Source organism: Streptomyces ureilyticus, assembly GCF_011045025.1.
Taxonomy (GTDB): domain Bacteria; phylum Actinomycetota; class Actinomycetes; order Streptomycetales; family Streptomycetaceae; genus Streptomyces; species Streptomyces ureilyticus.
In genome coordinates this window covers 1-47,984 of record NZ_JAAKZX010000059.1, presented here as the reverse complement: position 1 = coordinate 47,984, position 47,984 = coordinate 1, and the positions used below count along the sequence as shown (strand labels likewise).

Below are 47,984 nucleotides of genomic sequence, written 5' to 3'. Positions count from 1 at the left end.
TGCCCTCCGCGGAGGCGTACTTCGAGTGCGTCCTGGACGCGGAGCACCCGGCCGGCGACCACACCCTGCTCATCGCCCGGGTCGTGGCGCTCGTCGCCTCGCCGCCGCTCGTGCCGCCCGAGTTGCCGCCTGTGGCGCCGCTGTCGTCGGTGGCGCTCGGCGAGGGGGCTTGCAGGGGGTCTAGATGCGGGGGTCCGCCTCGTCGGATCCAGAACCCAAGCCGGGGACCTGGAGGGTGTTGGGTTGCGTGGCCGTGTCGGGTTCCCACGGGATGGCCAGGGCGGCCAGTTCGGTGCCGGGGCGGACGGTGAGGCCGTGCATGCCGTAGATGATCCGTCCGCCGGCCGGGGCGAGGACGGTGTGCTCCGTGCCGTCGGCCGGGTCGACGATGCGGCCGAGGAGGTCGCCCTCGGCGACTTCGCCGATGACCTCGGCGTCGAAGGAGAACTCCGGGTACCACAGGCCGGTGGCCTCGGCGGTAACGCCGGCGGACCAGACCCAAGTGCGGATCGGGGCCGGGGCGGAGCCGTCCTGGTCGAGTACGCCCACGTGGCGCAGTGCCGCGAGGAGGCCGTCGACGCGGCGCAGGGCGGTGGGCTCATCCCGCTGGCCGAGTGAGCCCACCTCGACCAGGACCGCCGAGATGCCCCGGCGGGCGGCCGCCGCGTGGCTGTTGCCGCCCTCGGCCGTCAGCCCGATCATGACGTCCTCGATACCGAAGGACCCGGCCAGTTCGGCCGTCGCCTTGTCGAGGTCCGGGTCACCGGTGAGGCGGTAGCCGACGAAGTCCCGCAGGACCTGGTCGATGCCGCCGCAGTGCAGGTCCATGTAGACATCGGCGCCGTCCACCAGATTCGCGAAGAGCCAGGCGGCCAGCCGCTCGGTGGGGCCGCCGTCCGGGTCGCCGGGAAAGACACGGTTGATGTTCACGCCGTCGACCGGGGAGACGTTGAGCCGGCCCTGGTACACGGCGTTGGGGTTGGCGACCGGACAGATGATCACCTGCCCGCGCACCTCACCGGGCTCCAACAGGCCGACCAGGCGCACGACGGCGTCGATGGGTGTGAACTCACCGCCGTGCACACCCGCGGTGATGACGACCCGGGGGCCGGGGCGGGTGCCGTTGACCAACGTCAGCGGGATGTCCGCGGTGAGTGTGCCCAGGTCGGCGCGGACGGTGCCGCGCACCTTCGTGCCGGGCTCGGCCTCGAAGGAGCCGATGGAGAGGGTGGTGTCGCTCATGGTCATGCCTCCGTACGGCCGACGGTGGAGAGGAAGTCGATGGGCTGGGGCGAGGAGCCGTCCAGCGCGAGGTCCGCGGCGATGTCGCCGAAGGCGGGCGAGAGCTTGAAGCCGTGACCGGAGAATCCGGCGAGCAGGATCACGTTCTCGGCGCCGGGCAGCGGGCCGACCAGGGGGCGGCTGCTCTCGGTGTAGCCCTCCATGTAGACGGACAGCCGGGTCGGGTCCGGGTGCAGGTCCGGTATGTAACGCCCGATCAACTGGGAGAAGATTTCCAGCTCTTCGGGCTGTACGGACCGGTCCAGCTGGTTGGGGTCACCTGCGGGCCGGTGCAGGGCGCGGGAGAGGCCGAGCTTGACCGAGATGCCGTCCGGGGAGGGCAGGCCGTAGCAGTGGGTGGGTGCCGTACGGATGAACGCCGGGCGCTCCTCGCCGAACCAGGCCTCGGGGGTGGTGGGCACGTACCAGGCGCTGACCAGGCGGCGGACGTCCACCTCCCACGGCAGGTCGGGCAACAGATCGTTCACCCAGGGGCCGGGGGTGACGACGGCGGTGTCGAAGCGCTCGCTGCCGGCGTCGGTGCGGATCTCGACGCCGCCCGCGACGGGGACGATCTCGCGGACCGCGCTGTAGCGGTGGATCACCGCGCCCAGCTGCTCGGCGCGGCGGGCGGCGGTCTGGATGGTCAGCTCCGGGCGGATGAAACCGGCGCGGCGGTCGAGCACGGCCGCGTCGCCGTCCTCGATGCGGTACTGGGAGAAACGTTTGGCCAGCAGCTCGGCATCGAGCACCTCGTGGTCGAGGTCATGCTCCGCGATGGACTGCAGAACAGTGGCCATCTGCTGCTGCTCGGTCGGCCCCATCAGCAGACACCCGGTCAGCCGGCGCAGCTCACGGCCGGTCTCCTGCTGCAGCTGCTCCCACAGGCCGTCGGCGTGCTTGAGCAGCGGGACGTACCGGGAGTCCTCGAAGTGCGCGCTGCGGAAGATGCGGGACTCCCCGCCGGCGGCACTGCGGTCGTGGCCGGGGGCGAACCGGTCGTAGCCGACGACCTCGGCGCCGCGGGCCGCCAGCCGCCAGGCGGCCTGGCTGCCCATCGTTCCGACGCCGACGACGGCGACACGCTTCCTGGCAGCTGACACAGGACTTTCCTTTCGTATCGCCGGGGCGCATGCTGTGCCCGGCGTGAGGCTGTTCGATTCGAGAGGGGTTCGGACGGGCGCTGGGTGTGTCTTGTGGAGCCCAACTGCTCGCATCCGCCCGGTCTCTGAGTTCCGGCTCACTTGCTTCGATCGCCGGAGTGACCGTGCCACATTGTGGAATGCCGTGCTAGAATCTGGCACGAGAATGACAGCGACACCGAGGGGAGTCAAGAGGGTGTCCGACGGAAATTCCGAGGATTAACAGGGGGAAACCGGATGGAAATGAAGAGCGTCACCAGGTCGCTGCGCATCCTGGAGGCGGTCGCCCAGCACCAGCCCGTGACCGTCGGGGAGTTGACGAAGCTCTTCGGCCTCCCGAAGTCGACCGTGCAGCGCACCCTGGTCACACTGGCCGAGGCGGGGTGGCTGCGGGCCAACCGCAAGGACACCACCCGCTGGGAGATCGGCGCCCGCGTCCTGGCCGTACGACCCGCCGCCCTGCAGGGCTCCAGCCTGTTCGCCGCCGCCCGCGAGCCGATGATGCGCCTCCGGGACGCGGTGAACGAGACCATTCACCTGTCGGTGCCCGACGCCCTGCAGTGCGTGGTCGTGGTGGACCGCGTCGACTGCGACCACCCCGTACGGACCTTCCACGCAATCGGCGACACTTCTCCGCTGCACGCCACCGCCGTCGGGCGCGCCATCCTCGCCCACCTGCCGAAACAGGACGTCGAAGAGCTCATCACACAGGGACTGGAGCGCTTCAGCGACTCGACTCCCACCGACCCCGACGAACTGCGCGCCGAACTGGACCAGATCCGCGCCGACGGCTACTCGGTCAACCGCAACCAGTTCCGGCCGGGCGTCTGCGCCATCGCCGCGCCCGTCCTCGACGAGGAGGGCACACCGCTGGCCGCCGTGGCCATCTCGATGCCCGACTCACGCTTCGACGCGGACCGGCTGCCCGAGTGGGGCCGCATCGTCGCCAATACGGCCGCGGAGATCACGGGCCGCCGACTGGGCGGCTGAACACGAGGCGGACGCATCGCAGGCAAGGATCGGCCCCCACGCGCGTGCGTGGGGGCCGACCCTTTGTGCGCTCACGGCTTTCGCCGCCCTGCGCCGGCCGGGGGAGAGGGGCCGGGCGCAGGGCGGTTGCACCACGCGGCGCGGTAGGCGAGTCAGGGCGCTACCACTGTCCATCGCCGCGCGGTACGACATCGGATTCCGCATCTCCTCGACGACGGCCTGATCGCTGGTCCACCCCCGAGGTCGTGCCATATTGTGGAACGCCATGCTAAAATCCGGCACGAGCATGCCCGCGGCTCCCGGAAGGAGTCAAGAGGTGAGAACGAGAAATCCACACGGCTTACTGGGGCACGGATGGAAATGAAGAGCGTCACCAGATCGCTGCGCATCCTGGAGGCCGTCGCCAAGCATCAGCCGGTGACCGTCGGGGAGCTGACGAAGCTCTTCGGCCTGCCCAAGTCGACCGTGCAGCGGACGTTGGTAAGTCTCAACGAGGCGGGGTGGCTGCGGGCGAACCGCAAGGACACCACCCGCTGGGAGATCGGCGCCCGCGTCCTGGCCGTACGACCCGCCGCCCTGCAAGGATCCAGCCTGTTCGCCGCCGCCCGCGAGCCGATGATCCGGCTCCGTGACGTGCTGAACGAGACCATCCATCTGTCGGTGCCCGACGCCCTGCACAGCATGGTCGTCGTCGACCGGGTCGACTGCGACCATCCCGTACGGACCTTCCACGCCATCGGCGACTCCTCACCTCTGCACGCCACCGCCACCGGGCACGCGGTCCTCGCCCACCTGCCGAGGTCCGAGGTCGACGAGGTCTCGGCGGGCGAACTGGAGGGCTACGGCGAGGAGACCATCACCGACCCGTCGGAACTGCGCGCCGAGCTGCGCCGGGTCAGGGAGCGCGGATACGCCGTCAACCACAACCAGTTCCGGCCGGGCGTCTGCGCCATCGCGGCGCCCGTCCTGGGCAACGACGGCATGCCCCTGGCCTCCGTGGCCGTCTCCATGCCCGACTCCCGGTTCGAGCCTGACCGGCTGACCGAGCTGGGGCGTCTGGTGACCGGCACCGCCTCGGAGATCACCGCACGCCACCTGGGCTGACGGCGGTCCGGGGCCGACACCCGGAGGCGGCCGTCCGACCCAGGTGAGGGGGCGCGGCACACCGTGCGCAGAGCGACCGTCGCGAGTCGATCGTGAAGGCAGGCTGTCGGTCCGGTTAAGAAATCCTCGATGGACCGGACGCCCGCCACCAGGCAGATTGCTGATGCCCGGTACGGCCAGGACTTCGGCGCCCGCAGCGCCGTCCCGCGTACCGGAGTCTTCCCATCCCCTCGCGCACAGGAGCCGCGGCATGAAGGCACTGGTGAAGGACAAGGCGGAGCCCGGTCTGTGGCTGAGAGACGTGCCGGAGCCGTCCATCGGCCCCGGCGACGTCCTGATCAAGGTTCTCCGCACCGGCATCTGCGGCACGGACCTGCACATCCGCGCCTACGACGGCTGGGCGCAGCAAGCCGTGCGCACCCCGCTCGTGCTCGGCCACGAGTTCGTCGGCGAGGTCGCCGAAGTCGGCAGGGACGTCGCCGACATCAAGGCCGGCGACCTGGTCAGCGGCGAGGGCCACCTGGTGTGCGGCAAGTGCCGTAACTGCCTGGCCGGCCGGCGGCATCTGTGCCGGAACACGGTGGGGCTCGGCGTCGGCCGCGACGGCGCGTTCGCCGAGTACGTGACCCTGCCGGCCGGGAACGTGTGGGTGCACCGGACGCCCGTGGACCTCGACACGGCGGCCATCTTCGACCCGTTCGGCAACGCCGTCCACACGGCGCTGTCCTTCCCCCTGGTGGGCGAGGACGTGCTCATCACGGGAGCGGGGCCCATCGGCATCATGGCCGCGACGGTGGCCGCGCACGCCGGGGCCCGCAACGTGGTCATCACCGACGTCAGCGAGTACCGCCTGGAGCTGGCCCGCAAGGTCGGCGTCGATCTGGCGGTCAACGTCGCGGAGACGACGATCGAGGCGGCTCAGCGGCAGCTGGGCCTGCGGGAGGGTTTCGACGTCGGCCTGGAGATGTCCGGCCGCCCCGAAGCCCTGCGCGACATGATCGCCAACATGACGCACGGCGGGCGGATCGCCGTCCTGGGGCTGCCCTCCGAGGAGTTCGCGGTCGACTTCGCCAGGATCGTCACCTCCATGATCACCATCAAGGGCATTTACGGCCGGGAGATGTTCGAGACCTGGTACGCCATGTCGGTACTGCTGGAACGCGGCCTCGACCTCAGCCCGGTGATCACCGGCCGTTACGCCTACCAGGACTTCGACGCGGCCTTCGAGGACGCCGCGAGCGGGCGGTGCGGCAAGGTCGTCCTCGACTGGACCGCCTGAGCCGTACGCGTCCTCCGCGTCCATCACGCCTTCGCGCCTTCTTCTCCCGTACGCCCGCTGCCCCGAGGAGCTCACCCGCCATGTTCGACTCCGTGCGCGACGACCTGCGCGCCACCCTGGACGAGATCACCGCCGCCGGCCTGCACAAGCCCGAGCGCGTCATCGGCACCCCGCAGAGCGCGGCCGTCGCCGTCACCGCGGGCGGCCGCCCCGGAGAGGTGCTGAACTTCTGCGCCAACAACTACCTCGGCCTGGCCGACCACCCCGAGGTGGTCGCCGCGGCCAAGGAGGCACTGGACCGCTGGGGATACGGCATGGCGTCCGTGCGGTTCATCTGCGGGACCCAGGAGGTCCACAAGCAGCTGGAGGACCGGCTCTCCCGCTTCCTCGGCGCGGAGGACACGATCCTGTACTCCTCCTGCTTCGACGCCAACGGCGGCGTCTTCGAGATCCTGCTGGACGAGCGGGACGCGGTCATCTCCGACGCCCTCAACCACGCCAGCATCATCGACGGCATCCGCCTGTCCAAGGCCCGCCGCCACCGCTACGCCAACCGCGACCTGGCCGACCTGGAGCAGCGGTTGAAGGAGTCCTCCGACGCGCGGCGCCGGCTGATCGTCACCGACGGTGTCTTCTCGATGGACGGCCACGTGGCGCCCCTGCGGGAGATCTGCGACCTCGCCGAGGCGTACGACGCGATGGTGATGGTCGACGACTCGCACGCCGTCGGCTTCGTCGGGCCCGGCGGACGCGGCACGCACGAGCTGCACGGTGTCATGGACCGGGTCGACATCGTGACCGGCACACTCGGCAAGGCCCTCGGCGGCGCCTCCGGCGGTTACGTCGCCGCCCGCGCCGAGATCGTCGCGCTGCTGCGCCAGCGCTCCCGGCCGTACCTGTTCTCCAACTCCCTCGCACCGGTGATCGCCGCCGCGTCCCTGAAGGTCCTGGACCTCCTGGAGGACACCGACACGGGGCTCGGGGCCGCACTACGGCAGCAACTGACCGCGAACACCGCGCTGTTCCGCACGCGGATGGCGGAGGAAGGGTTCGACATCCTCCCCGGCGACCACCCCATCGTGCCCGTCATGATCGGCGACGCGGCCATCGCCGGACGGATGGCCGAACTGCTGCTGGAGCAGGGCGTGTACGCCGTCGGCTTCTCCTACCCGGTGGTCCCCCACGGACAGGCACGTATCAGGGTGCAGCTTTCGGCCGCCCACTCCCCCACCGACGTGGAGCGGGCCGTGGCAGCATTCAAGGCGGCCCGCGCAACCCTGGGAGACTGAGCGACATGATCGAGATGCGGCGGCTGCGGATCCTGCGCGCCGTGGCGGACCACGGAACCGTGACCGCCGCGGCCGCCGCGCTCTACCTCACCCCGTCCGCGGTCTCCCAGCAGCTCGCGGCTCTGGAGAGCGAGACCGGCCAGCGGCTGCTGGAGCGCAACGGGCGCGGCATCCGCCTCACGGCCACCGGAGAGATCCTGCTCGATCACGCCAACACGATCCTCGCCCAGCTGGAGCGGGCCGAGGCCGAACTCGCCGCGTACACCTCGGGCGCCGCGGGCGAGGTGACCGTCGCCTCCTTCGCCACGGGCATCGCGCTCGTCCTCGCACCGGCCATAGCGGAGCTCGCGGACACCGCACCCGGGATCCGGATCCGGGTGCGTGACGCGGAGGGCGACGAGAGCCTGCCGATGGTGCTGGACGGGGAGGCGGACGTCGCGGTCGCCGTGGAGTACCGGGGCGCGCCGCGGGAGGACGACCAGCGTCTCGCGCGGGTGCCGCTGTACTCCGAGGCGTTCGACGCCGTCCTGCCGGTCGGCCACCGGCTCGCGGGGGCGGGCAAGGTGCGGGTGGCCGACCTGGCCGACGAACCGTGGATCGGCCCGTACCCCGGCAATCCCTGCCACGACGTGGTGATGCTGGCCTGCGAGTACGCCGGATTCCAGCCCCGGCTGCAGCACTCGTCCGACGACTTCCGTGCCGTCGTCGCCCTCGCCGGCGCCGGGGCGGGCGTAGCCCTGGTACCGCGCTCCGCCCTGCGGGGCACGGAGCCGACGGGCGTGGTGATCCGCCCGCTCGACGACGTGGCGGTGACCCGCCGGGTCTTCGCGACCGTACGGCGCGGCGCCGAGGGCCACCCCCTGATCCGGCCGGTACTGGACGCACTGCGCGCGGCGGCAGAGACGGCTGTGCCACCCGGCGGCCCCAGCCCCGCCGACCCCGACGATTCCCTGTCAAGTTCAGTGTGTTGAGGACCAAGCGCCGAACCTGCCGTTCTGGCACTCCTTCAGGAACACACCCAACCCGACCGACGGCTAAGCGAGTCGGCGATGCGAGGCGGCGGGCGCACCGCGTCCGTTCCCGCGCGGTGTTGCTGAAGGCGGGGTGGGCGAATCGCCCTCCGACAGAGCAGATCGGCATGCGTCGTGGCCGTTGCGACATGGAGCAGGTGACAGGCGGAGAAGCGAGGCTCTGAGCAGCCGCACCGTGAAGGCGGCGGACTGTTAAGGAGCGATCTCATGGGCCGATACGATCTCGCCCTCATCGGATTCGGCGGCGTCAATCGCGCGCTTGCCGAACTCATATCCCAGAGCGGGGAGCGCCTGGCCAGGGAGCTGGGCTTTGCCCTGCGGGTGGTGGCGATCACCGATCTGCGGGCCGGTTCCCTGGTGGACACCGACGGTATCGATCTGGCGCCGCTGCTGGCCGCCGAGCCCGGGGAGCTGAGCTTCGCGGGTCTGCCGGGCGGCAGCGCGGATCCGCGCAACGCGTGGGTGATCCGTGAGGTGCCGGCCGACATCGTCGTGGAGGCGACGTTCACCAATCCCGCCGACGGTGAGCCCGCCCTCTCCCATGTGCGCTGGGCCCTGGACTCGGGCAAGCACGTGTGCACCACCAACAAGGGACCGGTCGCACTCGCCGGCCGGGCGCTGAAGCAGCTGGCCGCCGAGCGTGGTGTCAGCTTCGAGTTCGAGGGCTCGGTACTCAGCGGCACCCCCATCCTGCGCACCGCCGAGCGCATGTTCGGCGGCCTGGAGATCACCGGCGTCCAGGGCATCATGAACGGCACCTCGAACTACATCCTGGGCCGCCTCGAAGAAGGCGTCGATCTGCCGGCGGCCATCACGGAAGCCCAGGAACTGGGATACGCCGAAGCCGATCCGACCGCGGACATCGAGGGTCACGACGTCCAGCTCAAGGTCATGATCCTGGCTAACGAGGTCCTCGGCGCCGACCTGCGCCGCGAGGACGTCTTCTGCGAGGGCATCTCCGCGATCACTCCCCACGAGGTGCGGGACGCCGCGTCCAAGGGGCTGCGCTGGAAGTTGGTCGGCTCCGCCACCCGCCACGAGGACGGCAGCGTCGACGCCCGCGTCGCTCCGCTCGCCCTGCCGGCACACCACCCGCTGGCGGGGATCTCCGGCCCGGTCAACGCGGTCGCCTTCCACACCGACCTCCTCGGCACCGTCACGGTGTCCGGGCCGGGCGCCGGCCGCATCGAGACCGCCTACGCCCTGCTGTCGGACATCATCGCCATCCACCAGCGCCACGCCGACGACGACACCGCGCCCACGCGCCCCGTTCTCCTGGAGACTCACCGTGTCTGACACCGTCGTGCCCCCCGGCATCGAACTCGGCACCGACACGGCGCCCGTGCACAACCCCTACACCGGCGAGATCATCGCCTCGGTGCCCACCGTCGACGCGAGCGCCGTCGGCAGCATCCTGCAGCAGGCCAGGTGCGGGCGCCGTACCGCGGCCGCGCTGTCGCGCGCCTCCAGGGCCGCGGTCCTGGAACGCGCCGCCCACCTGATCGAGCGGCGCGCCGAGTCCTTCGCCCAGCTGATCGTCAGCGAGGCCGGCAAGACCATCACCCAGGCTCGCAAAGAAGTCGCCCGCGCGGTCAACACCCTGTCCCTGTCCGCGGCCGAAGCGCGGCGCAACGCCGGCGAGGTCATCCCCTTCGACTCCTACGAGGGCTCGGAGAAACGGCAGGGCTGGTTCACCCGCGAACCGCTGGGCATCATCGCCGCCATCACTCCGTTCAACGACCCCCTCAACCTGGTCGCCCACAAGCTCGGCCCGGCCATCGCCGGCGGCAACGCGGTCATCCTCAAACCGTCCGCGCTGACGCCGCTGTCCGCGCTGCGCCTGGTCGACACCCTCATCGAGGCCGGCCTGCCCGAGGAGATCGTCACCGTCGTCAACGGCAATGCAGACATCGGCGCCGCGATCGTGGCCGCCCCCGACGTGCGCATGGTCTCCTTCACCGGCGGATTCGCCACCGGCGAGGCCATCTCCCACACGGCCGGCCTGAAAAAGCTCGCCATGGACCTGGGCGGCAACGCCCCGGTCATCGTCATGGACGACGCCGACCTGGACGAGGCCGTATCCTCCTGTGTCTCCGGCGCGTTCTGGGCCGCGGGCCAGAACTGCATCGGCACCCAGCGGATCCTCATCGCCCGCGAGGTCTACGAGCGCTTCCGCGACGCCTTCGTCGCCCGTACCGAGCTGCTGCGCGTGGGCGACCCCCTCGACGAGCGCACCGACGTCGGCCCCATGATCACTCAGGAGGCCGCGGCCGCCACCCGGGCCAGGGTCGACACTGCGGTGGCCGAGGGCGCGGTGCTGCTGTGCGGCAACCACACCACCGGCGCCCTGTACGCGCCGACCGTCCTGGAAGACGTCCCGGCGACCTGCTCGATCTGGCAGGAGGAGGTGTTCGCCCCGGTCGTCGTGCTGGAGTCGTTCACGTCCTTCGAGGACGCCATCGAACAGGCCAACGCCATCGACTACAGCCTCCATGCGGGCATCTTCACCTCGCGCCTGGACCGCGCCCTGAACGCGGCCCGATTGCTGGAAGCCGGCGGAGTGATGATCAACGACTCGTCCGACTACCGCTTCGACGCCATGCCGTTCGGCGGATTCAAGTACGGCAGCATGGGCCGCGAGGGCGTGCGCTTCGCCTTCGAGGAGATGACCCAGCCCAAGGTCGTCTGCGTCAACCACATCACTGACGTGGTCCAATGACCACCTTCCGTACCGAGCGAAAACCCCTGCGCCCGCTGGAGCCGGAAGTCGGTCGGCAGACCGAGCGTCGGCTGTCCGAGGCGGCCGCCTGAACCTCTGCCGTGGTTCAGGCGGCCGCCTGAACCACGGCAGAAGCGGCCCTGGCCACCGGGGAGGACGTGGTGGACCTCGTGGTGCAGGGCGGGCTGCTGGAGAGGGAAGAGGCAATGGCGCTGCTCACCCCGGTGCCGTTGAACCCCGCCCTCCTCTCGGGCGGTTGACGACGCTGGACAGGGTGAGCGCGGTGACCGTGTCCCGTACGCCGGGCATCTGGGCGATGTCCTCCCAGATGACTCGTACGCGTTCCAGCGAGGCCGCCTCCAGGCGCACCATGATGTCGAAGTCGCCGCTGAGGATCTCGCAGATGACGACCTCGGGGATGCGTTTGAGCGCGGCCAGGACGTCGCCGCCGCGCATGCGGTCCTGGCGGTAGACGAGTACGAGCGCCGAGACGACATTGCCGGTGTCGTCGCCGACGCGGACGATGGTGTAGCCGGCGATGTGGCCTTGGCGCTCCAGCCGTTCGATGCGCTGGCGCACCGCGTTGCGGGACAGCAGCACCTTGCTGGCCAGCTCGGAGTGTGAGATGCGGGCGTTGCGGGTCAGCTCGGCGATGATCTTCTCGTCGGTGGCGTCCACTGTCGACCGTCTCCTTCATGAAGTCGGTGGAGATGGCAGCCCTCACGGCACAGATCGCGGGTGCCATGGGCTCCTGCCCAGCATGGTGCGTGCTGGTTGCTGATCAGGCTCAGGATGTGCCCGGCCCGGGATCAGAGGCGGCAGCGCAAACGCGTGTGTCGAGCCTCTGGACGCCGGGCGTGGCTGTGCACGTTCATGTGTACGCCGACAAGGGGTCAGCCCGGTGAGGAAGAACCGAGTCTCCCCACCGGGCTGCCGTGGCTGCTTGACGCCCCAGACGCCTGCCCAGCTTCTGCAGGACTGGCAGCCACCCGGGGCGGACTTGGCCGCGCCGCTGGTGGACGTCGCGGAACGGATCATCACCCCGGTCACTGCGTTGCCCGGCCGGCACATGGGCGAGCCCTGCGCTTGAGTCCGGCTTGCTCAGGTGTTGAAGCCGGGCATCGACAGGTACTTGAGCTGCTGGTACTCGTGGAGGCCCTCGGGTCCGCCCTCGCGGCCCAGGCCGGACTGCTTGACCCCGCCGAAGGGTGCTCCGACGTCGGAGACGAGGCCGCGGTTGATGCCGACCATTCCGGCCTGCAAACGGGCGGCGACCCGGCGGGCGCGGTCGATGTGGGATGTCATCACGTACGACGCGAGACCGTGCTCGGTGTTGTTGGCCACCGCTATGGCCTCGGCCTCGGTGGAGAACCGGTGGATGGCGGCGACGGGTCCGAAGACTTCCTCGTGCATGATCGCGGCATCGGCGGGGACGTGGTCCAGCGCGGTCGGGGCGGCGTAGTGGCCCGGACCGTCAGGGATGTCCGCCTTGCCGATGACCACGGCACCACGGGCCACGGCATCCTCGACGAGGCGGCGGACCTTGTCCACCGCCCGGTGGTCGGCCAGCGGACCGAGCTCGGTGTCCTCCTGGCCTGGGGGACCCACCCGGACAGCGGCCATCTGTTCGCCCAGCGCGGCGGCGAATGCGTCGGCGATTCCCTCTTGGACCAGGAATCGGTTGGCGCCGACACAGGACTGGCCGCCCAGCCGCATCTTCGCGATCACCGCTTCGCGAACCGCGAGGTCGAGGTCGGCGTCGTCGAAGACCAGGAATGGCGCGTTGCCGCCCAGTTCCATCGAGGTGCGCAGCACCCGGGCGCCGCTCTGCTGAAGCAGCAGCCTGCCGACCGGAGTGGACCCGGTGAACGACAGCTTGCGCAGCCGGGGGTCGGCCAGCAGGGGCATGGTGATTGCTGCCGGGTCGCTGCTGGTGATCACGGTCAGGACACCGGGAGGCGCGCCGGCCTCACGCGCCAGCTCGCCCAGCACCAGGGAGGACAGCGGGGTGAGCGTGGCCGGTTTGAGCACGGCGGTGCAGCCGGCGGCGAGGGCGGCGGCGACCTTGCGGGCTGCCATGGCAAGCGGCACGTTCCACGGGGTGATGAGCAGGCAGGGCCCGACCGGTTCGGCGACGGTGACGATGTGGCTCTTGCCGTCCGGGGAGGGAGTGCTCCGGGCGTGCGGGCGGACCGCTTCCTCGGCGTACCAGCGGAAATAGGCGGCGGCGTAGTCGACCTCGCCCCGCGCTTCCCTGATCGTCTTGCCGATCTCCAGGGTGATGATCCGGGCCAGACGCTCACGGTGCTCGAGCATGGCGTCGGTGATCCGGTGCAGGACGGTCGCGCGGTCCCGCGGGCTGGCGAGGGCCCACTGGTCGGCGGCCGCGGCCGCCGCGTCCAGTGCTTTCAGCGCGTCTTGTGCGCCGCAGTCGGCGACGGTGGCTATGACTTCTTCGGTTGCGGGGTTGCGCACCTCGAAAGTGCGACCGCCGGTGGCGGGTTGCCAGTCGTGGGCGAGGAAGCCACGGGGCACGGATTCCAGGGCTGCCGATTCCCATGAGGGAGCGGTAAGCATGTCAGTCATGCGCGTGGCTCTTTCGCTGGTCGCAGGCTGGTGTGTTGAGGGAGCACGATCGGTGGGTGGTCATACGACCTCGCCTCCGGGGTTGGCGACGCCGACCGTGTTCTCGACCGAGAGCAGGGAGTCCTGGCGTCCGGAGCCGATCCAGCGGACCAGGGCCACCAGGCCGAGGGCGAGGATCGCGACGGCGATGAGGATCGCGCTGACCGCGGTGACGCTGGGGTCGATGTCGAAGGTCAGGGAGTTGTAGACCTGCACCGGCAGGGTGACGGTGTCGACGGAGGAGAGGAACTGGGAGATGTAGAACTCGTCAAAGCTGGTGATGAAGGAGAAGATCGCCGCCGCGATCATCCCGGGTGCGGCGAGGGGAAAGGTGATCCGCCGGGCGATCGTGAGCCGACCGGCGCCCATGCTGGCGGCGGCGTCCTCGAGGCGTTCGTCGATGCCGCGCAGGGTCGCGATCAGGATGAGTACCGCGATCGGTGCGGCCAGCACGGTGTGGCCGAGGGCGATGGCGATCGGGCTGCCCAGCATCGCGGCGGGCTCGAAGAGCAGGAACAGGCCCAGTGCGGTGACGATCTGGGGGATGACCAGCGGTCCGAGGACCAGGGCGAAGACCGCAGAGCGCAGCGGGAGTTCGCTGCGGACCAGCGCGGTCGCCGCGGTCACCCCGATGATCAGCGAGAACACAGTGCTGATGGCGGCGATCAGAGCGCTCAGGGAGAGCGCGGCCGGCCACTTGCTGCCGTCGGCGAACAGTGCCTTGTACCAGTTGAGCGTCCAGGTGTCGGGCGGGAACGCGGCGAAGGCGTTGTCGCTGAAGGAAGTGACGACGATGACGACGATCGGCAGCGCCAGGAACAGCAGGATCACGGTGGCGACAGCGGTGAGGACGATCCGCCCGGTGAGGGTCTTGCGCAGCTCCATCATGAGGCGTTCCTCTTCTTACGGCTGGCGCCCAGCGAGCTGACGGCCTTGACCAGCAGCAGTCCTGCCAGGGTGAGGACCAGCAGGATGACGCCCTGCGAGGCCGCGCCGTTCCACTGGTTTTCCTTGGTCACCTGCTGGTTGATCAGGGTGGCGATCATCGTCTGGTTGGGGCCGCCCATCAGGGCGGGGGTGATGTAGTAGCCCAGCGAGAGGATGAAGCTGAGCAGTCCGGCGCTGGCCAGGCCGGGGGCGACCAGCGGCAGGTAGATGCGGCGGAAGATGGTCACGCGTCCGGCGCCCATGCTGGACGCGGCCGCGAGCAGCCGCCGGTCGACGCCGCGCATCACGCCGTACAGCAGCAGCACGGTGTAGGGCAGCATCATGGAGGTGGTGCCGATGACCACGCCGAGTTCGTTGTACAGCAGCTGGAACGGCGCCCCGGGTATCCACAGGCCGGACAGGGACTCGTTCACCAGGCCCTTGTCGCCGAGCATGATGATCCAGCCGTAGGTGCGCACCAGGGCGCTGATGAAGTGCGGAACGACCACGATCAGCATGGCCACGCCCGCCCACAGGGGCTTGAGCCGCGAGATAGCGTTGGCCAGCACGAAGCCGAAGACCAGGCTGAACAGCGCCGTCTCCGCCGAGATCCGCAGCGTGGTGATCAGGACGGACAGGTTGACCCCGGTCAGCGCGTCGGCGTACCAGTGCAGGGTGAACGATCCGTCGGCGTCCTTCAGGCTGAGCAGCAGCGTGCTGAGGATCGGGTAGACGAACAGCACCAGCAGATAGACGACGACCGGCAGCGCGTAGAGGATCCCGATGCGGGTCTTGCGCGAAGCCAGCAGCTTGCGCGGACCGGCGGGGGCGGTGGCGGTGAGCGCGGCCATGGCTCACCCTCCCTGTTCGGTGGGGAAGAGGTTGACGTCGTCCGGGTCGGCGCTGATCCCGATGCGTTCGCCGGTGACGGGGCCGCGGCCGGCGGGTACTTCCAGGCGCAGCAGCGGCGCGTCACCGCCGTCGATGCGCACGCCCGCGCGGACCAGGGTGCCGACGTAGGTCGCGGTCTCCACCGTGCCGGTACAGAAGCCGTCGTCGGTGGCGCAGGCCCGCAGCCGGCCCGGCTGGACCGCGACCTTCACCTCGGTGCCGGGGGCCAGCTGGTGACGGCGCGCCTTCAGCAGGCCACCGGACTGGTCGAGGCGGACGACGGTGTGTGCGTCGGTGTGCTGCTCGATGCGGCCGGGCAGGAAGTTGGCCGCGCCGAGGAAGTCCGCCACGAACGGGGTCCTCGGGCGTTCGAAGAGTTCCCGGGGGGTGTCGAACTGCTCGATCAGGCCGTTGCGCATCACCGCGATGCGGTCCGACATGACCAGCGCTTCTTCCTGATCGTGTGTCACATAGATGACGGTCAGGCCGAGTTCCTGCTGGATGGTCTTGATCTCGACCTGCAGCTGGTCGCGCAGCTTCTTGTCCAGGGCGCCCAGCGGCTCGTCCATGAGGATGACCGGCGGCCGGTAGACCAGCGCCCGGCACAGGGCGACACGCTGCTGCTGACCGCCGGACAGCTCGCGCGGCTTGCGGCCGCCGAACCCGGACAGGCCGGCGATCTCCAGCGTCTCCCCCACCCGGCGGCGGATCTCGTCCTTCGGCACTCCGCGCAGGGTGAGCGGGAAGGCCACGTTCTCGTGCACGGTCATGTGCGGGAAGAGCAGGTACTGCTGGAAGACGAACCCCAGGTTCCGTTTCTGCGGCGCGAGCCGCGTCACGTCCCGGCCGCCGACGGTGATGGTGCCGGAGTCCGGTTCGCAGAACCCGGCGATCATCATCAGCGTCGTGGTCTTGCCCGACCCCGAGGCACCGAGGAAGGTGACGAACTCCCCTGCGGCGATCTCCATGGACGCCTCGTCGACGGCGACGACATCCCCGTACGTCTTGCGCAGGGCCACTACCGACAGCGCTTTGCCGGTCGCGGTCACCGACTTACCGCTGGCCGCCCCTACAGACGGTGCAGCCACACTGAATTCAGCCACGAGCCCACTCCAACCAGCGCTTGGTGACGGCCGATTCGTTCTTCAGCCACCACTCGATGTCGGCGTCGAAACCCTTGTCGTAGTACTTCGGCGCACCCGCGAGAGCGTTGCGCTCGTCCTCGCTGAGCTTCTCGTACGCCAGCGGAGACGACGGGTTCGACGGGAACGCCTTCGCCAGCGCGGCCTGGCTCTCAGCCCGCAGCGAGAAGTCCATCAGCAGGTACGCGTTGTCCGCGTTGGCCGCGCCCTTGGCAATCGCGTAGCCCTGGAACTGGCGGCGCATGCCGTTCAGCTGCCGCTCCACCGGCACATTCTGCTTCTGCAGATCGGCGAGCCGGCCGTCCCACACGGTGGACATCGTCACCTCCTCGCGGCTGAGGAGCACACCGGGCAGCGGGCCGCTGTCCCAGAACTTCTTGATGTCGCCCCGCAGCCGGCTCATCACCTTGAAAGCGCGGTCGACATCGAGCGGGTACAGCTTGTCCATGGGGACGCCGTCGGCCAGCAGCGCGAACTCCAGCTCCGGCAGGTCACCGTCCGGGCTGACCATCGAACGGCCGCCCTTGAACGCCTTGGTGTCCCAGAAGTCCGCCCACGACTCCGGCTTCTTCCCGCCGAAGGCGTCCGTGCGATACCCGATGCACTGACCGTAGAAGCTGTTGCCGACGGCGTGCTCGGTGATCTGGCTGTCGGGGATCTTCGCGCTCTTCACGCTCTTGACCCGGTCAAGGTCCAGCGCCTCCAGCGCGTCCTGCTTCACGTACTTGAAGTGCGACATCATCGAGTTGTTGATCAGGTCGCACTGCGGACGGCCCTGCTTGATCTGGGCCAGCAGTGGAGCGTCGTCCAAGTTCAGCACCTTGACCTGGATGCCGGTCTCCTGCGTGAACGGCGTGTAGATCGCCTTCTGCAGCGCCGCGCCGAAGGCACCGCCGCTGTCGCGGACGATCACCGTCTTGCCACCGCCCTTGCCACCGGCGGCGGACGAGGAGCGGCTGGTGCCGGTACCGCAGGCGGCGAGGGACGCGAGGGCGGCAATGCCGCCTGCTCCGCGCAGGAGCGCTCTGCGGCCGATCTGGGGATCACTCATGGCAATACTCCTCATTTAGGGACGCGTGGGACCAGCTGTGCGGGGCTTTACCTCGCAGGTGCGGGGGGTGGGATGGTGCAGGGCGGCGAAAGCGGACAGAAGCATTGCCCGCTTGCGTTGTCGGTCGCCGCTTTGGGCGCGTGTTCGCCGTGGATCGAAGCCCCCGACGACCTTGTTGTCGGGGCGAGGCCGGCTAGAAGACCGGGTGAGTGGCGGTGGGGAAGCTCGAGCCGTGCGCAGTTCGAGTGCGGCGATCGGGGCATGCGCTCGACTCGTGGTCGATCGGTCATGCTGCAATCGGCGGTCGCCCGAGGCAGAAGGCGAGACGGAGAACAGGTCGTTCAGCCCATTGCTGGTGGTGCTGCCCAGCAGGGACGTTCAGAAAGCGGTGTACCCGCCGTCGACGGTCAGGACCGATCCGGTCACGTACGACGACTCCGACGAGGCGAAGAAGAGCACCGCGTCAGCGACCTCTTCAGGGGCGGCGAGGCGTTGGAGCGGGATCTGGCTCTCGCGCTCGCGGCGGTAGCCCTCGGGGTCGGGCCTGCGCTGGAACGCCGCCTCGATGATCGGGGTGGCGGTCAGGCCCGGAGCGACGACGTTGACACGGATGTTGCGCGGAGCCCATTCGATCGCCGCGCCCTTGGCGAGCATGATGAGGCCCCCCTTGGCGGCGGAATACAAGACCTGCCCGGACATGCCGACCATGCCCAGCCGTGAACTGACGCAGACGAACGAGCCACCGGTCTCGGGCATCAGAGGCGCGAAGTGCTTCATCACCAGGAATGCGCTGAGCAGGTTGCTCTCGAGCACGTTCTTCGCGTCGTCGCGGGCCATATCGGTGAGCGGGCTGGTGGCCTGCAGGCCGTGGTTGAGGACGACGACGTCGACGGTGCCGAAGGACTCGGCGGCCTGCTTGGCCAGGCTCTCGACGAACGCCTCGTCGTTGAGGTCTCCGGGAACGTACAGGTCGTCGGGCTCAGCGCTGTCGAGCCGCTCCCTGCGGCCGGTGAGCAGCAGCCGCGCGCCCTCGCGGCGGAAGTGGGAACTCACCGCCTGTCCGATGCCACTGCTGGCGCCTGTCACCAGGGCCGTGACGTTGTTGAGTCTCATGTCAGGCACTCCTTTACGGGGAGATCGGTCGTCGGGTTGCGGGCTTGGCCCCGGGGTCTTGTCCCCGCCGCCGGTCAGTTGAGGAATCCGCGGGCGTCGACCGGCCACCGCTCCAGCGACGTGCCCGTGCTGTCGGTGACGATCAGTTCCTCGAAACCGAGGACGACGGGGCACACGTGGTTGGGGACCACGGGGACGACGGTGCCGACGCTGGGGCGGAACTCGCCGTCCGGCAGCGGGAGGAACCCGTGGTACTCGTTGACCTTGGATAGGACCGCGTTCGTGCCGGCGATGCCGCCGTAGCCGATCTCAGGGCTTCCTTCTTTGCTGAGGGCCTTGTTGCCCACATCGACGATGACCTGGTCGGGGACCCAGTCGCTGACCACGGTGCCGGCGACGAACAGCGCGATCTGGTCCTCCGTGCAGGAGCCCAGCCGGGCGTTGTTCAGATCGCCGAAGACGTACTCGCCGGGACGGATCTCGGTGATCACGCCGCTCGTGGAGAACTCGAGGGTGGGAGTGGAGCCGGCGCTGACCACCTCTGCGGTGACCCCGACACCTTCGAGGCTGCGTACCGCGGTGGTGAGCGCGGCCTCCTGGTCCTGCGCGGCACGCCGGCGAGCGTCCTGGCCGGCGCAGCCGTGACCGGGATAGGTGAAGACGCCCACCGGCACCAGACCGCGCTTGCGGGCGGCGAGCGCGAGATCGCCTGCGACCTCGGCCGGAGCCCCGGACCGACGGGCGCCACAGTCGACCTCGATCACGACCTGCAGCCGCTCGGGTTCGTCTCCCATCGCGTCGGCGAGGGCCTCGATCGCCGCGACGTTGTCGACGCCGACCCGCAGCCGGGCGGACTCGGCGAGCCGGCGGATCCGGGCTCGCTTCGTTCCCGCGGCCCAGATCGGGTAGGCGAGGAAGATGTCGTCGAACCCGGCCGCGGCGAAGACCTCGGCCTCACCGACGTTTCCCGCGGTGATCCCGACCGCGCCGGCCTCGATCTGGCGTCGCCCGATCTCCACACACTTGTGCGTCTTGACGTGCGGCCTGACCTTGAGGTTGCGCTGGTCGGCGAAGCCCTGTATGCGGTCGATGTTGCCCTGCATGACGTCGACCAGCACGATCGGCGCGGGGGTGTCGATCCGCTCGACCAGAGCGTCGAGTGCTCGTTGCAGCCGGTTCACGCTGCTCTCCTTGTGGTTCTGCCTGGAATGATCGAGGAGCGCGGGTGCTGACTCCCCTTGGATGCCGAACGCGCGCGCCCCGCAATATCGCGCGCACTCGCGCCACACCGACGTCGCGTCCGCCTACACCGCGGTGCAGACCATCTGGATCTCGACCGGACTGTTGAGCGGCAGCCCGGCGACACCGATCGCGGTGCGCGCATGCCGTCCGTTCTCGCCCAGCACCTCGATGAGCAGATCACTGGCCGCGCTGGCGACGTTCGACTGCTCACCGAAGTCCGGCGTACTGGCCACGAAGACCAGCATCTGCACGATCCGGACCCGGTCCAGGTCTCCCACCGCCTGCACAGCGGCAGCGAGCGCATTGAGCACGGCATGACGCGCGAGTGACCGCGCCGTCTCCAGCTCGACGTCCCGGCCGACAATGCCCTGCCCCAGCAGCCGACCGTCCTGGTAAGGCAGCTGACCCGAAATGTAGATGCTGGAGCCCACCGTCCGGTGGTGCACGTAGTACGGGTTGTCACGGAGCTCGGGAAGGGCCAGACCCAAGGACTGGAGCCGATCGGAAGCCGAGCCGGTGCTCGCTGAAGTCACGGACTGGCTCATCTCGCAGCCTCCGCAGACGGAGCAGGGCACAAACGCTCGCAGTTGGCCGCGAGAACCTGCTTCGCATGAATTTTGATCATCTGTACTCGGTCTCCTCTCGAGTAGCAGTGGCGATAAAGCGCCGTATGGTGCCTTAAAATCGCCAGTCGATTGTCGTTTGTCGACCATAAGAGGGCCCGTCGCGCACTGTCAATACAAGCTTCAATCTCGAGTGCGACCTCGGGGCACCTCGTGCGGCTCGCCCCACGGTTGCTCGAAGCGACGGTCGACGTCGCGCCTGCGGCCGCCGGGACGACCGCCAAGGCTCACCGGAGGCGTGAGATGCCAGACGAGTTCGGGACTGACTGACCGCCTACGGGCGCTTGCCGGTCGGGAGGAGCGCCGGTCTCTTTGCCGGCGTCGCCGGAAGGGCTGATCGCCGACGTCACGCTCTTGAGGAAGCTGGCGCCGAGCAGGGACGAGTCCGCCTCACAGGTGCTGGGATTCGGCTGCCCAAGTTGCAGCATGCGGCGGCTCGGACCGCCCGGTGGTCAGTGGGTGCCCGCCCGGCAGGCCGGGTATAGATCCCACCGGGTGGTCGCCGCCTCGTCGATCACGCAGCCCTGGAAGTCTCCGGGTCCAGGCAAGGCGCTCCACCCACGCCGCAGTCGACGTCCTGGACACCCGGCGACTGATCCGTCGTCGCCCGGCACTGCTCGGTGAGCTGCACCCGGCGCTCGTGCAGCCTTGGACACTTCACGCAGGCGGCATGGCCTCAGGCATGCCGGGGCGCGCGTTCCCCTGCATCGCCCGTCTGCGCCCCCAGCCCCATGGGGAAATGGGCAGCCAGTTCCTGACGGAACGCGTCGGTGTCGCCTTCCAGGGCGACCGCGGCCAACCTCTCGTGCTCGACGACCAATTGATGCGGGTCGTCGCTGTAAGTGCGGTGATCGACGCTGAGGTGGAGGCGCAGCTTGGTCTCCCAGCCGTTCCAGAGACTCTGCAGGACGCCGTGCCCCGAGAGCTCGTAGAAGAGCCTGTGGAACCGAAGGTGTGCGTCGATGCTGGCCGGGATGTCGTCCTTCTCCATCGCCCGGCGGAGATCCTCGACGGTTTGCAGCAACTGGGGCCGCTCAGGACCGCGTAGCGCTTCGGCCGAGAGTTCGGCTGCGTAGGGTTCGACACGTAGCCGGACCGAGTCGATCTCGGCGACCTCAAGAGCGCTCACCTCTACGACGAACGCCCCACGGTAGGGGATCTTTACGACGAGCCCTTCCTCCTCCAGCTTGGTCAGCGCCTCGCGCAGCGGGGACCGGCTGATCCCGAGATCTGCGGCGATGTGTGCCTCACGCAGCTGTCCACCGGGAGGTACGGTCCCATCGAGGATGGCGGCACGCAGTGTGCGGTAGACGCCGTCCGGCGTCGTCGTCCGTTGCTCCTGCCACTCGAACTTGTGGTCCACCCCGTTGCCCTCTCTCGGTGCTTGTCGACCACTTGGTCGTTTGTCGACTATACCTCCGCTGATTTTGCGTCCAGGCCGCACACCTGCCAGTTGTTGACACCCAACCCCTTCTGGTCGACAATCGACACCAGATGGTCGACAATCGACCAAGCGAGAGGCTGCTCCGCTGAAGCACTAGGAGGACCAGTGGTATTCGAAGTCAAGCCCAAGTTCGTGACGTTCGACATGAACGGAACGCTGATCAAGTTCAGCATCAACGACACGATGCGTGAGGTTCTGGGCGACCGGCTGCCGGCCGAGGTCGCCGACGACTACCTGCGGATCTGCAAGGCGTACCGGATCGACGAGTGCACGGGCGCGTACCAGCCGTTCCACCAGGTCGTCGCCCGCTCCATGGAACGCACCTCGCGCAAGGTCGGTCTCGAGTACCGCGAGGAGGACGCGCGGGCGGTGTACGAGACCATCCCCACCTGGGGCCCGTACCCCGGTGTCACCGAAGCACTGAACCGCCTGGCCGAGGAAGTCCCGTTGGTGATCATCACGAACAGCGACACCGCGCACGCCGAGCGCCTCGCGGAGAACCTGAAGGCCCCGTTCGAGGTCGTCATCAGCGCCGAGGAGATGGGCATCTACAAGCCGCGACTCGGCGCGTTCGACTACATGTTTGACAAGCTCGGCGTGACACCCGACGAGCTCGTGCACGTATCCGCGAGCCCGATGTACGACCATCGCTCCGCGGCGATCATGGGCATCAAGAACAAGGTGTACATGGACCGGGGCTGGGAGCACGACGAGCACTGGCTCGGCTACGAGCGGATCACCGACATCGCCGACCTCCCCGTCCTCTTCGGCCTCCCGCGTCCCTGACACCTGAGCGGAGAACGGAGGACTGGAGCCGCCCGTCCTCGCCGGCGACGCGTACGTCGTGCACCACCGGGCGACGGGCTCAGGCATCTACACCTCGGGCCAACTGCCTTTCAGGGACGTGAGTCGCCGGGTGAGGGCGTTGTCGGCCGGGACGTGCTCCGGACTGGATCCGGATCGTGCACATGCGGGTCCTCGTGGCCAGTACGCCGAACCTCGGTGAGCAGTCGAACATAGCCAACGCCGCCAGTGAACTGCTCATCGAGGTCTGGGCGAGAACGGACGACCCGCCCGCACCGCGATCGGTGTCGCCGGGCTCCTCCTCAACACCGGGACACCCCTCTCCCGCCGCCGGCGGCTACACCGCCGTCCAGTACCGGCCCACGCCGTTCCCAGACACAGAAGAAGGACGCACATGAACGCTGCGGCACCACCCCGAAACGGAGAGCTCGGCTTCTGGGTGGCCCAACTGGCCGACAAGAGGCCCTCATTCCCCCGCTTCACCGGCCACGACTCCGTCGACGTGGCCATTGTCGGCGGCGGCTACACCGGCCTCTGGGCAGCGTACTTCGCCAAGAAGCTCGAACCGTCGCTCTCCGTCGCCGTCTTCGAGGCCGAACAGGTCGGCTACGGCGCATCAGGACGCAACGGCGGCTGGCTCTCGGCCATGCCCCCGGGAAACCGTGCCACCTTCGCCCGCGCCGGGGGAGGGCTGGAAGCGAGCCGGGCACTGCAGCAGGAATTCGTCGCCGGCGTCGACGCGGTCCTGGACATCCTCCGGGCCGAAGGTATCGACGCCGATCAGCACAAGGGCGGCGCGCTCGTCGCCGCCCACACTCGGGCGGGGCTGGGCCGGCTAGTCACCAGGCGTGATGCCGACCTGAAGTACGGGCTGACCGACGACGAAGTCCACCTGCTCGACCGGGACGAGTTCCAGTCCCAGATCAACATCTCCACCGTCCACGGCGGGCTCTTCTACAAGCACTGCGCGCGGTTCCACCCCGCAAAGCTCGTCTACGGCCTCGCCGACACCCTGACCTCCATGGGGGTCGGGATCTACGAGGGCAGCCGAGTGGAGAGTGTCGAGGGCAAGACCCTCACCTTGGCCAACGGACGCGTCACCGCGGCGAAGACGTTCATCTGCACCGAAGGCTATTCGGGACAGCTGCTCGGCGGCCGGACCCTGATCCCGGTCAATTCCTCGATGATCGTGACCAAACCCCTGCCGGAGGAGGCATGGCAACAGATCGGCTGGAACGGGCCGCAGTGCCTCAACGACTCCGCGCACACGTTCATCTACGCCCAACGGACGTCGGACGGCCGTATCGCCATGGGGGGCCGCGGTGTCCCCTACCGCTTCGGGTCCGGTACAGGGGGAGACGGTGCGACCGCCCAGTCCACCATCGACCTGATCTCGCAGAAGCTCAGGTCCTTCTTCCCGGGGATCCCCTTCGAGGTGGAACACGCCTGGTCGGGAGTCCTGGGCGTCACGCGTGACTGGAACGGCGGCGTGCACTGGGACCCGGCATCAGGCATCGGGTCGTCCACCGGCTACGCGGGCCACGGCGTCACGTCGGCCTACGTCGGCGGCAGGACTCTCGTGGAGCTCGCCTTCGAGCAGGAAACCGAACGGACCACCCTTCCCTGGGTCGGCTACCGGGCACGGAAGTGGGAACCGGAACCCATCCGCTGGCTGGGCGTTCACGCCATGTACCGGCTCTTCGGCATTGCCGACCGGTGGGAAGAGCGCAGGGATTCCCGCACGACCTCACTCCTGGCCAGATTCGGCAGCAGACTCGCCGGACTTCACGAGTAAAGAGAAAAGAGACTGCTCTCATGGACGCGAAACTCGCCGTCATCGGCCTGGGCAGCATCGGGAGCATGGCCCTGTGGCAGGCCTCCCGGCTGTCGGACTCGGTGGTGGGCTTCGAGGCCGCCACCCCCGCCCACGGCCGCAGTGCCGTGGGCGGGGACACCCGCCTGTTCCGCATGGTCTACCTCGGCAAGCCCGACTACTACCCCATCATCGAACGCTCCCGCGGCCTGTGGGCCGAGCTCAAAGCGGAAACCGGGCAGGAGATCCTCACCACTACCGGGGGGCTGTCCATCGGGACGGCGAACGGCAGCTTCATCAACAGCCTCCTCGATGCCACACGCGTCACCGGAGCCGAGCACAGCGTCCTGAGCCGGGAGGAGATGGCGGAACGCTACCCCCAGCACAACCTCCGCCCCGACGACTGCGCCGTCTATGACCCCCGCGCCGGTGTTCTGCGCACCGACCGCGCCGTCAGCGCCGCCGTCGCGGCGGCCCAGGCCAACGGTGCCACCGTCCTTCAGAACACACCCGTGGACAGCATCACCGAGACCGAAGACGGTGTTGTCGTCACGTCGGGCGACAGAACCTGGACGTTCGAGAAGGTCATCGTCGCCTCGGGCGGCTGGTCCCGAAGGCTCATGCCCGACCACCTCAAGGCCGTCACGGAAACCCATCGGATCGTCCTGACCTGGTTCATCGCCCAGGACGGAACGCAGTTCTCGCCAGAGAACTTCCCCATCTTCAGCCGGTGGTACGAGGATCGCTCCATGTACGGCGCACCCGCCGTCGATGGCGTGACGGTCAAGGCATCGGTGGACGGACCGCTGGCCGGGCGCGCAAGGGCAACCCCCGACCCGGACGCCGTGCCCAGGGAACTCACCCAGGAAGAAATCGAAAAGGTCACCGAGATCGTCACCGAATTCTTCCCCGGCCTGATCCCCACCATCGCGCGCTCCGACGCCTTCCCCGACCTCTTCACCGAGGACAGGCATCCCCTCCTCGGCTGGCTGGACGAGAACAGCAGGGTCTACTGTGCCACCGGATTCTCCGGAAAAGGCTTCAAAATGGCGACCGGCTATGGTCACATCGCCGCACACGAGGCGCTCGGCAAGCAGACCATCGAAGGCCTGGACTTCGTGCGTCCGGACCGGTTCAAGACCAGGTAGCCCACCCACTTGCGCCGCCTCGGCGCAGTAGCGCCGGTATCGCCATTCGGCTGACGGTCGTTGCGGGACTCATCTCTTGATGTGCCGCAACGACCGTCTGTCATCTGCTGAACTGTCCGCCCGAGAAGGGACTCAGCGTCAGACGGTGTCTGTCACCGCTCCTGCGGCTGCTGATCCTGACCCAACTCACCTTCAGTATCCGGGCGGCACGCGCCTGCTGCTGCACAACCGCAGCTTCCCCTCCGCAGCCCGGACGACGTCAGCAGCCGCGCGTGTGGCCGCGCAGGCCGACATCGACCCACCTCCGCCACGTCCGCGGCGTCAGCCAGTGCACATTGCTCGGCCGCATGTCCACTGACGACCCGCCGCCTGGGCTGACGGCGACCCACCCACCGGCTTGGTCCAACACCACTGATATCTCCGGGCGTTGAGAAAAACGCTTGGACTCCGCAGGCTCCGCCGCGGGACACTGCGAACCCTTCGACAACACAGGGTGAGCATGGAATCGCAGTCTGTATCGCACAGGGCGCCGCCGGGCAAGGGCCCGGTGCTCCTCGCACTTCGTTACTACGGACGGGAGTTGACCCGGCTCCGGCGGTGGACGGTGCCCGGGATGCTGCTGCCGGCGCTGGGCAACATCGGCATCTTCTACATCGCACCGCTGGTCGTCGCGAAGCTCGTCGGCCGCATCGCCGACGACGCCGACATCACCATCGGTTCGACACTGCCGTACGTCCTCGGCTTCGCCGGCATTCTGCTGTTCGCGGAGACGCTGTGGCGCCTCGGGATGCACTGCCTGAACCGTGTGGACGCCCTCGGCATCGAGCACCTGTACGTGCTCGGCATGGACGAACTGTTCGCCAAGGATGCCGCGTTCTTCCACGACAACTTCGCCGGGTCGCTGACCAAGCGGGTGCTGAGCTTCGCCTCCCGCTTCGAGGAATTCGTCGACTCGATGACGTTCCAGGTCGTGGGCAGGTTCGTGCCGCTGCTGTTCGGGTCGGTGGTGCTGTGGCGCTACGAACCGCTGCTCGTCGTCGGACTCCTGGCGATGATCGCACTGACGGGGCTGTGCGTGGTGCCCCTCATCCGCCGCCGTCAGGCGCTCGTCGATGAGCGCGAGGAGGCGATCGCCCGGGTGTCGGGCCATGTCGCCGACAGCCTGATGAACATGGACACGGTCCGGGCCTTCGCCGCCGAGGAACGCGAGGCCGCCGAACACCGCTCCCGCGTCGCGCACTCACGGCGGCTCACGCTGCGGTCGTGGGACTACGGCAACTTGCGCATCGACACACTGGTCGCGCCGATGTCGGTACTGACCAACGCGCTGGGCCTGCTGCTCGCGGTCACGCTCGGCGGGGGCGGACACGGCGTGGAGGCGGTCGTGGTCGCCTTCACGTACTACTCCAACGCGACGCGGATCATGTTCGAGTTCAACCAGATCTACCGCCGTCTGGAGAGCTCGATGACGGAGGCCGCGCAGTTCACCGAACTGCTGCTGACGCCACCGACCGTGCTCGACCCGCCCTCGCCGGAGCCGCTGCTGCCCGGAGCCGCCGACGTCCGCTTCGAGCAGGTGACCTTCGCCCACGCGGGCTCGGAGCCGCTCTTCGAGGGCCTCGACCTGACCGTGCCCAGCGGGACGAAGATCGGTCTCGTCGGCCGGTCCGGCGGCGGCAAGACCACGCTCAGTCGGCTGCTGCTGCGGTTGATGGACATCGACGCGGGCCGGATCCTGATCGGGGGCCAGGACATCAGCAAGCTGAGCCAGGCCGACCTGCGAGGCCTGATCGCGTACGTGCCGCAGGACCCGGCGATGTTCCACCGCACGCTGCGGGACAACATCGCGTTCGCCCGGCCGGGCGCCACCGATGCCGAGATCCGCCGCGCGGCCGACGCGGCGCACGTCACGGAGTTCGCCGACGCATTGCCGGACGGCTTCGACACCATGGTGGGCGAGCGCGGTGTCAAGCTGTCCGGCGGACAGCGCCAGCGCGTCGCTCTCGCCAGGGCGATCCTGCGCGACGCGCCGATCCTGCTGCTCGACGAGGCGACCAGCGCCCTGGACTCCGAGAGCGAGATCCTCGTCCAGGAGGCGCTGTGGCGGCTCATGGAGGGGCGTACGGCGCTCGTGGTGGCACACCGTCTGAGCACCGTCGGCTCCATGGACCAGCTCGTCGTCCTCGACCGCGGACGGATCGTCGAGCAGGGCACGCACCAGGAACTGCTCGCGTCGGACGGCACCTACGCGAAGCTGTGGCAGCACCAGTCGGGCGGCTTCCTCGACGAAAGCCCCGTCGAGGAGAGTCTTGCCGACGACAGCCCCGTCGACGACAGCTCGGTGGGGGCCGAACTGCACTGAACGCGAGCTGGTTCCAGCAGGGGGACGCGTTCAGCTCACCGGCACCGCCAAGTACTGGTACTCCAGGAACTCGTCGATCCCGACCCGGCCACCCTCGCGGCCCAGCCCGGACTGCTTGACGCCGCCGAACGGCGCAGCCGGGTTGGAGACGAGGCCGGTGTTGAGACCGACCATGCCCACCTCCAGGCGTTCGCTGACGCGCAGGGCGCGGTCGAGACCCTCGGTGAAGAGGTAGCCGACCAGGCCCCATGGGGTGTCGTTGGCGCGGCCTACGACCTCGTCCTCGTCCTCGAAGGTGAGGATCGCCGCCACGGGACCGAAGATCTCCGTGTCCATCAGACGGCTCCCGGGGTCGACATCCGCGAGCACGGTCGGCGGGTAGAAGCAGCCGGGCCCTTGCGGCGTATGGCCGCCGACGAGCACCTCGGCGCCGCGCTGCACCGCGTCGGCGACCAGCTCCTCGACCTTGGCCCGTCCGTTCGCGTCGATCAGCGGGCCGACATCGACCCCATCGCGCGTTCCGGGGCCCACCACCAACGAGCCCATACGCTCGGCGAGCCGCCGCCCGAACTCCTCCGCCACGGAGCTGTGCACGAAGAAGCGGTTCGCGGCCGTGCACGCCTCGCCCATGTTGCGCATCTTGGCGACCATCGCGCCGTCCACGGCCTTGTCCAGGTCGGCGTCCTCGAAGACGACGAACGGCGCGTTGCCGCCCAGCTCCATCGACGTACGTACGACGGTGTCGGCGCACTGCGCGAGCAGCAGCCGCCCGACGCCCGTGGAACCGGTGAAGGACAGCTTGCGGATCTTGCCGCCGCGCAGGAGCGGCTCGACCACCTCGCCCGCCCGCGAGGTCGTGACGACGTTCAGCACGCCGTCCGGCAGGCCCGCCTCCTTGAGGATCCCGGCCAGCGCGAGACTGGACAGCGGGGTCTGCGGGGCCGGCTTGAGGATCATCGTGCAGCCGGCCGCGATCGCCGGACCGATCTTGCGGGTGCCCATGGCCAGCGGGAAGTTCCACGGGGTGATCAACAGACAGGGGCCGACCGGGCGGCGGGAGAGCACCATCCGGTTCCGGCCGTCGGGCAGGACGCCGGCGCCGCCTTCGATGCGTACCGCCTCCTCGGAGAACCAGCGGAAGAACTCCGCCGCGTACGCCACCTCTCCCCTGGCCTCGGCCAGCGGCTTGCCCATCTCGGCCGTCATCAGGTGGGCGAGCTCGTCGGTGCGCTCCAGGATGATCTCGTAGGCGCGGCGCAGGATTTCACTGCGCGCCCGCGGCGCCGTACGGGCCCACTCCTGCTGTGCCTCCACGGCCGCTTCCTCCGCGAGCCGGGCGTCCTTGGGGCCCGCGTCGGCGACGTGCGCGATGATCTCGCCGGTCGCCGGGTCGTCCACGGGCAGGGTGGCGCCGTCCACGGCGTCCACCCAGGCACCGCCGATGAACAACTGCGTGAGTGTGTCGGTCATGAGGTCTCTCCTGGTTGATCGGATCGATCGGCGGCGGGGTCGAGCAGTTCCGCGAGGTGCAGGGCGCGGATGTCGCGGTCTCCGGCGAGGTGGTCGATCTGGGTGGCGCAGCTGAATCCGTCGGCCACGACGACGGTCCGCTCGGCGCTGTCGACGGCGTCGAGGCGGGGTTTCAATGCCAGGTCGGCGACGGCCATCGAGGTCTCGTAGTGCTCCTCCTCGAAGCCGAAGTTGCCGGCGAGTCCGCAGCAGCCCTCGGCCTCGTCGACCTTGCGTACGCCGAGCTTGCTCAGCAGGTCGCGCGGGCGGCGGCCGGTGAAGGTGGCGTATTCGTGGCAGTGGGTCTGCAGAACGACGTTGTCCGGCAGGTCGGGGGGCGTCCAGTCGGGGGCGGCCAGGTCGGTCAGGGCGCCGGTGAGGGTGTGGACGCGGGCGGCGACGCGGCGGGCGGCGTCGGTGTCGAGGAGTTCGGGCACGTCACGCTTCAACGCGGCCGCACAGCTGGGCTCGGCCACGATGATGGGCCGGTCGTCGCCGTCGTCGTCCAGGCGGGCGACCGTACGGGCCATGACGCGTCGCGCGACGGACAGTTGGCCGGTGCTCACCCACGTCAGCCCGCAGCACAGGCCGTCTTCAGCCGTGCACGGGATTCCGGCGTCGGCGAGTACGCGACTCGTGGCGCCGGCGACCTCCGGGCGGAAGGCGCGCGTGAAGCTGTCGACGAAGAGCAGGGCCTTCGACGGTTCGCCGGTCTTCGTGGCGCGCAGGGTCTTGCGCAGGGCGCGCCGGGAGGCGAAGGCCGGGATCCTGCGCTTCGTGGTCACGCCTCCGAGTCGGGCGAGTGCCCTGCCGACCGGCCCGCGCATGAGCGCGTTGATCGGCCGGGCGGCGCGTCCGGCCAGGGCCGAGGTCAGGGGCAGCCAGCCCAGCGAGTAGTGGGAACGGGGTCGGAGCCTGCCCTTGTAGTGGTGGTGCAGGAACTCCGCCTTGTACGTGGCCATGTCGACGCCGACCGGGCAGTCACTGGAGCACGCCTTGCACGACAGGCACAGGTCGAGGGCGTCCTTGACGTCATCCGAGCGCCAGCCGTCCTGAACGGTCCCGCCCCGCACCATCTCCTGAAGCAGCCGGGCGCGACCCCGCGTGGAGTGGTTCTCCTCCCCCGTAGCCCGGTAGCTGGGACACATCACACCGCCCGCGTCGCTGCGGCAGCGGCCGACGCCGACACAACGGCGCACGGCACCCTCGAAGCCGTCCTCGTCGTGCGGGAAGGAGAAGAGGGTCTCGACGGGCAGCACGACAGCGGGCGTGTGCAGGGCCAGATCGGCGTCCAGGGGAGCCGGGTCGACGATGACGCCGGGATTCAGGAGGCCCTGAGGATCGAAGGTCTCCTTGAAGGCGGCGAACGCCCGGATCATCGGGTGGCTGTACATGACCTCCAGCAGCTCACCGCGCGCCCGCCCGTCGCCGTGCTCACCCGACAGCGTTCCGCCGTGCTCGACGACCAGTGCGGCCGCTTCGGAGAGGAAGCGGCGGGTGGCGGCCCGCCCGGTGTCCGTGGCGAGGTCGAAGTCGATGCGTACGTGGACACAGCCGGCACCGAAGTGCCCGTACAGCACTCCGGTCAGCCCGTGCGTGGCCAGCAGCCCGCGGAAGTCCCGTAGATAGGCGGCCAGTTGCTCCGGCGCGACCGCCGCGTCCTCCCAGCCGGGCCAGGACTCCCCGCCGTCGACGAGACGGGCGGCGAGCCCGGCTCCGTCCTCGCGGACCCGCCACAGTGAGCGCCGCTCGGCCGCGCTCTCCACGACGCGTCCGCCGGTCATCCGGCCCCGGGCCTTGAGCACGTCAAGGAGTTCGGCGGCGCGGTGGTTCACCGCGGCCTCGTCGTCGCCGTCGAGTTCCACGTACAGCCAGGCACGCCCTTCGGGCAGGCCGGTGACGGAGTCCGGACCGCGGCGGGCGCGCATCGTCGCGACGATCGCCTCGTCCATGCCCTCCACGGCGGTCGGCGACCAGCGCAGGATCTCCGGGACGTCCTCGGCCGCGTCGACGACGTCGTCGTAGCCGAGGGTCAGCAGCGCCGTGGCGGAGGCCGTCGCGGCGAGCCGTACCGTCGCCGCCGTGATGACCGCGCAGGTGCCCTCCGAGCCGACCAGCGCGCGGGCCATGTCGAAGCCGTTCTCCGGCAGCAGACGGTGCAGATGGTAGCCGGAGACCTGGCGGGGGATGCGGCCCAACTCGGTACGGATCGGAGCCAGGTTGTCGGCGATCAGGGCCCGTATGTCCTGCTCGAGGCGGGAGATGTGTCCCGCATCATCGGGGTCGACCGGGTGCAGCCCGTTGTGGTCGGCGATGGCGCGTACGCCGTCGGCGGTGACGATCTCCAACGACTCGATGTGACTGCTCGTACGCCCATGCCGCACCGACCGGTTGCCGCACGCGTCGTTGCCGATCATGCCGCCGAGGGTGCAGCGGCTGTGCGAGGAGGGGTCGGGGCCGAAGGCCAGCCCGTACGGGCTGGTCGCGCTCTGGAGGGCGTCGAGGATCACTCCCGCCTCGACGCGCGCGGTGCGGGCCTCCGGGTCGATGTCCAGGATCCGGTTCATGTAACGGGAGAAGTCCAGGACGACGCCCGGTCCCACGGCGTTGCCCGCCATGCTGGTGCCCCCGCCGCGCGCGGTGACCGGGACGCCCGCCTCCCGGCAGGCCCGTAGCACCGCGCACACGTCGTCGGCGCTACGGGGGAAGGCCACCGCCCGCGGCGGAACCCGGTAGTTCGAGGCGTCGTAGGCGTACGCGCCGGTCCCTCCCGCACCGGTCTCGATCCGCAGTCCGGGAGCGGTACGGGCGAGCTCGTCGACCAGGCGCGCGAGGGAGTCCGTCATCGCTGCGACGCCCCTGAGGTACCGGCCTCCACCGCGGCCGACCACGCCTGAAGGCCCTCGTCCACCGCCTTCTCGTCGATGACGAGCGCCGGGATCATCCGTACGACCTGGTTCCAGGCGCCGCACAGCAGCAGGAGCAGGCCCTCGTCGATGGCGGCCTTCTGCACGCGGCCGGCGGTCTCGGGGTCGGGGCTGCCGTCCTCGGTGACGAACTCGCTGGCCAGCATCAGCCCCATGCCGCGTACGTCCCCGATGCCCGGCGTACGGTCCGCGACCGCCTCCAGGCCCTGGCGCAGCCGAGCGCCCATCGCGTCGGCGTTCTCGACCAGCTTCTCGTCACGTACGACATCGAGGGTGGCGCACGCCGCGGCGCAGGCGACGGCATTGGCGCCGTACGTGCCGCCCTGCGAGCCCGGCCATGCCTTGGTCATCAGCTCTTCGGAGGCGGCGATGCCGGAGATCGGGAAGCCGCTGGCCAGGCCCTTGGCGGTGATCAGGATGTCCGGGGTGACGCCGAAGTGGTCGTGGCCCCAGAACCGGCCGGTGCGGCCGACGCCGGTCTGCACCTCGTCCAGGATGAGCAGGAAGCCGTGCCGGTCCGCGCGCTCCCGCAGGCCCTCCATGAAGGCGCGGTTCGCGGGCACGTAGCCGCCCTCGCCGAGCACCGGCTCGACGATGATCGCGGCCGTGTCGGCGGGCGAGGAGATCGTCTGGAGGGTGTAGTCGAGCTCCTGGAGGGCGAAGCGGGTGGCGGTCTCCTCGTCCCAGCCGTAGCGGTAGGTCGACGGGAACGGGGTGACGACCACGCCGCTCATCAGCGGGGAGAAGCCGGAGCGGAAGCGGGTGCCGGAGGTGGTCATGGCGGCGGCGGCCACGGTCCGGCCGTGGAAACCGCCGTGACAGACAAGGACGTTGGGGCGGCCGGTGGCCTGCCGGGCCAGCCGCAGTGCCGCTTCGACGGCCTCGCTGCCGGAGTTGGTGAAGAACAGGCTGTCCAGGCCGGACGGCAGCACCTCACCAAGCTTGTCGACAAGTCGCTGCAGCGGCTGGTGCATGACCGTCGTGTACTGGCCGTGGATCAGCGTGCCGACCTGCTCCTGCGCCGCCGCCACCACCCTGGGGTGGCAGTGCCCGGTGCTGGTGACGCCGATGCCGGCGGTGAAGTCGAGATAACGGCGGCCGTTCTCGTCGTACAGGTGGACGCCCTCGCCCCGGACCGCCGTCACGGGGGTGGCCTGGCGAAGGTGCGGCGACAGTGCGGTCATGTTCGTCTCCCGGCCGTGCGTCGTGGGCTGCGTGGTCTGGTTGCTCCTCTACCCGAGTATTTCCGCGATCGTGGAGGGCTACAACGCGCGATGTGTCCGGCTGGAGCGCGGTGATCGGACGTTGTGTCAACCGCGGAAGCCGCCAGGCGCCGGGGTGTGCGCCGGAGAACGGCTCTTGCGCAGGTCAGCGCCAGTTGTCACAGTGACCGGGCACTCCCCCGAGCGGTCGCCTCCGGTCGAGTCGGGGACCCCTACGGAGACACCGTGGACACCGTGAACGACAATCACCCGACAGATCGTCCGACGGCCGTCGACGACCGGGACGCCGCCCCGGCCGGGCGCGCGCCCACCGTCGCCGACATCCTGGCCCTCCCCGTCCTGTCCGCCGGACGACCCGAGGTGGTGACCGGCGTCGCCCACCTCGACCGGCCGGTCCGCTGGGTCCACATCACCGAGCTCACGGATCCCGCCTCCTTCCTCAAGGGCGGCGAACTCGTCCTGACCACCGGCATGCCCCTGCCCGAGGACCCGGCGGGCGTACGCCGCTACGTCGACGAACTCGCCCGCGTCGATGCCGCGGCCCTGGTCATCGAACTCGTACGCCGCTACCACCGCCCGCCCGACGCACTCGTCCAGGCCTGCCGTGCCCGCGGACTCCCGCTGATCACTCTCGCCAAGGACGTCAACTTCCTGGAAGTCACCCAGGTCGTCCACTCCCTCATCCTCGGCAGCCAGGCGGAGGCAATGCGCCGGACCCAGCGCATCCACGAGGCGTTCACCGCCCTGACGCTGCGCGGCGCGGGACCCGAAGACGTGGTGCGCGTGGCGGCGCAGCTGAGCGGCCACACGGTCGTACTGGAGAACCTGGTGCACCAGGCGCTGACGTACGAGGTCTCCGGCAGCACCCTGGAGGAGGCGCTCACCGACTGGGAACAGCGCTCCCGGGCCACGCCGACGGGTGACCACCCGGGTGTGGGCGGCCCGGAGGGCTGGCTCACCGCACCCGTCGAGTACCAGGGCGAACGCTGGGGCCGCGTGGCCATGCTCCCGGTCCGGGCCGGAGAGCCGGCTTTCGGCCCGGAGCACATCACCGTGCTGGAGCGTACGGCGATGGCCCTGGCCGTGGCCCGCCTCATCCACCCCACGCCCTGGGAGCGCACAGCACATCGAGACGCCCTGCGGGACCTGGCCGAACAGCGCCACCACTCCCCCGAGGACGCCCGCGCCCGCTTCGCCGCGCTGGGCCTGCCCACCGAGGACAGCCGGTTCCTCGCGATCCTCGTGGACGTCCGTACAGCGGACCTCCGTACTTCGGTCATCCCTACATCGGACCTCGGTACATCGGACTCGGACGAGGCCGTGGTCCTGGAGACCCGTCTCTCCCAAGAGGCGCGGGCCGCAGGGATCCCGGCGCTCGTCGGTGAACTGGCTCCCGGCCGTCTCGGCATCCTGCTGGCCCTGCGCCCGTCCCAGCCCTGGCGACCCGTCGCCGAGCAGCTGAGCCGTGCCGCCCTGGACGTCGCCTCACCGGCCGTCGTGAGCGTCGGCTCGGAGGTTACCGACCTCCGCGACACCGCCCGCTCCTTCCGCGCGGCGGCCCGCGTCGCCGAGGCCACGCCACCCGGCCAGCCCCTCCCCCCGGACCGTTCCTTCCACGAACTCCCCGACATCGGACTGCGCCGTCTGCTGTACGCGTTCCGCGAGGACCCCCGCATCCAGGAGTACGCCGAACGCCGGCTCAGCCCCCTCATCGACCACGACACCCGCCACGGCACCGACCTGCTCACGACCCTGCGCCACTACCTCGACGCGGCCGGCAACAAGACCACCACCGCACGCCGCGGCGCACTGTCCCGCGAAACCGTCTACCAACGCCTGCGCACCATCGAGCGCTTGCTGGCCTGCGACCTCGAGTCGGGCGAAGAGCGTACGGAACTCCATGTGGCGCTGACGGCGCTGGACATCTTGCGGGGCCGTCCGTGAACCGGCCGGTTGCCTGAGCGACTGGTTCAGCAACACATCGGCGGCGGACACCGGTTGACCAGTGCCCGCCGCCCACACACTCCTCGCCCACGCCCTCGCTCAGTCGTCGTCCCGAAACTCGCCCGAGAACGCGTCGGCCATGCGCATCCAGGGCTTCGCTTCGTCATGGCGCCCCTGACGTTCCAGGGTGCGGCCCAGCACCAGGTGGGCATAGTGCTCCACCGGATCCCGCTCGACGATCACGCGCAACTGCTCCTCGGCGCGCAGCAGTTGTGCCGAGTGGTAGTAGGCGCGGGCCAGCAGCAGCCGAGGACCGGTCTGCTCCGGGACCTCTTCGACAACGACGGCGAGCAGCTTCGCCGCGCCGATGTAGTCCCTTGCCTCGAAGAGCAGTTGGGCTCGCTCCCAGCGCTCGGCGGTCGTCTCCTCGTGCGGCACGCCTACGCCGTTGTCGAACAGGTGCAGGGCGCTGGCCCAACGGTCGGGCGCGACACCGCCGTTCGCCCAGGTGTCGTTGAAGTTGCCGCTCATCACCACCCCCACTGTCAGCGGGGTTGGTCTGCTCCATGTACTCTCCGTGACTCCACCCACGCGTGAACGCGCGGGCTTCCCGCGTCGCCGGCTAAGCAGCGTCGCAGAGGGCCAGCCCGGCCCTGTCGAGGATGTTCAGTGCACCGACGTGGTCCGCGTTCGCGGTGAGGCCCGGAGGGTTCCGGCGCGGGGTGATGACGGCGTTCGGCAGGGCCGGCGCGGGCAGGCGATCACCCGGAAAGCCCTCGACGGCGCCGAAACGCTCGGTGGCCGCCTGCCATTCCTCGCGGGCCCTGACGATGTCCTCGTGGCTGCGTCCTATGAAGTTCCACCACATGACGATCTCCTCCTCGAAGGGTGGGCCCCCGAGCAGGATCACGCGGGCCGGGGCGTCCGACTCGTTCACCACGGTCAGGGCGTCGGCGCCGCAGGGAACGTAGCCCAGTTCGGCCGGGCGCAGCACGGTGTCGATCAGGCGTACATCCCCGCTGTCCACGAGCAGCCCATGCTCGAAGGCGGGGTCCACGGGGAGGGTGATCTCCGCACGCGGTTCGAGGGTGATCTCGGCACCGACCAGGGGCGTGAACGTCCGCACCGGGGAGGCGCTTCCGGCGAGTGAGCCAAGGAAGACCCTGATCTCGGCCCCGTCGATTCGCACGGATTCGGGTACGTAGTGCTCGAAGTCCCGGCCGACGTTCCGATGCCCCTCGGGAAGCGCCACCCACAACTGGACCCCGTGGATGACGGTGGTCCGCGGGGTGGAGACCTCCGAGTGACAGATGCCGTATCCACCGGTCATGAGGTTCATCTCGCCGGGCCGGATGAGGGCGCGGGTGCCGAGACTGTCGCGGTGCTCGATCTCGCCGCTGAACAGCCAGCTCACCGTCTGCAGCCCGATACTTCAGGAGGCGGCCTGAGCCAGGAATCCCCTCCCCCTTCAGGAAGGGGAGGATTCAAGGCAGTTGCCACTGAGAGCCTGATCGGAGCCTGGTGCTTCGCCGACCTCCCCCACGCTCGGCTTCGCTCGCGGGGGGGGACCCCCATAGGCCCCAACCGGGTCACCACCTCTGGCGGCATGGACATCGCCCCCCCATCCGCACGGCCTGCGGGCTGTGCGGGACCGATCTGCACATCCTGCAGGGCGAGTTCGCACCGACCCTGCCGGTCGTGCCGGGCCACGAGTTCGCCGGGGAGGTCGTGGGCCTCGGCAGCGAGGTCACCGAACTCGCGATCGGGGACCGGGTCGCCGTGGACCCCTCGCTGTACTGCAACGAGTGCCGCTACTGCCGGGTGGGACGCAACAACCTCTGCGACAGGTGGCAGGCGATCGGCGTGACCGTGGCCGGTGGCGCGGCCGAGTACGCCGTGGCCCCCGTCGCCAACTGCGTACGGCTGCCGGACCACGTGGACGTCCAGGACGCGGCCCTGATCGAGCCGCTGTCCTGCGCCGTGCGCGGGTACGACGTGCTCAGCAGCAGGCTCGGCTCCCATGTGCTGATCTACGGCAGCGGGACGATGGGCCTGATGATGCTGGAGCTGGCCAAGCGCACCGGTGCCGCCTCGGTGGATGTCGTCGACGTCAACCCGGAGCGGCTGACGACGGCTGAGAAGCTGGGCTGTTCACAAACGGCGCTGTCCGCCGAGGAGTTGGGGCGGCCGGCTGGGACGTGGTGGTCGACGCGACCGGCAACGCCGCCGCCATCCAGGATGGCCTGGAACGGGTTGCCAAGGCCGGAACATTTCTGCAGTTCGGGGTATCCGACTACGCGACCACGGCCACCATCTCGCCGTACCGCATCTACAACCAGGAGATCACCATCACCGGCTCCATGGCGGTGCTGCACAGCTACGAGCGCGCAGCGGAACTGTTTCGCCACCGGAGTACTCGATCCCCAGGTATTCATCAGCCACCGGCTGCCGCTGACGCAGTACCCGCAGGCACTGGAACGGTTCGCAGCCGGCCAGGGACGCAAGATCGTGGTGCTTCCCTGACCGGTGCGCAGTTCAGTGCAGCCGGGCGGTGAGCTGGTACCGGCCGGACGGGATCCGGTACGAGGCCACCCCGTCCGCGTGGCCGAGGAAGCGCACGCCCTCCACTCGTGCCAGCGGGGTGCGTCCCTCGCGGACGGCGTCGGCGGAGACGGCCGGAAGCCGCAGGGTCGCCTCGCTGTTCGCGGGCACGACCGCCTCGTACGCGAGGATCCTGCCTCCGTCCTCCACCTTCCACTCGCTCCTGATCTCGCCGTATGGCGACTCATACGAGCCCGACACCCGCGTGACCTTGCCGGTGGGGTCGAGGTGGGGTTGCAGGACGAAGCGCTTGAAGCCGGGGCTGTCGGGGTCGCGGGCGATGCCGGCCATGTACGCGTACATCCACTCCATGATCGCGCCGTACGCGTAGTGGTTGAAGGAGTTCATGCTGACCGGGCCGAAGCCGGCGTCCTCGGAGTAGGAGTTCCAGCGCTCCCAGACGGTGGTGGCGCCGTTCCGCACCGAGTACAGCCAAGACGGCAGCGCGTCCTGGTGCAGCAGTTTGTACGCCAGGTCGGCGCGGCCCTCGTCGGTGAGGACGGGGGCGAGGACGTTGACGCCGAGGAAGCCGACGGACAGCGTGTTCTCGGCGTACTTGACCCGGGTGCTGTTCGGGTGGGCGGCCTTGTAGGCCTCGCCGTTGCCGATGTTGTCCGCCAACAGGCCCACAAGCGTGCGGCGTTGAGCCTCGGTCTCGTAGAAGCCGAGCTTGAGGACCCAGAGCAGAGCCGACTGGCTGTTGTCCTCCGTCTTCTCGTTGGGGTCGGCGCCCGGTTCGATCGGTGATGCGTCACCCAGGCTGGACTTCACCGTGGCCTGCCCGCCCTCGGTGCTCAGGTACTTGGTGATGAACGCCTGCTTGATGCGTCCGAAGAGCCGCTCGTACGCCTCTCCGTCCGCGGTCCGGCCGATCGCGCGGGCCAGCTGCGCCATCAGCCGGGCGACATAGCCGTAGTAGACGTCGCTCATGAGCTGGGCGCTGGTCTTCTGCGGTGCCAGCCAGTCGCCGGTGAGGGAGCCCTGTCCGAAGTAGGTGTCGCCGGTCTGCTGCCGGATCCAGTCGACGTACCTGGTCATCGCGGGCCAATTGTCCTCGACCACGGTCGCGTCACCGGTCATCTGCCACACGGTCCACGGCACGATGACACCGGCGTCCGCCCAACCGCTGCCGCCGCCCGGGAAGTTGTACCGGCCGCCGGGAGCGACTCCGGTGAACTGCGCCTTGTCCGCTCCGTAGATGACGGCGGAGTCGACGACCGTGTCCTGGAAGTGGCTGAGGAAGACTCCCGCGTCCGCGTTGTAGAGGCCGGTCATGGCGAAGACCTGGGTGTCGCCGGTCCAGCCGAGGCGTTCGTCGCGTTGCGGGCAGTCGGTGGGCACCCAGAGGTAGTTGCCGCGCTGGCCCCAACGGATGTTGCTCGCCAGCTGGTTGATGTCCGGATCGTCGGTGGTGAGGGTGCCGGTCTCGCGGATCGAGGACGTGGCAACCCTTCCCGTCAGGCCGGTGATGGTGACGGTGTCCGTCGCGGTGACGGAGACGTAGCGGAAGCCGTAGAAGGTCAGGGAGTCCTGGTGGGTCTCGCCGTCCCGGTCGCCCTTGAGGATGTACGTGCTGGTGGCCTTGGCGCTGCGGAGGTTGGCCCGGTAGACGGAGCCCTCGGGCCCGTCCGCGCCGGCGCTGTCGTCGTTGAGCATCTCGCCGAACCTGAACTCGACCTGGGCTCCAGCCGGTCCACGCAGGCTGTAGCGGGCCACGCCGACCATGTTCTGGCCGAGGTCATAGATCGCGGTCTCGCCGCGGCCGATCGTGACCGGGGCGGAGACCGCCTTCTCCGGGTCGGTCACCGTCCGGGCGGGGTCGACGATGACGCGTCCCCTACCGTTGGGGCTGCCGTCCTGTCCGGTCACTCCGGTGGCGACGGTGATCGACCGCGGTCGGCGGTCCCACTTCGACATGAAGCGTGCGGTCTCGCCCGGGTAGGCGAGGAGTTGCACGTCCGGGTACTTGTCATCGAAGGCGACGCGCTCCACGTTCGACCAGGCGGAGTCGTCGAATCCGTGCGCCGTCCAGCCCGGGAGTTCCCTCCCGGCGTCGTAGGTCTGGCCGTCGTAGATGTCGTCGGCACGGTAGGGGCCTGTGTCCGTGGCCTTCCAGCCGCCGTCCGGCCCGGTGACGACCGTCTGCGAGGTTCCGTCGGCGTACCGGATCAGCAGCTTGGCCTTGACCGCGAGGGCGTTGCCGTCCTTGGAGTAGTACGTACTGCCCTCGGAAACACGGCCGTTGTACCAGCCGTTGCCCAGGACGACCGCGAGGGTGACGTCCGGCTCCCGCGTCACGAGGTCGGTGACGTCGTGAGTCATGTAGTTGACGCGTGCGTCGTAGTTCGTCCAGCCCGGCGGCAGCAGTTCGATCGTGGTGCCGCGGTCCTGCGGCACGGTGATGTGGCGTCCGTTGATGTGAGCCTCGTACACGCCGAGGGCCGAGACATACAGCCGGGCATCACGGACGTGGGAGCGGCTCTTCAGGGCTGCTTGCTTCCGCAGCATCGGTGCGCCGGGCGAGTTGGGGCGCTTCCCCTTCATTCCGATCCACTGGGCGTCGTCCCAGCCGGTTACGCCGTCGGTGCTCATGAGGCCCGTCTCGAAGTACGACGGGGATGCGATCCCGACCGGTCCGCCTTCGTCGTCCCAGACGGTGACGGTCCAGTAGTAGCGGGTCGAGGCGGTGAGCGGTTTGCCCGCGTAACGGACGGCCACGGAATCGGAGGAGGGCACTCGGCCGCTGTCCCAGACGTCCACGCGGGCGGTCGACAGCTTGTCCCGAGCGCTCGCCACGAGAATCCGGTACGCCCCTTGGCTCCGGCCGCGGGCCGCCGACCGCATACGCCAGCCGAAGCGCGGCCGGGCGGCGTCCACGCCCAGGGGATCCGTACGGTGTTCCACGGTCAGCCCGTACACCGCGGCATGGCCCGGGCGAGGGGAGGATGCCGCGTGCGCGGTGCTTCCGCCGCCCATGCCACCGGCCACTACCGGCACCGCGCCGGCCGTCGCGGCGAGCACGGTCCGACGGCGGACCCCGCTGCCGTTCCTGCCGTTCCTGCCGGGACGGTCACCGTTCTCGACACCCTCGACATCACTGCCCGCGCCTTCTGCGTCGCGTTCTGCATTGCTCACACCTTGATCCCTTCGGTTTTCACGCGTGTGTTCCGAGCGGAGATCAGGAGCCGGCCTTGTAGTCGGCGTCCATGTCGTCGAGGAGTTCCTTGGGCGTGGACTGTCCGCTGAAGATCTCCTGGAGGCCGCTGAGCATGGTCTGCTGCACCTTGGCGTTGGGCCAGAGCTGGTCCATGAAGGGCACGGTCCGTTCCGCCTCGACGAACTTGGACAGCTCGGCCAACGACGGGTCGGCCGCGAAGCCGGTGTCGGGCAGGGAGGGCAGACCGCCCTGCTTCTCGACGAACAGGTTCATGCCCTCGGGCGACATCACGAAGTTCACGAATTTCAGGGCGAGTTCCTCGTTCTTCGCCTTGGCGTTGACGCCGTATCCGGCGCCCGCCGCGGCCGGAATGATGGTCTCGGCCGGGTCGTCGGTGGCCGGCAGCGCCCGGAGCGTGAACGTGCCCTTCGGGTTCTTGCCTTCCAGGAGGGCGATCACCCAGTTGCCCTGGATGATGCCGAGCGTCTTGCCGGTGGCGGCGAGTTGCTGGCTGGCTTCGTAGTTGGTGCCCAGCGGGTTCTTCTGGAAGCAGCCCGTCTTCTCCATCGTCAGGTACTTGTCCAGGGCCGTGGTCCAGGGCGACTTGGCGAAGGTGGCCTGGCCGGCCTGCATCTTCTGGTCGAAGTCGGGGTCGCCGCCGTAGACGGTGGTGGCGACCAGCGCGTACTGGACGAGTTGGGTGACCCAGTTGTCCTGGTTTCCCAGGGCGAAGGCGGGGGTGCCCTTGGCCTTCGCGTCCCGGCAGAAGTCCAGCAGCTTCGTCCAGGTGTCCGGCGGGGTGAGTCCCGCCTTCTCCATCGCCTGCTGGTTGTAGACCGCGCCGATGCCGTTCTGCCCGAAGATCCCGGTGTAGGTCTTCCCCTCGTACTGGGCGACGGTCTTCATGACGTCGGGCAGCTTGGCTGCCCAAGGCTGGTCCGAAAGGTCGCGCAGATAGCCGGGTTTGGCGAGGACGTACGTGGCGCCGGGGTTGCCGTTGCCCGGCCAGACCGACATCACGTCCGGTGCCGTGCCCGACGACAGCTGAGTGCGGATCTGCTGCTGGTACTGGTCGGCGCCGCTGGTGGTGTAGCGGACCTTGACGCCCGGGTTGGCCTTCTCGAAGGCCTTGACGACGTCCTCGACGGAGCCCTGGTCGACCGAGGCCAGCGTGAGCGTTTTCGAGCCACCGCCGCCCGCGTCGTCGGAGCCTGCCTTGGTGCCGCCGCTGCAGGCGGACAGCGCGGCCAGCAGGGAACCGGTCGTCAACGCGGCGACCAGCACTTGAAGTTGACGTGTCTTCATGATGTCCCCCTCGGGGAAGAGCCACCGGGCACCGGTGACGGGTGGGCGTCGCGTCTCATCCCCGCAGCCCTCCCGCGAAGCCGTTGATGATGCTGCGCTGGAGCACGAAGTAGACGAGCAGGACGGGCAGGATGCTGATCACCAGGGCGGCGAAGATGAGGTTCCAGTCGGTGACGTACTGACCGACGAAGCCGGCGATCGCGACCGGCAGGGTCTGCTGGGCGCTGCCGCTGAGGTACAGCAGCGGGGTGAAGAAGTCGTTCCACACAGCGACGGTGTTCAGCACCAGGGCCGTCACCGTGACCGGTTTGAGCATCGGCAGGACCACGTACCGGAAGCCCTGCAGCGGGGTGCATCCGTCGATCAGGGCGGCGTCCTCGAAGTCGCGAGGCAGGGCGCGCAGGAAGCCGACGTACAGGAAGACGGTGAACGGCACCTGCAGGCCGGAGTAGAAGAGGACCAGGGCCCAGGGGGTGCCGAGCAGGCCCAGGTCACGCATGGTCTGGTAGAGCGGCAGCGAGGCGAGCTGGAAGGGCAGGACGAGGCCCAACAGGAACATCAGATACGTCCCCCTCGACCAGCGGGCCGTCGCGCGGGCGAGCGGGTACGCCGCGAGTGACGATACGGCCAGCACGATGACGACGCTGACGGCCGTCACCAGCACGCTGTTGCCCAATGCCCCGCCGAGCGCGCCCTGTTGCCACGCCTGCGAGAAGTTGTCCAGGGTGGGCGAGGTGGTCGGGCTGATCGGCGACGAGGTGTCCGAGGTGGGGCGTACGGCGAGGTTGACCAGGACGTACACCGGGAAGCCGACGAACAGGGCGGTGGCGATCATCGTCAGTTCGAGCGCGAAGGTGCGGCGGCGGTAGCGGTTCATGAGGCGGCCCTCTCGTTGCGGGACAGCACGAGGTACTGGCCGGTGGAGGCCACCGCCACGATGATCGTGAGGACCACCGCGAGCGCGATGCTGTAGCCGAACTCGCCGAGGGTGAAGGCGTCCTTGTAGATGAGCGTGGAGATGGTGTCGGTGGCGTGGCCGGGGCCGCCGCCGGTCAACGCGTAGACCTGGTCGAAGAGTTTGAGGCCGCCGATGATCGACAGCATCAGGTTGATGGTGAAGGCGGGGGCGAGCAGGGGCCGGGTGACCGACCAGAAGCGCCGTACGGGGCCTGCCCCGTCGATGGCCGCCGCCTCGTGGATCTCCTTGGGCACCGACTGCAGCCCGGCCAGGAAGATGACCATCGAGTAGCCGGCGTACTGCCAGACGATCACGCCGATCACCGACCACAGGGCGAGCTGGGGACTGCCCAGCCAGTCCTGCCGGAGGCCGTCAAGGCCGATGGTGCCGAGCAGGCTGTTGATCGCGCCGTCGGGGCCGAGCAGGTTGCGCCAGAGGTAGGCGGTGACGATCGGGGTGATCACGGCCGGGGCGAACAGGAAGACCCTGAGCAGGTTCCGGGACTTGATGGCCGTGTTGACTCCGAGGGCCAGCAGCAGGCCCAGCCCGTTCTGGATAACGGTGATCGCCACGGCGATCAGCAGGGTGTGCCAGATGGCCGCCGTCGCGTCGGGGTCGTCGAGCATGGCGGAGAAGTTGTCCAGGCCCACGAAGGAGAAGCTGGGATCCAGGCCGTCCCAGTCGGTGAAGGCGTAGTGGACACCGCGCGCGCTCGGCACCAGGACGACGAAGGCGAACAGCAGCAGCGCGGGCAGCGCGAACCACCAGGGCGGGGTGGTGCGCGCCCGCCGGACTCCGCGGATCTCTTCCGCGACCGGGGGCCGCTCGTGGTCCGCGAGGTGCTGGTGCGGGGCCAGGGTCACCGGCACACCTCCTTTCCTGAAACGTTTCAACACGAGTTCTGGGTCAACGCTCCGGCCGGCGCGCGGCGGGGAGGAGCGAGCGCCTGTCGGCTTTTTCGAATCGAGGTGACCGGTCCGGATGGGGCGTGGTTCTGCGGCGCCCATGGGTAACGTTTCCCACTGGGTGTGGCCAGACCCTAGAGAGCCTCCCGAGTGACGTCAAGATGCCGCACACGCTGCGGGATTGTTACGGAGAGGACACGGTGCGGCCTCTGTGGGACGCCTGCTGAACTGCAAGGTCCGTACGTACACTTCGGGGCAACGTTCCCCACGAGAAAGGAACCGCATGGAGCCCCCGGCACCACGCCGCCGCGTCACCATCGTCGATGTCGCGCGGCACGCGCAGGTGTCCACGACCGCCGTCTCCAAGGTGCTGCGCAACGCGTACGGGGCCAGCCCCGAGATGCAGGCGAAGGTGCGCCGCGCGATCGACGAGCTGGGCTACCGGCCGCACGCCGGTGCCAGGGGGCTGCGCGGGAAGACGTACACCATCGGCGTCATGCTGCCCGACATCCGCAACCCGTTCTTCCCCGACGTCCTCGACGGCATCACGCATACGCTCCAGGACACGGAGTACCAGGTGCTCCTGGGACCCGGCGACTGCGGCGAGAAGGGGGAGGCCCGGGTCACCGAGGCCCTGATCGACCGCGGCATGGACGGCCTGATCCTGGTCGCGCCCCTGGCGTCACGCAAGCGTCTCGACGAGGTGGCCTCCGCCGTGCCGACCGTGATCGTGGGCCGGCACGGCTCCTCCCCGGCGTACGACACGGTGGCGGACGACGACGTCGAGGGTGCCGCCTTGGTCGTCGGCCACCTCGCCGCTCTGGGGCATCGGCGCATCGCCCACATCGAGCATCTCGAGACCGACCCGACGCGCCTCGCGGAGATGCCCAACGCCCGGCGCGCCGACGGATACCGGCAGGCCATGCGGGCCCACGGCCTCGAAGAGTGCATCGATGTCGTGTCCACCAGCTACACCCAGGAGGGCGGCTACCGGGGTGCGAAGGAACTGCTGGAACGCCAAGGCACGCATCGACCGACAGCCGTCTTCGCCGGAGCGGACGTCGTGGCGATGGGCGCACTGGAGGCGATCACCGAGGCCGGGCTGTCCGTCCCGGACGACATCTCGGTGGCCGGCTACGACAACACCACCTTCGCCGCGTTCGGCCCGGTGTCGCTGACCAGCGTCGACCAGGCGGGCCACGAGATCGGCAGGAACGCCGCCCGTCTCCTCCTGGAACGGATCGCCGACCGGCACCGGCCGTCCGTCCAGGTCCGGCTGTCCCCCACGCTGGTACCGCGCCGGACGACCGCTCGAGCACCGGAGTAGGCCGTCACTCAACCCGCCCACCGACTGGCCGCCGCATGCCGACCGGCGTCAGCACGTCCCGTCCGGCACGGTCGGTCACTCCCCCGGACCGGCCGCCTTGACGGCCACCGTGTCGTGGGGCTGCTCGCCGAGGACGACCTTGAGCGCTCCGGTGACGGAGGCCCGGGAGAAGACGTCGTACGCCTCCTCCATCTGGTTCAGCGGAAAGGTGTGCGTGACCAGGGACGATGCGGGCAGGCGGCCGGCGGCCATCATGCGCAGCAAGGTGGGCGTGGAGGACGTGTCGACCAGTCCGGTCGTGAGGGTGACGTTCTTGATCCACAGGTTTTCGAGGTGGAGGGTGGCGGGTTTGCCGTGCACGCCGACGCTGGCCACATGCCCGCCGGGGCGCACCATGCGTGTGCACATCTCGAAGCTCTCCGGCACCCCTACCGCCTCGATCACCACATCGGCACCGAGTCCCTCGGTGAGGTCGGCGACCAGCTCTTCGGCTTCTTCGCCCGCGGCGGCGGCCACGGCGTCCGCGCCGAGTTGCTTGGCCGCGTCCAGCCGGGCCGGGGCGGGGTCCACGGCGATGATCCTCTGCGGGGTGTAGAGCTGTGCCGTGGCGATCGCGGCAAGGCCGACCGGCCCCGCCCCGACCACGGCGACCGTGTCTCCGGGCCGTACGCGCCCGTTGAGTACGCCCACCTCGTACGCCGTCGGGAAGATGTCGGCCAGCAGTACGGCATCCTTGGCGTCCAGCGCGCCGGGCAGCGGATGCACGGAGAGATCGGCGTGCGGTACGCGGACGAACTCGGCCTGTGTGCCGTCGATCAGGTGGCCCAGGATCCAGCCCCCTCCCCCGTGGCACTGCCCGTACCCGCCCTCCTTGCAGAAGCCGCAGCGGCCGCACGCCGTGATGCACGAGACCAGCACCCGGTCACCCGGGCGAACCGTACGGACATCGCCGCCGGCCTCGACGGCCTCGCCGACGGCCTCATGGCCGAGGACCGTGCCGGGGCGCACTTCCGGTACGTCGCCCTTGAGGATGTGCAGGTCCGTCCCGCAGATGGTGACGGCGTCGACGCGGACGATGGCGTCGGTGGCGTCCTCGGCGGCGGGATCCGGGACGTCCTCCCATGCCGACTGTCCGGGGCCGTGAAAGACGAGTGCCTTCATGACGATCCCTCTTCCTCGCACAGGCCGGAACGGTTCCGCAATTCCATCCTGAACGGGACATAGGCCGCTCGCATGGCCTACGCGCTCGGGTCGCAGTCGGCCGCAGTCAGCCCGAGCCAGCCCGACTCAGCCGGCCGCTTCGACGTACGACGCCAGGTTGGCCAGCGAGGAGGCGATGCCCTCCTCGTGGTCCGCCTGGTCGATGCCGGGTGGCACGTCCGTGGCGGTGACGGTCACCTCGGTGCCTTCACCGGCGGCCGCGAGGTGCCAGGTCATCGTCATGGTTCCCGCGTACGACGGGTCGTCGGCCTCGAACACCGCCCGCTGCACCACGCGCTCCGGTGGCACCAGGTCCGCGAACCCGACGTCGACGACATCCGTCGCATCCGACGTCTTGCCGGGACTGTCGGAGGCGTCGAGGTAGGTCAGGACCATCCGGAACCCGCCACCGGGCCGCGGATCCCACCGCTCGACCCGCCCGCGCATGCCCTCCGGCGGCAGCCAGGCCTCGAGCGACTTCCGGTCGAGGAGGGCGGCGTAGACAGTCGCGGGTGGTGCCGCGATCACCCGGCTGGCACGGTCGGTTCGGCTCATGGCCCGATCCTAGGACCGCCATGAGACACAGGGGTGCTTTCACTCCGAGAGCACCAGTCGCCCCGTCTCCCCCGGCTCCAGGCACACCGGGCGAGGTGTCGATGCCGCGTGCGGCGAGGAAGGCGGCGGCGCCGTCGAGCGCAGCGATGGGGGTCCCCCCGGCCGGAGGCTGGGGGAGGGACTTGCCGTCGACGTGGCGCAGATAGTCGTCCCGTACGTCGAAGGCGCGGCGCCGTTCGGGGTCTTCGGGCGGGTGGGCGCGCAGGTAGGCGTCGAAGGCCGCCTTCCAGGCCGCGGCGTGCACCCGGGCCGAATCGGTGATCACTCCGTCGGTGTCGAAGACGACGGCCCGC

At 69.4% G+C, this 47,984-nt stretch carries 36 protein-coding genes and 4 pseudogenes; 15 read left to right on the top strand and 25 right to left on the bottom strand.

Going from position 1 to position 47,984, the window contains the following annotated elements; genetic code table 11:
* Nucleotides 1-180: 180 nt before the first annotated feature.
* Nucleotides 181-1,242, bottom strand: coding sequence for a succinylglutamate desuccinylase/aspartoacylase family protein (locus G6048_RS20015; RefSeq protein WP_235990069.1), 1,062 nt, complete (start codon nucleotides 1,240-1,242; stop codon nucleotides 181-183).
* 2 nt (nucleotides 1,243-1,244) lie between these two features.
* On the bottom strand, nucleotides 1,245-2,384 hold the full coding sequence (solA, locus tag G6048_RS20010; protein ID WP_165340927.1) for an N-methyl-L-tryptophan oxidase: 1,140 nt from the start codon (nucleotides 2,382-2,384) through the stop codon (nucleotides 1,245-1,247).
* Between the two features lie 282 nt (nucleotides 2,385-2,666).
* On the opposite strand from solA (G6048_RS20010), the gene G6048_RS20005 reads away from it, so the two are divergent.
* The 7 genes from G6048_RS20005 to G6048_RS19975 all read left to right on the top strand — a co-directional run bounded on the left by G6048_RS20005 (nucleotide 2,667) and on the right by G6048_RS19975 (nucleotide 10,835).
* Nucleotides 2,667-3,413: an IclR family transcriptional regulator gene (locus G6048_RS20005; protein ID WP_165340934.1), complete on the top strand. Its 747-nt coding sequence runs from the start codon at nucleotides 2,667-2,669 to the stop codon at nucleotides 3,411-3,413.
* 360 nt (nucleotides 3,414-3,773) lie between these two features.
* Nucleotides 3,774-4,517 (top strand): IclR family transcriptional regulator, encoded by a 744-nt coding sequence (locus tag G6048_RS20000; RefSeq protein WP_165340926.1) that lies wholly within the window; start codon nucleotides 3,774-3,776, stop codon nucleotides 4,515-4,517.
* 250 nt (nucleotides 4,518-4,767) lie between these two features.
* Nucleotides 4,768-5,796, top strand: coding sequence for an L-threonine 3-dehydrogenase (gene tdh / locus G6048_RS19995; protein ID WP_165340925.1), 1,029 nt, complete (start codon nucleotides 4,768-4,770; stop codon nucleotides 5,794-5,796).
* An 80-nt stretch (nucleotides 5,797-5,876) separates the two neighbouring features.
* Entirely contained in the window at nucleotides 5,877-7,085 is a 1,209-nt protein-coding gene (locus G6048_RS19990; RefSeq protein ID WP_165340924.1) for a glycine C-acetyltransferase, read from the top strand.
* A 5-nt stretch (nucleotides 7,086-7,090) separates the two neighbouring features.
* Nucleotides 7,091-8,056, top strand: coding sequence for a LysR family transcriptional regulator (locus G6048_RS19985; RefSeq protein WP_165340923.1), 966 nt, complete (start codon nucleotides 7,091-7,093; stop codon nucleotides 8,054-8,056).
* Between the two features lie 267 nt (nucleotides 8,057-8,323).
* Nucleotides 8,324-9,412 (top strand): homoserine dehydrogenase, encoded by a 1,089-nt coding sequence (locus tag G6048_RS19980; protein WP_165340922.1) that lies wholly within the window; start codon nucleotides 8,324-8,326, stop codon nucleotides 9,410-9,412.
* Nucleotides 9,405-10,835 (top strand): aldehyde dehydrogenase family protein, encoded by a 1,431-nt coding sequence (locus G6048_RS19975; RefSeq protein WP_328826436.1) that lies wholly within the window; start codon nucleotides 9,405-9,407, stop codon nucleotides 10,833-10,835. The genes G6048_RS19980 and G6048_RS19975 overlap by 8 nt, the downstream gene beginning before the upstream one ends.
* 216 nt (nucleotides 10,836-11,051) lie before the next feature.
* Here G6048_RS19975 and G6048_RS51430 read toward each other — a convergent pair whose 3' ends face one another.
* The 11 genes and pseudogenes from G6048_RS51430 to G6048_RS19920 form a co-directional block, all read right to left on the bottom strand.
* Nucleotides 11,052-11,513, bottom strand: coding sequence for an Lrp/AsnC family transcriptional regulator (locus G6048_RS51430; protein WP_165340921.1), 462 nt, complete (start codon nucleotides 11,511-11,513; stop codon nucleotides 11,052-11,054).
* 423 nt (nucleotides 11,514-11,936) lie between these two features.
* A complete protein-coding gene (locus tag G6048_RS19965; RefSeq protein ID WP_165340920.1) occupies nucleotides 11,937-13,421 on the bottom strand; it encodes an NAD-dependent succinate-semialdehyde dehydrogenase in 1,485 nt (494 codons plus the stop codon).
* Between the two features lie 60 nt (nucleotides 13,422-13,481).
* The gene (locus G6048_RS19960) at nucleotides 13,482-14,348 is read right to left on the bottom strand and encodes an ABC transporter permease (protein WP_165340919.1); all 867 of its coding nucleotides are present in this window, start codon (nucleotides 14,346-14,348) and stop codon (nucleotides 13,482-13,484) included.
* Nucleotides 14,345-15,238 carry an ABC transporter permease gene (locus G6048_RS19955; RefSeq protein ID WP_165340918.1) on the bottom strand — a complete coding sequence of 298 codons (894 nt, stop codon included), beginning with the start codon at nucleotides 15,236-15,238 and terminating at the stop codon, nucleotides 14,345-14,347. The genes G6048_RS19960 and G6048_RS19955 overlap by 4 nt, the downstream gene beginning before the upstream one ends.
* 3 nt (nucleotides 15,239-15,241) lie before the next feature.
* Complete coding sequence (locus G6048_RS19950) at nucleotides 15,242-16,381, bottom strand: ABC transporter ATP-binding protein (protein ID WP_165340917.1); 1,140 nt, start codon at nucleotides 16,379-16,381, stop codon at nucleotides 15,242-15,244.
* Complete coding sequence (locus G6048_RS19945) at nucleotides 16,374-17,471, bottom strand: ABC transporter substrate-binding protein (protein ID WP_165340916.1); 1,098 nt, start codon at nucleotides 17,469-17,471, stop codon at nucleotides 16,374-16,376. The genes G6048_RS19950 and G6048_RS19945 overlap by 8 nt, the downstream gene beginning before the upstream one ends.
* 24 nt (nucleotides 17,472-17,495) lie before the next feature.
* A pseudogene (locus G6048_RS49665) lies at nucleotides 17,496-17,703 on the bottom strand (transposase); the annotation flags it as partial.
* Nucleotides 17,704-17,849: 146 nt separating this feature from the next.
* Nucleotides 17,850-18,584 (bottom strand): SDR family NAD(P)-dependent oxidoreductase, encoded by a 735-nt coding sequence (locus G6048_RS19935; protein ID WP_165340915.1) that lies wholly within the window; start codon nucleotides 18,582-18,584, stop codon nucleotides 17,850-17,852.
* Between the two features lie 74 nt (nucleotides 18,585-18,658).
* Nucleotides 18,659-19,765 (bottom strand): alanine racemase, encoded by a 1,107-nt coding sequence (locus G6048_RS19930; RefSeq protein WP_165340914.1) that lies wholly within the window; start codon nucleotides 19,763-19,765, stop codon nucleotides 18,659-18,661.
* Nucleotides 19,766-19,888: 123 nt separating this feature from the next.
* Entirely contained in the window at nucleotides 19,889-20,371 is a 483-nt protein-coding gene (locus tag G6048_RS19925) for a RidA family protein (RefSeq protein WP_165340913.1), read from the bottom strand.
* Nucleotides 20,372-21,125: 754 nt separating this feature from the next.
* On the bottom strand, nucleotides 21,126-21,812 hold the full coding sequence (locus G6048_RS19920; protein WP_165340912.1) for a GntR family transcriptional regulator: 687 nt from the start codon (nucleotides 21,810-21,812) through the stop codon (nucleotides 21,126-21,128).
* A gap of 186 nt (nucleotides 21,813-21,998) precedes the next feature.
* Between G6048_RS19920 and G6048_RS19915 the strand changes: the two genes are divergently transcribed.
* The 5 genes from G6048_RS19915 (at nucleotide 21,999) to G6048_RS19895 (ending at nucleotide 28,020) form a co-directional block, all read left to right on the top strand.
* Nucleotides 21,999-22,679 carry a haloacid dehalogenase type II gene (locus tag G6048_RS19915; protein ID WP_165340911.1) on the top strand — a complete coding sequence of 227 codons (681 nt, stop codon included), beginning with the start codon at nucleotides 21,999-22,001 and terminating at the stop codon, nucleotides 22,677-22,679.
* Between the two features lie 182 nt (nucleotides 22,680-22,861).
* Entirely contained in the window at nucleotides 22,862-23,095 is a 234-nt protein-coding gene (locus G6048_RS48740; RefSeq protein WP_206341807.1) for a RidA family protein, read from the top strand.
* Nucleotides 23,092-24,492, top strand: coding sequence for an NAD(P)/FAD-dependent oxidoreductase (locus G6048_RS19905; protein WP_206341806.1), 1,401 nt, complete (start codon nucleotides 23,092-23,094; stop codon nucleotides 24,490-24,492). Before G6048_RS48740 ends, G6048_RS19905 begins: the two co-directional genes overlap by 4 nt.
* Nucleotides 24,493-24,512: 20 nt before the next feature.
* A complete protein-coding gene (solA, locus tag G6048_RS19900; RefSeq protein ID WP_165340910.1) occupies nucleotides 24,513-25,658 on the top strand; it encodes an N-methyl-L-tryptophan oxidase in 1,146 nt (381 codons plus the stop codon).
* Between the two features lie 499 nt (nucleotides 25,659-26,157).
* Complete coding sequence (locus tag G6048_RS19895; RefSeq protein ID WP_165340909.1) at nucleotides 26,158-28,020, top strand: ABC transporter ATP-binding protein; 1,863 nt, start codon at nucleotides 26,158-26,160, stop codon at nucleotides 28,018-28,020.
* A 30-nt stretch (nucleotides 28,021-28,050) separates the two neighbouring features.
* Here G6048_RS19895 and G6048_RS19890 read toward each other — a convergent pair whose 3' ends face one another.
* The 3 genes from G6048_RS19890 to G6048_RS19880 are packed head-to-tail and all read right to left on the bottom strand — an operon-like array spanning nucleotide 28,051 to nucleotide 33,640.
* Nucleotides 28,051-29,490, bottom strand: coding sequence for an NAD-dependent succinate-semialdehyde dehydrogenase (locus G6048_RS19890; protein ID WP_165340908.1), 1,440 nt, complete (start codon nucleotides 29,488-29,490; stop codon nucleotides 28,051-28,053).
* Complete coding sequence (locus G6048_RS19885) at nucleotides 29,487-32,375, bottom strand: FAD-binding and (Fe-S)-binding domain-containing protein (protein WP_165340907.1); 2,889 nt, start codon at nucleotides 32,373-32,375, stop codon at nucleotides 29,487-29,489. The genes G6048_RS19890 and G6048_RS19885 overlap by 4 nt, the downstream gene beginning before the upstream one ends.
* A complete protein-coding gene (locus G6048_RS19880; RefSeq protein ID WP_165340906.1) occupies nucleotides 32,372-33,640 on the bottom strand; it encodes an aspartate aminotransferase family protein in 1,269 nt (422 codons plus the stop codon). The genes G6048_RS19885 and G6048_RS19880 overlap by 4 nt, the downstream gene beginning before the upstream one ends.
* Nucleotides 33,641-33,913: 273 nt before the next feature.
* Here G6048_RS19880 and G6048_RS19875 point away from each other — a divergent pair, with 273 nt between their 5' ends.
* On the top strand, nucleotides 33,914-35,623 hold the full coding sequence (locus tag G6048_RS19875; RefSeq protein WP_165340905.1) for a PucR family transcriptional regulator: 1,710 nt from the start codon (nucleotides 33,914-33,916) through the stop codon (nucleotides 35,621-35,623).
* Between the two features lie 99 nt (nucleotides 35,624-35,722).
* On the opposite strand, the gene G6048_RS19870 is transcribed toward G6048_RS19875, so the two are convergent.
* Together G6048_RS19870 and G6048_RS19865 are read right to left on the bottom strand one after the other, a co-directional pair.
* Nucleotides 35,723-36,154 (bottom strand): tetratricopeptide repeat protein, encoded by a 432-nt coding sequence (locus G6048_RS19870; protein WP_165340904.1) that lies wholly within the window; start codon nucleotides 36,152-36,154, stop codon nucleotides 35,723-35,725.
* Nucleotides 36,155-36,326: 172 nt separating this feature from the next.
* Nucleotides 36,327-37,049, bottom strand: a pseudogene (locus tag G6048_RS19865) (pirin family protein); the annotation flags it as partial.
* Between the two features lie 197 nt (nucleotides 37,050-37,246).
* On the opposite strand from G6048_RS19865, the pseudogene G6048_RS19860 reads away from it, so the two are divergent.
* Nucleotides 37,247-38,146: pseudogene (locus G6048_RS19860) on the top strand (zinc-dependent alcohol dehydrogenase family protein).
* Between the two features lie 12 nt (nucleotides 38,147-38,158).
* On the opposite strand, the gene G6048_RS19855 reads toward G6048_RS19860, so the two are convergent.
* The 4 genes from G6048_RS19855 to G6048_RS19840 form a co-directional block, all read right to left on the bottom strand.
* Nucleotides 38,159-41,200 (bottom strand): alpha-L-rhamnosidase, encoded by a 3,042-nt coding sequence (locus G6048_RS19855; protein WP_206341808.1) that lies wholly within the window; start codon nucleotides 41,198-41,200, stop codon nucleotides 38,159-38,161.
* Nucleotides 41,201-41,402: 202 nt separating this feature from the next.
* Nucleotides 41,403-42,686 carry an ABC transporter substrate-binding protein gene (locus G6048_RS19850; protein ID WP_165340903.1) on the bottom strand — a complete coding sequence of 428 codons (1,284 nt, stop codon included), beginning with the start codon at nucleotides 42,684-42,686 and terminating at the stop codon, nucleotides 41,403-41,405.
* 55 nt (nucleotides 42,687-42,741) lie between these two features.
* Entirely contained in the window at nucleotides 42,742-43,563 is an 822-nt protein-coding gene (locus tag G6048_RS19845; RefSeq protein ID WP_165340902.1) for a carbohydrate ABC transporter permease, read from the bottom strand.
* Complete coding sequence (locus G6048_RS19840; RefSeq protein ID WP_328826428.1) at nucleotides 43,560-44,507, bottom strand: carbohydrate ABC transporter permease; 948 nt, start codon at nucleotides 44,505-44,507, stop codon at nucleotides 43,560-43,562. The genes G6048_RS19845 and G6048_RS19840 overlap by 4 nt, the downstream gene beginning before the upstream one ends.
* 325 nt (nucleotides 44,508-44,832) lie before the next feature.
* On the opposite strand from G6048_RS19840, the gene G6048_RS19835 reads away from it, so the two are divergent.
* Nucleotides 44,833-45,876 (top strand): LacI family DNA-binding transcriptional regulator, encoded by a 1,044-nt coding sequence (locus G6048_RS19835; protein ID WP_165340901.1) that lies wholly within the window; start codon nucleotides 44,833-44,835, stop codon nucleotides 45,874-45,876.
* 75 nt (nucleotides 45,877-45,951) lie between these two features.
* Here G6048_RS19835 and G6048_RS19830 read toward each other — a convergent pair whose 3' ends face one another.
* The 3 genes and pseudogenes from G6048_RS19830 to G6048_RS49660 all read right to left on the bottom strand — a co-directional run.
* Nucleotides 45,952-47,037, bottom strand: coding sequence for a zinc-binding dehydrogenase (locus tag G6048_RS19830; protein WP_165340900.1), 1,086 nt, complete (start codon nucleotides 47,035-47,037; stop codon nucleotides 45,952-45,954).
* 126 nt (nucleotides 47,038-47,163) lie between these two features.
* Nucleotides 47,164-47,631: an SRPBCC family protein gene (locus G6048_RS19825; RefSeq protein WP_165340899.1), complete on the bottom strand. Its 468-nt coding sequence runs from the start codon at nucleotides 47,629-47,631 to the stop codon at nucleotides 47,164-47,166.
* An 88-nt stretch (nucleotides 47,632-47,719) separates the two neighbouring features.
* Nucleotides 47,720-47,984 (bottom strand): annotated as a pseudogene (locus G6048_RS49660) (hypothetical protein); the annotation flags it as partial.

Coding starts and splice junctions, on each gene's coding strand:
- G6048_RS20015 (WP_235990069.1), bottom strand. CDS start 1,242: ATGAGCGACACCACCCTCTCCATCGGCTCCTTCGAGGCCGAGCCCGGC.
- G6048_RS20005 (WP_165340934.1), top strand. CDS start 2,667: ATGAAGAGCGTCACCAGGTCGCTGCGCATCCTGGAGGCGGTCGCCCAG.
- G6048_RS20000 (WP_165340926.1), top strand. CDS start 3,774: ATGAAGAGCGTCACCAGATCGCTGCGCATCCTGGAGGCCGTCGCCAAG.
- tdh (WP_165340925.1), top strand. CDS start 4,768: ATGAAGGCACTGGTGAAGGACAAGGCGGAGCCCGGTCTGTGGCTGAGA.
- G6048_RS19990 (WP_165340924.1), top strand. CDS start 5,877: ATGTTCGACTCCGTGCGCGACGACCTGCGCGCCACCCTGGACGAGATC.
- G6048_RS19985 (WP_165340923.1), top strand. CDS start 7,091: ATGATCGAGATGCGGCGGCTGCGGATCCTGCGCGCCGTGGCGGACCAC.
- G6048_RS19980 (WP_165340922.1), top strand. CDS start 8,324: ATGGGCCGATACGATCTCGCCCTCATCGGATTCGGCGGCGTCAATCGC.
- G6048_RS19965 (WP_165340920.1), bottom strand. CDS start 13,421: ATGACTGACATGCTTACCGCTCCCTCATGGGAATCGGCAGCCCTGGAA.
- G6048_RS19960 (WP_165340919.1), bottom strand. CDS start 14,348: ATGATGGAGCTGCGCAAGACCCTCACCGGGCGGATCGTCCTCACCGCT.
- G6048_RS19955 (WP_165340918.1), bottom strand. CDS start 15,238: ATGGCCGCGCTCACCGCCACCGCCCCCGCCGGTCCGCGCAAGCTGCTG.
- G6048_RS19945 (WP_165340916.1), bottom strand. CDS start 17,471: ATGAGTGATCCCCAGATCGGCCGCAGAGCGCTCCTGCGCGGAGCAGGC.
- G6048_RS19935 (WP_165340915.1), bottom strand. CDS start 18,584: ATGAGACTCAACAACGTCACGGCCCTGGTGACAGGCGCCAGCAGTGGC.
- G6048_RS19925 (WP_165340913.1), bottom strand. CDS start 20,371: ATGAGCCAGTCCGTGACTTCAGCGAGCACCGGCTCGGCTTCCGATCGG.
- G6048_RS48740 (WP_206341807.1), top strand. CDS start 22,862: ATGCGGGTCCTCGTGGCCAGTACGCCGAACCTCGGTGAGCAGTCGAAC.
- G6048_RS19905 (WP_206341806.1), top strand. CDS start 23,092: ATGAACGCTGCGGCACCACCCCGAAACGGAGAGCTCGGCTTCTGGGTG.
- solA (WP_165340910.1), top strand. CDS start 24,513: ATGGACGCGAAACTCGCCGTCATCGGCCTGGGCAGCATCGGGAGCATG.
- G6048_RS19895 (WP_165340909.1), top strand. CDS start 26,158: ATGGAATCGCAGTCTGTATCGCACAGGGCGCCGCCGGGCAAGGGCCCG.
- G6048_RS19890 (WP_165340908.1), bottom strand. CDS start 29,490: ATGACCGACACACTCACGCAGTTGTTCATCGGCGGTGCCTGGGTGGAC.
- G6048_RS19885 (WP_165340907.1), bottom strand. CDS start 32,375: ATGACGGACTCCCTCGCGCGCCTGGTCGACGAGCTCGCCCGTACCGCT.
- G6048_RS19880 (WP_165340906.1), bottom strand. CDS start 33,640: ATGACCGCACTGTCGCCGCACCTTCGCCAGGCCACCCCCGTGACGGCG.
- G6048_RS19870 (WP_165340904.1), bottom strand. CDS start 36,154: ATGAGCGGCAACTTCAACGACACCTGGGCGAACGGCGGTGTCGCGCCC.
- G6048_RS19855 (WP_206341808.1), bottom strand. CDS start 41,200: ATGGGCGGCGGAAGCACCGCGCACGCGGCATCCTCCCCTCGCCCGGGC.
- G6048_RS19850 (WP_165340903.1), bottom strand. CDS start 42,686: ATGAAGACACGTCAACTTCAAGTGCTGGTCGCCGCGTTGACGACCGGT.
- G6048_RS19845 (WP_165340902.1), bottom strand. CDS start 43,563: ATGAACCGCTACCGCCGCCGCACCTTCGCGCTCGAACTGACGATGATC.
- G6048_RS19835 (WP_165340901.1), top strand. CDS start 44,833: ATGGAGCCCCCGGCACCACGCCGCCGCGTCACCATCGTCGATGTCGCG.
- G6048_RS19830 (WP_165340900.1), bottom strand. CDS start 47,037: ATGAAGGCACTCGTCTTTCACGGCCCCGGACAGTCGGCATGGGAGGAC.
- G6048_RS19825 (WP_165340899.1), bottom strand. CDS start 47,631: ATGAGCCGAACCGACCGTGCCAGCCGGGTGATCGCGGCACCACCCGCG.